Source organism: Mycobacterium sp. VKM Ac-1816D (assembly GCF_000416385.1).
GTDB classification, from domain to species: domain Bacteria; phylum Actinomycetota; class Actinomycetes; order Mycobacteriales; family Mycobacteriaceae; genus Mycobacterium; species Mycobacterium neoaurum_A.
On record NZ_AOHQ01000137.1, the window covers coordinates 113,707 to 171,377 of the forward strand.

At 67.9% G+C, this 57,671-nt stretch carries 54 protein-coding genes, 2 pseudogenes and 1 riboswitch (1 of these 57 running past the window's edge); of the genes and pseudogenes, 22 read left to right on the forward strand and 34 right to left on the reverse strand.

Annotation, left to right across the window (positions count from 1 at the left end):
- Positions 1-20 precede the first annotated feature (20 nt).
- The 6 genes from G154_RS15705 to G154_RS15730 all read left to right on the forward strand — a co-directional run bounded on the left by G154_RS15705 (position 21) and on the right by G154_RS15730 (position 9,291).
- Positions 21-1,457, forward strand: a complete 1,437-nt coding sequence (locus G154_RS15705; protein ID WP_019509987.1) for a GuaB1 family IMP dehydrogenase-related protein — start codon at positions 21-23, stop codon at positions 1,455-1,457.
- Positions 1,458-1,701: 244 nt separating this feature from the next.
- The gene (locus G154_RS15710; RefSeq protein ID WP_023985851.1) at positions 1,702-3,066 is read left to right on the forward strand and encodes a hemolysin family protein; all 1,365 of its coding nucleotides are present in this window, start codon (positions 1,702-1,704) and stop codon (positions 3,064-3,066) included.
- The gene (locus G154_RS15715) at positions 3,032-4,108 is read left to right on the forward strand and encodes a hemolysin family protein (RefSeq protein ID WP_031601523.1); all 1,077 of its coding nucleotides are present in this window, start codon (positions 3,032-3,034) and stop codon (positions 4,106-4,108) included. Before G154_RS15710 ends, G154_RS15715 begins: the two co-directional genes overlap by 35 nt.
- Positions 4,105-4,983 (forward strand): hypothetical protein, encoded by an 879-nt coding sequence (locus G154_RS15720; protein WP_019509984.1) that lies wholly within the window; start codon positions 4,105-4,107, stop codon positions 4,981-4,983. The genes G154_RS15715 and G154_RS15720 overlap by 4 nt, the downstream gene beginning before the upstream one ends.
- Positions 4,984-5,024: 41 nt before the next feature.
- Positions 5,025-7,208 carry a malate synthase G gene (locus tag G154_RS15725; RefSeq protein ID WP_019509983.1) on the forward strand — a complete coding sequence of 728 codons (2,184 nt, stop codon included), beginning with the start codon at positions 5,025-5,027 and terminating at the stop codon, positions 7,206-7,208.
- 46 nt (positions 7,209-7,254) lie between these two features.
- On the forward strand, positions 7,255-9,291 hold the full coding sequence (locus G154_RS15730; protein ID WP_019509982.1) for a hypothetical protein: 2,037 nt from the start codon (positions 7,255-7,257) through the stop codon (positions 9,289-9,291).
- Here the strand turns inward: G154_RS15730 and G154_RS15735 are convergent.
- From G154_RS15735 to secA2, 13 genes are all read right to left on the reverse strand, one after another.
- Positions 9,272-10,135 (reverse strand): endonuclease/exonuclease/phosphatase family protein, encoded by an 864-nt coding sequence (locus G154_RS15735; protein WP_234713061.1) that lies wholly within the window; start codon positions 10,133-10,135, stop codon positions 9,272-9,274. The two genes, G154_RS15730 and G154_RS15735, sit on opposite strands and share 20 nt — an antisense overlap.
- A gap of 32 nt (positions 10,136-10,167) precedes the next feature.
- Positions 10,168-11,073, reverse strand: coding sequence for an alpha/beta fold hydrolase (locus G154_RS15740; RefSeq protein ID WP_023985853.1), 906 nt, complete (start codon positions 11,071-11,073; stop codon positions 10,168-10,170).
- 9 nt (positions 11,074-11,082) lie between these two features.
- Positions 11,083-13,911: an aminomethyl-transferring glycine dehydrogenase gene (gcvP, locus tag G154_RS15745; protein WP_019509979.1), complete on the reverse strand. Its 2,829-nt coding sequence runs from the start codon at positions 13,909-13,911 to the stop codon at positions 11,083-11,085.
- 146 nt (positions 13,912-14,057) lie between these two features.
- Positions 14,058-14,155: riboswitch (glycine riboswitch) on the reverse strand.
- Between the two features lie 62 nt (positions 14,156-14,217).
- Positions 14,218-14,841: a MerR family transcriptional regulator gene (locus G154_RS15750; RefSeq protein ID WP_023985854.1), complete on the reverse strand. Its 624-nt coding sequence runs from the start codon at positions 14,839-14,841 to the stop codon at positions 14,218-14,220.
- A 190-nt stretch (positions 14,842-15,031) separates the two neighbouring features.
- Entirely contained in the window at positions 15,032-15,526 is a 495-nt protein-coding gene (locus G154_RS15755) for a bifunctional nuclease family protein (RefSeq protein ID WP_019509977.1), read from the reverse strand.
- A gap of 46 nt (positions 15,527-15,572) precedes the next feature.
- A complete protein-coding gene (locus G154_RS15760; protein ID WP_019509976.1) occupies positions 15,573-16,301 on the reverse strand; it encodes a MerR family transcriptional regulator in 729 nt (242 codons plus the stop codon).
- 28 nt (positions 16,302-16,329) lie between these two features.
- A complete protein-coding gene (garA, locus tag G154_RS15765; protein WP_023985855.1) occupies positions 16,330-16,794 on the reverse strand; it encodes a glycogen accumulation regulator GarA in 465 nt (154 codons plus the stop codon).
- A 199-nt stretch (positions 16,795-16,993) separates the two neighbouring features.
- On the reverse strand, positions 16,994-17,389 hold the full coding sequence (gcvH, locus tag G154_RS15770; protein ID WP_019509974.1) for a glycine cleavage system protein GcvH: 396 nt from the start codon (positions 17,387-17,389) through the stop codon (positions 16,994-16,996).
- Positions 17,390-17,417: 28 nt separating this feature from the next.
- A complete protein-coding gene (locus G154_RS15775; RefSeq protein ID WP_031601525.1) occupies positions 17,418-18,167 on the reverse strand; it encodes a DUF881 domain-containing protein in 750 nt (249 codons plus the stop codon).
- 66 nt (positions 18,168-18,233) lie between these two features.
- Entirely contained in the window at positions 18,234-18,566 is a 333-nt protein-coding gene (locus G154_RS15780) for a small basic family protein (RefSeq protein ID WP_019509972.1), read from the reverse strand.
- 25 nt (positions 18,567-18,591) lie between these two features.
- Positions 18,592-19,500, reverse strand: coding sequence for a DUF881 domain-containing protein (locus tag G154_RS15785; RefSeq protein WP_023985856.1), 909 nt, complete (start codon positions 19,498-19,500; stop codon positions 18,592-18,594).
- On the reverse strand, positions 19,493-20,152 hold the full coding sequence (locus G154_RS15790) for a CDP-alcohol phosphatidyltransferase family protein (RefSeq protein WP_045546457.1): 660 nt from the start codon (positions 20,150-20,152) through the stop codon (positions 19,493-19,495). The genes G154_RS15785 and G154_RS15790 overlap by 8 nt, the downstream gene beginning before the upstream one ends.
- A 10-nt stretch (positions 20,153-20,162) precedes the next feature.
- Entirely contained in the window at positions 20,163-22,496 is a 2,334-nt protein-coding gene (secA2, locus tag G154_RS15795) for an accessory Sec system translocase SecA2 (RefSeq protein ID WP_023985858.1), read from the reverse strand.
- A gap of 156 nt (positions 22,497-22,652) precedes the next feature.
- On the opposite strand from secA2, the gene G154_RS15800 reads away from it, so the two are divergent.
- Positions 22,653-24,584, forward strand: a complete 1,932-nt coding sequence (locus G154_RS15800) for an ABC transporter ATP-binding protein/permease (protein WP_019509968.1) — start codon at positions 22,653-22,655, stop codon at positions 24,582-24,584.
- A 12-nt stretch (positions 24,585-24,596) separates the two neighbouring features.
- Here the strand turns inward: G154_RS15800 and G154_RS15805 are convergent, their stop codons facing one another.
- The 3 genes from G154_RS15805 to G154_RS15815 are packed head-to-tail and all read right to left on the reverse strand — an operon-like array spanning position 24,597 to position 27,327.
- Entirely contained in the window at positions 24,597-26,078 is a 1,482-nt protein-coding gene (locus G154_RS15805) for an FAD-binding protein (protein WP_019509967.1), read from the reverse strand.
- A gap of 19 nt (positions 26,079-26,097) precedes the next feature.
- Entirely contained in the window at positions 26,098-26,592 is a 495-nt protein-coding gene (locus tag G154_RS15810) for a VOC family protein (protein ID WP_019509966.1), read from the reverse strand.
- Between the two features lie 45 nt (positions 26,593-26,637).
- Entirely contained in the window at positions 26,638-27,327 is a 690-nt protein-coding gene (locus G154_RS15815; protein ID WP_019509965.1) for a TetR/AcrR family transcriptional regulator, read from the reverse strand.
- 100 nt (positions 27,328-27,427) lie between these two features.
- Between G154_RS15815 and G154_RS15820 the strand changes: the two genes are divergently transcribed.
- Positions 27,428-27,868 (forward strand): nitroreductase/quinone reductase family protein, encoded by a 441-nt coding sequence (locus G154_RS15820; RefSeq protein WP_019509964.1) that lies wholly within the window; start codon positions 27,428-27,430, stop codon positions 27,866-27,868.
- On the opposite strand, the gene G154_RS15825 is transcribed toward G154_RS15820, so the two are convergent.
- From G154_RS15825 to G154_RS15845, 5 genes and pseudogenes are all read right to left on the reverse strand, one after another.
- On the reverse strand, positions 27,781-28,551 hold the full coding sequence (locus tag G154_RS15825) for a hypothetical protein (protein ID WP_023985861.1): 771 nt from the start codon (positions 28,549-28,551) through the stop codon (positions 27,781-27,783). The two genes, G154_RS15820 and G154_RS15825, sit on opposite strands and share 88 nt — an antisense overlap.
- A gap of 153 nt (positions 28,552-28,704) precedes the next feature.
- A pseudogene (locus G154_RS26035) lies at positions 28,705-28,863 on the reverse strand (LysM peptidoglycan-binding domain-containing protein); the annotation flags it as partial.
- A 135-nt stretch (positions 28,864-28,998) separates the two neighbouring features.
- A complete protein-coding gene (locus G154_RS15835) occupies positions 28,999-30,405 on the reverse strand; it encodes an FAD-binding oxidoreductase (protein ID WP_019509961.1) in 1,407 nt (468 codons plus the stop codon).
- 30 nt (positions 30,406-30,435) lie between these two features.
- On the reverse strand, positions 30,436-31,416 hold the full coding sequence (locus G154_RS15840; protein ID WP_019509960.1) for a sterol desaturase family protein: 981 nt from the start codon (positions 31,414-31,416) through the stop codon (positions 30,436-30,438).
- A 29-nt stretch (positions 31,417-31,445) separates the two neighbouring features.
- Positions 31,446-32,999: a carboxylesterase/lipase family protein gene (locus G154_RS15845; RefSeq protein ID WP_031601526.1), complete on the reverse strand. Its 1,554-nt coding sequence runs from the start codon at positions 32,997-32,999 to the stop codon at positions 31,446-31,448.
- Positions 33,000-33,146: 147 nt separating this feature from the next.
- Between G154_RS15845 and G154_RS15850 the strand changes: the two genes are divergently transcribed.
- Entirely contained in the window at positions 33,147-33,488 is a 342-nt protein-coding gene (locus G154_RS15850; RefSeq protein WP_019509958.1) for a multidrug efflux SMR transporter, read from the forward strand.
- A complete protein-coding gene (locus G154_RS15855) occupies positions 33,488-33,811 on the forward strand; it encodes a multidrug efflux SMR transporter (protein ID WP_019509957.1) in 324 nt (107 codons plus the stop codon). The genes G154_RS15850 and G154_RS15855 overlap by 1 nt, the downstream gene beginning before the upstream one ends.
- On the opposite strand, the gene G154_RS15860 is transcribed toward G154_RS15855, so the two are convergent.
- The gene (locus G154_RS15860) at positions 33,780-34,982 is read right to left on the reverse strand and encodes an MFS transporter (protein ID WP_023985862.1); all 1,203 of its coding nucleotides are present in this window, start codon (positions 34,980-34,982) and stop codon (positions 33,780-33,782) included. The genes G154_RS15855 and G154_RS15860 overlap by 32 nt on opposite strands.
- Positions 34,983-35,063: 81 nt before the next feature.
- Here G154_RS15860 and malQ point away from each other — a divergent pair, with 81 nt between their 5' ends.
- The 3 genes from malQ (at position 35,064) to G154_RS15875 (ending at position 39,124) form a co-directional block, all read left to right on the forward strand.
- Positions 35,064-37,172, forward strand: coding sequence for a 4-alpha-glucanotransferase (gene malQ / locus G154_RS15865; RefSeq protein ID WP_019509955.1), 2,109 nt, complete (start codon positions 35,064-35,066; stop codon positions 37,170-37,172).
- A gap of 64 nt (positions 37,173-37,236) precedes the next feature.
- Positions 37,237-37,677, forward strand: coding sequence for a hypothetical protein (locus G154_RS15870; RefSeq protein WP_019509954.1), 441 nt, complete (start codon positions 37,237-37,239; stop codon positions 37,675-37,677).
- A gap of 22 nt (positions 37,678-37,699) precedes the next feature.
- Positions 37,700-39,124, forward strand: coding sequence for a serine/threonine-protein kinase (locus tag G154_RS15875; RefSeq protein ID WP_023985863.1), 1,425 nt, complete (start codon positions 37,700-37,702; stop codon positions 39,122-39,124).
- Positions 39,125-39,128: 4 nt separating this feature from the next.
- On the opposite strand, the gene G154_RS15880 is transcribed toward G154_RS15875, so the two are convergent.
- Positions 39,129-39,602 carry an NUDIX domain-containing protein gene (locus G154_RS15880; protein WP_023985864.1) on the reverse strand — a complete coding sequence of 158 codons (474 nt, stop codon included), beginning with the start codon at positions 39,600-39,602 and terminating at the stop codon, positions 39,129-39,131.
- Positions 39,603-39,687: 85 nt separating this feature from the next.
- On the opposite strand from G154_RS15880, the pseudogene G154_RS15885 reads away from it, so the two are divergent.
- A pseudogene (locus tag G154_RS15885) lies at positions 39,688-40,404 on the forward strand (SGNH/GDSL hydrolase family protein); the annotation flags it as partial.
- A gap of 75 nt (positions 40,405-40,479) precedes the next feature.
- Here the strand turns inward: G154_RS15885 and G154_RS26040 are convergent.
- From G154_RS26040 to G154_RS15895, 3 genes are read right to left on the reverse strand one after another with little or no spacing between them, the layout of a single operon-like run.
- Positions 40,480-40,848, reverse strand: coding sequence for a DUF732 domain-containing protein (locus G154_RS26040; protein ID WP_081650017.1), 369 nt, complete (start codon positions 40,846-40,848; stop codon positions 40,480-40,482).
- 40 nt (positions 40,849-40,888) lie between these two features.
- On the reverse strand, positions 40,889-41,482 hold the full coding sequence (locus G154_RS15890) for a hypothetical protein (RefSeq protein WP_045546470.1): 594 nt from the start codon (positions 41,480-41,482) through the stop codon (positions 40,889-40,891).
- A 52-nt stretch (positions 41,483-41,534) separates the two neighbouring features.
- The gene (locus tag G154_RS15895; RefSeq protein ID WP_023985867.1) at positions 41,535-42,335 is read right to left on the reverse strand and encodes a ketosteroid isomerase family protein; all 801 of its coding nucleotides are present in this window, start codon (positions 42,333-42,335) and stop codon (positions 41,535-41,537) included.
- Positions 42,336-42,372: 37 nt separating this feature from the next.
- Here G154_RS15895 and G154_RS15900 point away from each other — a divergent pair, with 37 nt between their 5' ends.
- Both G154_RS15900 and G154_RS15905 read left to right on the forward strand, forming a co-directional pair.
- Positions 42,373-42,729, forward strand: coding sequence for a hypothetical protein (locus tag G154_RS15900; protein ID WP_019509948.1), 357 nt, complete (start codon positions 42,373-42,375; stop codon positions 42,727-42,729).
- A gap of 64 nt (positions 42,730-42,793) precedes the next feature.
- Positions 42,794-43,198: a hypothetical protein gene (locus tag G154_RS15905; protein ID WP_019509947.1), complete on the forward strand. Its 405-nt coding sequence runs from the start codon at positions 42,794-42,796 to the stop codon at positions 43,196-43,198.
- Between the two features lie 41 nt (positions 43,199-43,239).
- On the opposite strand, the gene G154_RS15910 is transcribed toward G154_RS15905, so the two are convergent.
- The 3 genes from G154_RS15910 to G154_RS15920 all read right to left on the reverse strand — a co-directional run bounded on the left by G154_RS15910 (position 43,240) and on the right by G154_RS15920 (position 47,240).
- Positions 43,240-44,319 (reverse strand): NADH:flavin oxidoreductase/NADH oxidase, encoded by a 1,080-nt coding sequence (locus G154_RS15910; RefSeq protein ID WP_019509946.1) that lies wholly within the window; start codon positions 44,317-44,319, stop codon positions 43,240-43,242.
- Positions 44,320-44,324: 5 nt separating this feature from the next.
- Positions 44,325-45,308, reverse strand: a complete 984-nt coding sequence (locus G154_RS15915) for an amidohydrolase family protein (protein WP_019509945.1) — start codon at positions 45,306-45,308, stop codon at positions 44,325-44,327.
- A 129-nt stretch (positions 45,309-45,437) separates the two neighbouring features.
- Positions 45,438-47,240: a GAF domain-containing protein gene (locus tag G154_RS15920; protein ID WP_019509944.1), complete on the reverse strand. Its 1,803-nt coding sequence runs from the start codon at positions 47,238-47,240 to the stop codon at positions 45,438-45,440.
- A 127-nt stretch (positions 47,241-47,367) separates the two neighbouring features.
- On the opposite strand from G154_RS15920, the gene G154_RS15925 reads away from it, so the two are divergent.
- The 5 genes from G154_RS15925 (at position 47,368) to G154_RS15945 (ending at position 53,637) form a co-directional block, all read left to right on the forward strand.
- Entirely contained in the window at positions 47,368-48,858 is a 1,491-nt protein-coding gene (locus G154_RS15925; protein ID WP_019509943.1) for an aldehyde dehydrogenase, read from the forward strand.
- Positions 48,859-48,948: 90 nt separating this feature from the next.
- Entirely contained in the window at positions 48,949-50,256 is a 1,308-nt protein-coding gene (locus G154_RS15930; RefSeq protein WP_237742519.1) for an MFS transporter, read from the forward strand.
- The gene (locus tag G154_RS15935; RefSeq protein ID WP_019509941.1) at positions 50,253-51,443 is read left to right on the forward strand and encodes an FAD binding domain-containing protein; all 1,191 of its coding nucleotides are present in this window, start codon (positions 50,253-50,255) and stop codon (positions 51,441-51,443) included. Before G154_RS15930 ends, G154_RS15935 begins: the two co-directional genes overlap by 4 nt.
- 45 nt (positions 51,444-51,488) lie before the next feature.
- On the forward strand, positions 51,489-51,923 hold the full coding sequence (locus tag G154_RS15940; RefSeq protein WP_019509940.1) for a hypothetical protein: 435 nt from the start codon (positions 51,489-51,491) through the stop codon (positions 51,921-51,923).
- Between the two features lie 49 nt (positions 51,924-51,972).
- Complete coding sequence (locus tag G154_RS15945) at positions 51,973-53,637, forward strand: acyl-CoA synthetase (protein WP_019509939.1); 1,665 nt, start codon at positions 51,973-51,975, stop codon at positions 53,635-53,637.
- Here G154_RS15945 and G154_RS15950 read toward each other — a convergent pair.
- Both G154_RS15950 and G154_RS15955 read right to left on the reverse strand, forming a co-directional pair.
- Complete coding sequence (locus tag G154_RS15950) at positions 53,634-54,557, reverse strand: SAM-dependent methyltransferase (protein WP_023985868.1); 924 nt, start codon at positions 54,555-54,557, stop codon at positions 53,634-53,636. The two genes, G154_RS15945 and G154_RS15950, sit on opposite strands and share 4 nt — an antisense overlap.
- A 73-nt stretch (positions 54,558-54,630) precedes the next feature.
- The gene (locus G154_RS15955; RefSeq protein ID WP_131701302.1) at positions 54,631-55,806 is read right to left on the reverse strand and encodes a hypothetical protein; all 1,176 of its coding nucleotides are present in this window, start codon (positions 55,804-55,806) and stop codon (positions 54,631-54,633) included.
- A gap of 263 nt (positions 55,807-56,069) precedes the next feature.
- Here G154_RS15955 and G154_RS15960 point away from each other — a divergent pair, with 263 nt between their 5' ends.
- A complete protein-coding gene (locus G154_RS15960) occupies positions 56,070-56,339 on the forward strand; it encodes a metal-sensitive transcriptional regulator (RefSeq protein ID WP_023985870.1) in 270 nt (89 codons plus the stop codon).
- On the opposite strand, the gene G154_RS15965 is transcribed toward G154_RS15960, so the two are convergent.
- From G154_RS15965 to G154_RS15975, 3 genes are all read right to left on the reverse strand, one after another.
- Positions 56,323-56,691, reverse strand: coding sequence for a DUF202 domain-containing protein (locus G154_RS15965; protein ID WP_023985871.1), 369 nt, complete (start codon positions 56,689-56,691; stop codon positions 56,323-56,325). The genes G154_RS15960 and G154_RS15965 overlap by 17 nt on opposite strands.
- A gap of 1 nt (position 56,692) precedes the next feature.
- Positions 56,693-57,061 (reverse strand): YidH family protein, encoded by a 369-nt coding sequence (locus tag G154_RS15970; protein ID WP_019509935.1) that lies wholly within the window; start codon positions 57,059-57,061, stop codon positions 56,693-56,695.
- Positions 57,062-57,140: 79 nt separating this feature from the next.
- On the reverse strand, positions 57,141-57,671 hold the 3' portion of the coding sequence (locus G154_RS15975) for a TetR/AcrR family transcriptional regulator (protein WP_023985872.1). It continues 108 nt past the right edge of the window; only the last 531 of its 639 coding nucleotides appear in the window; the start codon falls outside the window, past its right edge; the stop codon is at positions 57,141-57,143.

Genomic DNA, 57,671 nt, shown 5'->3' on the forward strand with positions numbered 1-57,671 from the left:
GAGCCCACTAGACTCGGGGTATGCGTTTCCTCGACGGCCACCGTCCCCCGTACGACCTGACCTACAACGACGTCTTCATCGTGCCGGGCCGCTCGGAGGCCGCCTCCCGCTTCGACGTCGACCTGTCCACCGTCGACGGGTCGGGCACCACCATCCCGGTCGTGGTGGCGAACATGACCGCGGTCGCCGGCCGGCGGATGGCCGAGACGGTGGCCCGGCGCGGCGGCATCGTCGTTGTGCCCCAAGACGTTCCGCTCGCGGCCGTGCGGCACACCGTCGACTTCGTCAAGAGCCGTGACCTGGTCGCCGACACCCCGGTTCAGCTGGCACCCGACGACTCGGTCTCCGATGCGCTCGCCCTGATCAACAAGCGGGCCCACGGCGCGGCGGTCGTCGTCTCCGACGGCAAGCCCGTCGGCGTCGTCACCGAGGCCGGGTGTGCCGGGGTCGACCGGTTCGCCCGGGTACGTGACGTGGCCACCAGCGATTTCGTCACCGCGCCTGCCGGCACCGACCCGCGCAAGGTGTTCGACCTTCTCGACCACGCGCCGATCGATGTCGCGGTGCTCACCGACGGTGCCGGAAACCTGGCCGGGGTGCTGACCCGAACCGGTGCCGTGCGCGCAGGCATCTACTCCCCCGCCGTCGACGGCGCAGGACGGTTGCGCATCGCCGCCGCCGTCGGCATCAACGGTGACGTGGCGGCCAAGGCCCGCGACCTCGCCGAGTCCGGTGTCGATGTGCTCGTCATCGACACCGCGCACGGGCATCAGGTGAAGATGCTGGACGCGGTGGCGGCCGTCGCCGCCCTGGACCTGGGGCTCCCGCTGGCCGCGGGCAACGTCGTCTCGGCAGGGGGCACCCGCGACCTGATCAACGCCGGTGCCTCGATCGTCAAGGTCGGCGTCGGCCCCGGCGCGATGTGCACCACTCGGATGATGACCGGCGTCGGCCGACCGCAGTTCTCCGCTGTCGTCGAATGCGCCTCGGCGGCAACCGAACTCGGCGGGCACATCTGGGCCGACGGCGGCGTGCGTCACCCGCGTGACGTGGCCCTCGCCCTGGCCGCCGGCGCGTCCAATGTGATGATCGGTTCCTGGTTCGCCGGCACGTACGAGTCCCCCGGCGATCTGCTCCGCGACCGCGACGGCCGGCCGTACAAGGAGAGTTACGGGATGGCCTCCAAGCGGGCCGTCGCCGCCCGCACCGCGGGCGACGGCGCATTCGACCGGGCCCGCAAGGCGCTGTTCGAAGAGGGGATCTCCAGCTCTCGGATGAGCCTGGACCCCAACCGTGGCGGTGTCGAGGACCTGTTGGACCACATCACCTCTGGTGTGCGCAGCACCTGCACCTACGTCGGCGCGCGGACACTGCCCGAACTGCACGAGAAGGTCGTCCTCGGCGTGCAGTCGGCCGCCGGTTTCGCCGAAGGCCATCCGCTGCCGACGGGTTGGTGATGCTCGGCGCCACGCAGCGGGCAGTTAGGATGGACCGGTTCCGCCGCCCGAAGAATGCCGCGACTGCGTCGCGCCGAAGACCAGAGAGGGACCCTGTGCCACAGGCACCCGTGGAGGCTCCGGGTTCACCGCTGGGCGCGGGAATCCCACCGGGCACCGCCACCCCACCCGGCGAGGCGTCCGACGCCGAACCGTCCTCTAGTCAGCCGGGCACGCGGCCCGGCAGCCATCCGGTGAGGTGGCCGTGACTCTCACCATGACCCTGCTCAGCCTTCTCGCCTTCATCCTGTTGACCGCGGGCACCGCGGTCTTCGTGGCGGCAGAGTTCTCCCTGACCGCCCTCGAACGCAGCGTCGTCGAGGCCAATGCCCGGGCCGGCGGACGACGCGAGCAGTTCATCCGCAAGGCCCATCGCACCCTGTCCTTCCAGCTGTCGGGCGCCCAACTGGGCATCTCGATCACGACATTGGCCACCGGTTATCTGGCCGAGCCCGTGATCGCCCGGTTGCTCTACGCACCGTTGACCGCGATCCGCATCCCGGCCGACTGGGTCAGTGGCATCGCGCTGGCGCTGGCCCTGCTGATCGCCACCTCGGTGTCGATGATCTTCGGTGAGCTGGTGCCCAAGAATCTCGCGGTCGCCAAACCACTGGCCACCGCCCGGTTCGCGGCCGCCCCGCAGTGGTACTTCTCCAAGCTCTTCACCCCGGTGATCAAGGCCACCAACGGCACCGCCAACTGGATCCTGCGGCGGATGGGCATCGAACCGGCAGAGGAACTGCGTTCGGCCCGCTCACCGCAGGAGCTGGTCTCGCTGGTGCGCACCTCCGCGCGCAGCGGCGCACTCGACGCCGACACCGCGGTACTGGTGGACCGATCACTGCAATTCGGCGACCGGTCCGCCGAGGAACTGATGACACCGCGCTCGAAGATCGAATCCCTGGAGATCGAGGACACCGTGGCCGACCTGATGGCCGCCGCGATCCGCACGGGGCACTCCCGCTTCCCGATCGTCGACGGCGACCTGGATCAGACCGTCGGCATGGTGCACGTCAAGCAGGTGTTCGAGGTGCCCGCCGAGCTGCGCGCACGGACGCCGCTCTCCCGGCTCGCGGTGCCCGTACCGACCGTGCCCTCGACCCTGGACGGGGATGCGGTGATGACGCAGATCCGCGCGAACGGCATCCAGACCGCCATGGTCGTCGACGAATACGGCGGTACCGCGGGCATGGTCACCGTCGAAGATCTGATCGAAGAGATCGTCGGCGATGTGCGCGACGAGCATGACGACGCCACCCCGGATGTGGTGCAGAGCCGTGCCGGTTGGCAGGTGTCGGGACTGTTGCGCATCGACGAGGTCGACTCTGAGACACCGTTTCGCGCCCCCGAGGGTGACTACGAGACCATCGGCGGATTGGTACTGGAGAAGCTGGGACACATCCCCGCCGTGGGCGAGACCGTCGAGTTGACCGAATTCGATCCGGACCGCCCCGGCGACCCGGCGATGCGATGGCATGCCCGCGTGCTGCGGATGGACGGCAGGCGCATCGACCTGCTGGAGCTGGTGCAGGTCGATGCCGACCCCGAGGAGAACTCCCGTGGGTGGTGATCTGTTCGGGGTCGGTCTTGCCGTGCTCCTGCTCGCAGCCAACGCATTCTTCGTCGGCGCCGAGTTCGCGCTCATCTCCGCTCGGCGTGACCGCCTGGAAGCACTCGCCGAGCAGGGCAAGAAGCGCGCCGTCACCGTCATGCGTGCCGGCGAACACCTGTCGCTGATGCTGGCCGGAGCCCAGCTCGGCATCACGATCTGCTCGATCCTGCTGGGCCGCGTCGGCGAACCCGCGGTGGCCCACCTGCTGGAGAAGCCCGCCGCGCTCATCGGTATCAGTGACGCGATGCTGCACACGGTGTCGTTCGTCATCGCCCTGGCCGTCGTGGTGACCCTGCATGTGCTGCTCGGCGAGATGGTGCCCAAGAACATCGCCATCGCCGGGCCGGAGAGCACCGCGATGCTGCTCGTCCCGCCCTACCTGCTCTACATCCGGGCGGCGCGACCCTTCATCGCCTTCTACAACTGGGCCGCCAACACGACGTTGCGGGCGCTGCGCGTGGAGCCCAAGGACGAGCTGGACGTGACCGTGTCCACCGTGGAGCTGTCCGACATGATCGCCGAATCGCTCTCGGAGGGTCTGCTCGACCGCGAGGAGCACACCCGCTTGACCCGCGCCCTGCAGATCCGCGACCGCCACGTGGCCGACCTGGCGATACCGCTGGATCGGATCTTCGCGGTGCCGGCCGCCGAGCCCGGTGCGGGCCCGACCATCGCCGCCATCGAACACGCGCTCTCGCAGACCGGCTACTCGCGCTTCCCGGTCGCCGGCGCCGACGGCAATTATCTTGGTTACCTGCACATCAAGGATGTCCTTCCGGTGCTCAGCGAGGACCTCACGGTGCTTCCCGCCGATATGGTGCGCCCACTCATCCAGGTGCCCTCGTCGATGTCCCTGCCCGACGCCCTGACCCGGATGCGCCGCACCAAGAGCCATCTCGCGCTGGTCACCAACGGCGGCCGAGTGACCGCGATGGTGACGCTGGAGGACCTGGTCGAAGACCTCGTCGGGACCGTGCGCGACGGGACCCATCGGGTGTGACCGCACTCGCTCAGGACGTCTGGACGGCACGCGAGGCCGCACATCGGCGGCGCGTCGAGACATTCGTCGCCCCGCATCTGCAACGCGCCCGGCGCGGTGAGCCGCATCCGGTGTGGGACTTCCTGTTCACCTATTACAGCCTGCGCCCACGCCAGCTGCGCCGCTGGCATCCGGGGTTCGGGGTGGCCCTGTCCGGGCCGGACGCCCGGCGATTCCTGGACCGCACCGGCTACACCGAGCGCGACGGACTGGTCGGCGTCTCCGACGAGCTGCTGCGCGCGCGGCGCGCCACCGTCGAATTCGTCGCCACCCTGTTGCGCGGCACGGCACGGCGCCCGGCCCGGTTCAACTGTTTCGGGCTGCACGAATGGGCGATGGTGTACCGGTCCGACGAGGTCCGGCACGGCGCGGTGCCGCTACGACTGGGTGCGGCGGGCACCGATGCGGTGGTCGAGTCGATGCCGCTGCGGTGCAGTCACTTCGACGCGTTCCGGTTCTTCACCCCGGCCGCCGCGACCCGCAACGCCAAGCAGCTCACCAGGGACGGCCAGCTCGCCGCCGAACAACCGGGCTGCCTGCACAGCGGCATGGATCTGTACAAATGGGCCTACAAGCTGGGACCGCTTGTCGAGTCCGAACTGGTGGTGGACTGTCTGGAACTGGCCGCCGACGCCAGGCTCTTGGACATGTGTGCCAGCCCATACGACCTCACCGACTATGGTTTTGCACCGGTGGCCATCGAAACCGCCGCCGGCCGTGCCGAGTACGCCAAGGCACAGCAGGACATCGCCGACCGCGCCGTGCCGTTGCGTGCGGCGCTGCTGGCCCGGTGTGACGCGCTACTGGCACGGCTGCCCGCGCCCGTTCGCGCGTAGTTACCGACGGGTAAACTGGGTCGACTGTTAAGGGAGGAATCATGACCGAGCGCGTGACCGTCGGCAACCTGCGGGTCGCCAAGGTGCTGCACGATTTCATCACCAATGAGGCGTTGCCGGGCACCGGCGTGGATCCGGACACCTTCTGGGCGGGTGTGGACAAGGTCGTCGCCGACCTCGCCCCGCAGAACGAAGAGCTGCTCGCCCGCCGCGACGACCTGCAGGCCCAGATCGACAGGTGGCACCGCGCGCGCGTCATCGGTCCCTTCGACGCCGCCGAGTACAAGCAGTTCCTCACCGATATCGGCTACCTGGCACCCGAGCCCCCCGACTTCACCGTGACCACCTCCGGAGTGGACACCGAGATCACCTCGACCGCCGGCCCGCAGCTCGTCGTGCCGATCCTCAACGCCCGCTTCGCGCTGAACGCCGCCAACGCCCGGTGGGGCTCGCTGTACGACGCGCTCTACGGCACCGACGTCATCTCCGACGAGGGCGGCGCCGAGGCCGGGACGTCGTACAACAAGGTCCGCGGCGACAAGGTCATCGCCTACGCCCGCAACTTCCTCGACGAAGCGGTGCCGCTGGCCGAGGGCTCGTGGGCCGATATCACCGAGGTCAAGATCGAAGACGGGCAGCTGGTTCCCTCGTTGGCCGATCCGTCGGCATTCGTCGGATACACCGGCGAGCTGGGCGCGGCCTCCTGGTCGGTGCTGCTCAAGCACAACGGCCTGCACATCGAGATCCTGATCGACCCGTCCTCGCCGATCGGATCGACCGACAAGGCAGGCATCAAGGATGTCGTCCTGGAGTCGGCGATCACGACCATCATGGACTTCGAGGACTCGGTGGCCGCCGTCGACGCCGAGGACAAGGTGCTCGGCTACCGCAACTGGCTGGGACTCAACCGCGGCGACCTCTCCGAAGAGGTCAGCAAGGGCGGCAAGTCGTTCAACCGGGTGCTCAACCCCAACCGGGAGTTCACCACCCCGGACGGGTCCGGCGAGCTGAGCCTGCCCGGCCGCAGCCTGCTGTTCGTCCGCAACGTCGGACACCTGATGACCAACGACGCCATCGTCTTCGACAATGACGGTGCCGACGGCGCCGAGGTGCCCGAGGGCATCCAGGATGCGTTGTTCACCGGCCTTATCGCCATCCACGGTCTCAAGGAGGGCGAGCAGAACGGCCCGTACCGCAACTCGCGCACCGGCTCGGTCTACATCGTCAAGCCCAAGATGCACGGCCCCGACGAGGTCGCGTTCACCTGCGAACTGTTCTCCCGCGTCGAGGATGTCATCGGCGTGCCGCAGGGCACCCTCAAGGTCGGCATCATGGACGAGGAGCGCCGCACCACGCTGAACCTGAAGGCGTGTATCAAGGCCGCCGCCGACCGGGTCGTGTTCATCAACACCGGCTTCCTGGACCGCACCGGCGACGAGATCCACACCTCGATGGAGGCGGGCCCGATGATCCGCAAGGGCGCGATGAAATCGCAGCCGTGGATCAAGGCCTACGAGGACGCCAACGTCGACACCGGCCTGGCGACCGGGCTGGCCGGACGCGCCCAGATCGGCAAGGGCATGTGGGCGATGACCGACCTGATGGCCGATATGGTCGAGCAGAAGATCGGCCAGCCCAAGGCCGGCGCCACCACCGCGTGGGTGCCCTCACCCACGGCGGCCACCCTGCACGCGATGCACTACCACCAGGTCGACGTCGCCGCGGTGCAGTCCGAACTGGCGGGCAAGAAGCGCGCCACCATCGACGAGCTGCTGACCATCCCGCTGGCCGGTGAGCTGGCCTGGTCCCCCGACGAGATCCACGAAGAGGTGGACAACAACTGCCAGTCGATCCTCGGTTATGTCGTGCGCTGGATCGACGCCGGTGTCGGCTGCTCCAAGGTGCCCGACATCCACAATGTGGCGCTGATGGAAGACCGTGCCACGCTGCGCATTTCGAGTCAGTTGCTGGCCAACTGGCTACGCCACGGCGTCATCACCGAGGGTGATGTCAAGGCAAGCCTGCGCCGGATGGCCGCCATCGTCGACGAGCAGAACGCCGGCGACGCGGACTATCTGCCGATGGCACCCGACCCCGAGGCCAGCATCGCCTTCCAGGCGGCCCAGGAGCTCATTCTCTCGGGTGCACAGCAGCCCAGCGGCTACACCGAGCCGATCCTGCACCGGCGCCGTCGCGAGTTCAAGGCGCGTGCCGCGAACCAGTGACTAGACTTCGGCGGGGTATTCGACACGACGAGACAAGAGGGTAGGGATGGGCAGGCACAGCATTCCCGATCCCGACGACCAGCCTGACGAGCAGTTCGGAGTCTTCGGCGATCCCCGCCGCGACGAACCCGCTGCCGGGTCGTCGGCCGGGCAGCACGAACAGCCCGAGTTCGGTTACGACGCAGACGATTACCGGCACGACACGGCAGCCGACTACGACGAGCCTCGCCAGCACGACTACGCGGACCGTACGTACGAGGATCCGGATCCGGATCCGGCTCCGCGCGGTTTCCCGGCGGTCGCTGACGAGGACTCCCCGACCCAGGCGTTCTCGGTCACCGGCCGGCAACGCACCTTCGAGGGCGGGGAATGGACCGGTTCGCACCGGGCCATCACACCCGGCCGACGCACCGTCAGCCGGGGTGTCGTCATCGCACTGATCACCGTGGTCGCCGTGGTCGGTGCGGTCATCCTGTGGCAGTTCTTCGGCAACGCGCTCTCCGACCGCAGCCAGGCCTCGGCCGACCGGTGCGTCGAGGGCGAGGTCACCGTCGCCGTCGTGGCCGATCCGGCCATCGCAGAACAGATCTCGGCCCAAGCCGAGGATTATGTGGGGACCAACCCGCGCGTCGGTGATCGCTGTGTGAAGGTGGCCGTCACTTCCGCCGATGCCGATGCCGTCGTCGCGGGGTTCAAGGGCGACTGGCCCGGCGAGCTCGGTGAGCGGCCCGCGGTGTGGCTCCCCGGCAGTTCGTCGGCGGAGTCCCGGCTGGAGGCGGCCGCGGGACCGGAGTCGGTGATAGACAGCCGTTCCCTGGTCAGCTCGCCGGTGGTGCTCGCCGTGCGACCGGAGCTGAAAACCGCGTTGTCCGATCAGAACTGGTCGGCGCTGCCGAACCTGCAGACCAATCCGGCCGGTCTGGACGGACTGAACCTGCCCGGCTGGGGCGGATTGCGGTTGGCTTTGCCGACGGCGGGCAACAGCGATGCGGGCATCCTCGCGGCCGAGGCCGTCGCGGCGGCGTCTGCGGCCCCGAACGCGCCGGTGACCTCCGGTGCCGGTGCCGCGCAACGGCTCATGGGCGCGCAGCCCGAACTCGCCGACAAGCAGGCGTCCACTGCACTCGATGCGCTGGTCGATGCCGCCGACCCGGCCGCGGCGCCGGTACATGCCGTGGCCACCACCGAGCAGCAGGTGTTCCGGCGCGGAGCAGATATGGCCGATGCGGACCGCAAGTTGGCCGCCGTGATTCCGGCCGGTGCGACCCCGGTGGCCGACTTCCCGGTCGTGCTGCTCAGCGGTGACCGGCTGGCCAAGGAACAGGTCAGTGCCGCCAGCGAATTCGACCGCTTCATGCGCAAACCCGAGCAGCTCGCCAAACTGGCCGAGGCCGGTTTCCGCGCCGACGGCGCAACTAATCCGGAGAGCGCGGTGACCGACTTCCCGGCCGTGACCGCACCGCTGTCGTTCGCAGATCCGGCCGACCGGGCAAGTCTGGCGGCCCGGTTGGCCGCACCGGTGCAGGACGGCACGGTCACCGTGATGCTCGGCCAGTCCGCGCCCGGGCTGACCGACGTCGCAGCCGGACTCAACGACCGGTTACAACAACTGCCGCCGTCAGCGGCCGTGGGTCTGTGGACTTTCGACGGGGTGTCCGGCCGATCGGCGATCACCACCGGTCCGCTGGGGGACGATATCGGCGGAACCCCGCGGTCCGCGGCGCTCGGTTCGAGCCTGCAGTCCCAGGGCGGATCTGCCAGCGGTGCGGTGTCGTTCACCACGCTGCGCCTGGTCTACGGCGACGCAGTCGCCGGTTTCCGTCCCGACCAACCGAATTCGGTACTGGTGGTGACCGCAGGCCCGCACACCGACCGCAGTCTCGACGGTCCCGGATTGATCTCCTACATCCAGGGCGCGGTCAATCAGCAGCGTCCGGTGGCGGTCAATGTCATCAACATCGGCGACGACCCGGATCGGGCGACGTGGGAGGCGGTGGCCCAGGCCAGCGGTGGTCAGTACCGCAATGTCACCGGTGCCGCCGATCCGGCGTTCGGCGCTGCCGTCAGCGAGTTTCTCGGCTGACACGCTTGAGCGTGCACTGCACGCCGAAGTGATCCGAGGGGAAGATTCGCGGCAGCTCGGGTGCGACCGGTTCACGTCCGAGCAGCTGGACGGAGTGCGCCGTCCAGGTGTCGGCTTTGAGCAGCACCCGATCGAATCGGACGTGGCGGTGCTTGTCCTTCATGTCATAGCGCATGTGGTTGATCGTGGTGTCCTCGGTGAATCCCGGCTCGTCGGGACGCAGCATCGGCCAGACGTCTGCGAAGTCGGCGGGCAGGATGGCGTTCTCGGCGTCGCGCAGGTTGAAGTCCCCCATGATCGCGACATTCGCGTGGCTGCGCACCGAGTCGACGACCAGCCTCAGCTGGCGGTCGCGCACCGCGGCTGCGGCCTTGCCGCTTTCGAGGTGCAGACCCACGACGGTGAAGGCCCGGCCGCCGATGGTGTAGCGCGCCGTGAGGTACCCGCGGGACAGGTTGGACGGCAGCCGCGTGTAGCTCACCCGGTCGACCGGGATACGCGATAACAGCAGCATGCCGTAGTGACCGAGCCTGCCACCGCACACCGCGGCGCTGGAGTAGTGCGCGCGGACCCAGGGTTGGGCCAGCAGCACGGTCAGTGCCGGCTCGGTGACCTCTTGGAACACCATGACATCCGGGGCTTCTGCGGCCAGGATGGCGGCGATCGCCTCATACCGCTGCCGCGCGAACAGTCCGTTGAACCAGATGTTGTAGGTCGCCAGCGACAGCCGGTCCAGGTCAGCGCCGCCGCCATGGCGGTCTGCGGTACGGGTCCAGCCGGAGTCGAACCATCGCACCGGCATCGACGTGGTCCTGCGTAACACCGAGGGCCACACCCGCTTCATGACACCCCAACGTACGCCGCCGGGCCCCGATGTCACTGCAGCGACAACAGATTCCTGACCTGCGCGGCGAACCGGATGGGCACCTCGACCTGCGGGTAGTGCCCGACATCGCGCAACTCGACCACGTCGGCGGCCGGCCGCAGATCACGCAGGCCGGCCAGTACGTCGACCGTCGCGACCGGATCCTGCAGCCCCCACAGATAGCTCAGCGGTTTCGGCCAATCCGCGATCGCTCCGTGCCAGCGCGACGCGTATCGCTCACGCTCGTCCAGGTATGCGCACAGCAGATGCATGATGCGATGACCGCCGTTGTGGGCCAACAACGCCCACTGTGCCTCGGCCTCGTCGTCCGTGAGCGGGTGCGCCGGGGCGAACAGCCGAGCGAAACCACGGGTGAATGCGGCGCGACCGGTCAGCCGGGACAGCAGCGGTCCCAGCGGCCCGCGCAATACCTTCTGCGACGGACGCAGACTGGCTCGCTCCAGGATCACGCTGCCATTGGTCAGCACCGCACCCCGCAGATCGAAGGTCAGGCGCCCCTGCGCATCTCGGGCCAGCAGTTCGGTGGCCACCGAGGTGCCCATGTCGTGGGCCACCAGGACCACCGGACCGGTCGTCGTCTGCGCGAGCACATCCTCGACGATGTCGGCCTGCTCCAGCAGGCTGTACACGCGCGGGCTGCGCCGACTCCCCGGTCGCTGCGCTCCTGCCCACCGAGGCTTGTCCGACAGCCCGAACCCCAGGAAGTCCAGTGTCAGCCAGCACTGCCCTGCCAGCTCGTCGACGACCCTGCGATAGTCGAAGGAGCTGGACGGAAACCCATGCAGCAGAAGCAGCGTCGGGCCCGCACCGGGTGCGGACCGGACGAAGATCCGACCCGACGGGGTGGTCAGGAATCGACCACCGTCCGCCCAGTCCCGCACATCTGCCGGTAACACCCGGTCAGGCTAAGCGAACGCCTCCACCGGCGGGCACGAACAGACCAGATTGCGGTCGCCGTAGGCGGCGTCGATGCGGCGCACCGGCGGCCACACCTTGGGACGGAAGCCCTTGCCCAACGGGTAGGCGGCCTCCTCGCGGCTGTACGGGTGCGCCCATTCGTCCACCAGCAGCGACTCGGCGGTGTGCGGGGCGCCGCGCAACGGGTTGTCATCGGCAGGCCACACCCCGGACCCGACCTTGTCGATCTCGGACCTGATCGCGATCATGGCGTCACAGAACGCGTCGACCTCGGCAAGGCTCTCGCTCTCGGTGGGCTCGACCATCAGCGTGCCGGCTACCGGGAAGCTCATGGTCGGGGCGTGGAAGCCGAAGTCCGCCAAGCGTTTCGCGACATCGTCTACGGTCACCCCGGTCGCCTTGGTGATCGGGTTGAGATCGAGGATGCATTCGTGGGCAACCATGCCGCTCTCACCGGTGTAGAGCACCGGGAAGTACTCGTCGAGCCGGCGTGCCACATAGTTGGCCGACGCGATCGCGGTCAGCGATGCTGCCCGCAGCCCGACCGCGCCCATCATCCGGATGTAGGTCCAGGTGATCGGCAGGATGGACGCCGACCCGTAGGGAGCCGCCGACACGGTGTAGCGATCGCCGAGCTCGTCTGCCAGCGGATGGCCGGGCAGGTACGGCGCCAGGTGGCTGCGCACCGCCACCGGCCCGACACCGGGACCGCCACCACCGTGCGGGATACAGAACGTCTTGTGCAGGTTCAGATGGCTGACATCGCCACCGAACCGGCCCGGGCGGGCAAGGCCGACCAGCGCGTTGAGGTTGGCACCGTCGACGTAGACCTGACCACCGGCGTCGTGCACCGCGGCGCAGATGTCGGCGACGTCGTGCTCGTACACGCCGTGGGTGGAGGGGTAGGTGATCATCAACGCCGCAAGTCGCTCGGCATGCTCGGACACCTTGGCGCGCAGGTCATCCAGGTCGACGTCGCCATTGGCCCGGCATTTCACCACCACGACCCGCATCCCGACCAGGGCCGCCGAAGCCGCATTGGTGCCGTGCGCGCTGGATGGGATGAGGCAGACATTGCGTTCGGCGTCACCATTGGCGCGGTGATAGGCCTGGATGGCCAGCAGGCCGGCGTACTCGCCCTGGGACCCCGCGTTGGGCTGCAGCGAGATCTCGTCGTAGCCGGTGATCCCGGTCAACCAGGTCTGCAGATCCGAGATCAGCCGACGCAGACCCGGATTGTCCGATGCGGGGGCGAACGGGTGCTGCTTGGCGAACTCCGGCCACGTGATGGGCTCCATCTCGGCGGCCGCGTTGAGCTTCATCGTGCACGATCCCAGCGGGATCATGCTGCGGTCCAGCGCGATGTCCTTGTCGGCCAGCGAGCGCAGGTACCGCATCATCGAGGTCTCGGTGCGGTACAGGTGAAACGCCGGGTGGGTCAGGAATTCCGTTGTGCGGGTTTCGATATCGACCCCGGCGGGCTCGGCGGCATTCACACCGAAAGCGGCCAGCACGGCGTCGACGTGCGCGTCGGTGGTCGCCTCATCGCAGGCCACCGACACGTGGTCGGCGTCGACGCGCCACAGGTTGATCCCGGCGTCCTTCGCGGCGGCGACGATATCGTCGGCGCGGCCGGGGACACGGGCCAGCACGGTGTCGAAGAACGCCTGGTGCACCAGCGAGGCACCGAGGCCGGCGGCGAGCCTGGCCGCGTGCGCATGCACCCGGCGGGCGATGCCGGTGAGGCCGGCGGCACCGTGGTAGCTGGCGTACATGGCGGCGATCACGGCCAGCAGCACCTGCGCGGTGCAGATGTTGCTGGTCGCCTTGTCCCGGCGGATGTGCTGCTCGCGGGTCTGCAGGCTCAACCGGTAGGCCGGTGATCCGTCGGCATCCAGCGACACTCCGACCAACCGGCCCGGCAGCTGGCGGGCGTGCTTGGTGTGCACGGCGAGGTAACCGGCGTGCGGACCGCCGAATCCCATCGGCACGCCGAACCGCTGCGTGGTGCCGAAGGCGACATCGGCACCGAACTCCCCCGGCGGGGTGATCAGCGTCGCCGCCAGCAGGTCTGCACCGACGGCAACCAGCGCACCGCGCTCGTGCGCGGCGGCAACCAGGTCCGACCAGTCCTGGATGCGCCCGCTCGCGCCGGGCAACTGGACGATGACACCGAAGAAGTCACCCTCGGGCAACCCCCTGCTCAGGTCGGCGGTGACGATCTCGATGCCCAGCGGTTCGGCGCGGGTGGCGAGCACGGCGGCGGTCTGGGCGTACACATCGGTGTCCACGGCAAGCCGGTTGGACGGACCCTTCACCGCACGGTGCATCAGGGTCATCGCCTCGGCGGCGGCGGTGCCCTCGTCGAGCATCGAGGCGTTGGCCACATCCAGCCCGGTCAGGTCGGCGACCATGGTCTGGAAGTTCAGCAGCGCCTCAAGACGTCCCTGACTGATCTCGGGCTGGTAGGGCGTATAGGCGGTGTACCAGGCCGGGTTCTCCAGGATGTTGCGGGTGAGCACCGGCGGGGTGAGTGTGTCGTAGTACCCCTGCCCGATCATCGACACCGCGACGGTGTTGGCATCGGCCAGCGCGCGCAGTTCGGCGAGCGCCTCTTCCTCGGTGGCCGGGGGCGGCAGCTGTTCCAGACCCGGGGCGATACCGTCGGCACCGACCGCGTCGAGGATGCCGGCCGGCAGCGCCTTGCCTGCCAGTTCGTCGAGCGAGCCGACGCCGATCACGCTCAACATGGTGGCGATGGCGTCGGAATCGGGCCCGATATGGCGGGCAACGAAACCGGACGAGGTCGAAGGCACATCAGGTGACACAGAAGTCTCCCCGGGTCGAGGTGTGCGCCGCGAAGCGCGTCCTCTCCCTCTGTCGGGGTGCCTGAGAGATTCAGCCCGGATCCGGGCCTTTCCCCATGGGCGGGTGCGCGCGGCACCGCTTTCCAGAGGCATCGTGGCCGCGCGCGGTCCGGGGGCCTGAGAGGTTGACGGAGAGGTGTTGCTCCTTCGGCGTCCGTGGCTGGCGGCCACGGAACTCTCCCGCGCATGGGCGATACGCGCTCGATTCTAGCGGTTCACCCGATCCGACGGCGTTCACGCCGGGAGCGGCCTGAATCAGCCGATCTTGCGGTCGCGGCTCTTGCGCCGGGAAGCCAATTCGTCCTCGGGGGCGGCGATGGACTCGCCACCGTCGGCGCGCTCGCCGGGGAAGTCGGCGATCGCACCGGTCAACTCGCGCATCGCACCGGACACCGCGATACCGAACACGCCCTGGCCGCCCTGCAAAAGGTCGACGACCTCCTCGGCCGACGTGCATTCGTAGACGGTGGTGCCATCGGAGAACAGCGTGATGTTGGCCAGATCCTGCACGCCGCGCTGGCGCAGATGGTCGACTGCGACGCGGATGTTGTGCAGTGAGATGCCGGTGTCGAGCAACCGCTTGACGATCTTGAGGACCAGCACGTCCTTGAAGGAGTACAACCGCTGACTACCCGATCCCGCGGCACCGCGGATCGACGGGACGACCAGCGAGGTCCGTGCCCAGTAGTCGAGCTGGCGATAGGTGATCCCGGCGATCTGGCAGGCACTGGGACCGCGGTAACCGACAAGTTCGTCCGGGATCGAATCATCCGGGAACAGGCCGCCCTGGACGGGTTCTCCGGATGCGCCGTTCGCGGGCGGTGTCAGCCCGCCGGCAGAAGACAGATCCAACTCCCCCTGATGTGGCGTGTCGCCCACAGTCCATCCTCTCGCCGTCGCCCACGGGCACACGTGACATCACGCTGGAACCCGAGTTCGAATATGTCGAGCATACGCTCAACACATTGCCGCTACTGCTCGTCGTCGATCAAAATTATGGCTGTCCGTGCGGCACGTCGCCGACACAGAAACCGCGTGTCGACATCACGAGACGCATCCGTGATCTTGGTCAGGTCGCTTTGAAATCGTCGGGCGAGATGCTGTCGAGGAACTCCTTGAACTTCTCCACCTCGTCCTCGCGGACCGGCTCGGCGGAGTCCTCATCGGTCTCGTCGGGAATCAGCAGGCCGGCCTCCGCCAAGACGGATTCCTCGACATAGATCGGGACCCCGACCCGCAGGGCGATCGCGACCGAGTCCGACGGGCGGGCCGAGACCTTGATATCGCGGTCGAAGATCAGGTCGGCGTAGAAGGTGCCCTCCTGCAGATCGACGATGCGCACCTCTTTGAGCGAATGTCCCAACGCCGCAATCAAATCGCGGATCAGATCATGGGTCTGGGGCCGAGGTGCCTCGATGCCCTGCTGTTCGTGCGCGATGGCCTGCGCCTCGGGCTGACCGATCCAGATCGGCAGGTAGCGCTCGCCGTTCGCCTCGCGCAGCAGCAGCACCGGCTGGTTCTGCGGCTGCTCAACGCGAATACCGACAACCCGTACCTCACCCATCAGCGCCTGCCCTCCGCGAAGAAGCCGTCGTCGAAAATTCTAGTCCTCACCGGTCGAGAACGTCGCGCACGGCCGATTTGATCAGCGACGTGTGCAGTGTGATTGCCAGGGCGGCAACCTCGCGGGCCAGATCATCGGCCCGGTCGCGGGCACCGGCCTTGCCTGCGGCCGCGACCGGTCCCGCGATCTGGGCGATCAGGTCGGACTGCCGGTCGGCCGCCGAGCGGAACGCGCGTAGGTGGCGTGGCTCGACGCCGTAATCCGCCAGGGCCTTGGCACATTGGGCGATGGTGACCGAATGCTCATCGAAGAGTCCGGCCGGGCCGGGCTTGATCACACCCGCCGTCACCAGGGCCGACAACATGGTGTTGTCGATCCCCGACCGGGCCACCAGATCCTCCCGGCTGAGCCGGACCTGGGTGGGGGCGATGGCTGCCGGGTCTCCTGCCGAGTCACCGTCGGCGACCTGGACCAACCGCGGCGTCGAATAACCCGCACTGGCAGGCAACTCGTTGTCGGGCTGGGCATCCAACTGCGCCTTGATCACCTTCAGCGGCAGATACTGGTCGCGCTGTGCGGTGAGCACGAAGCGCAATCTGGCGCAGTCGTACGCGGTGAAGCGCCGGTACCCGGCCGCCGATCGCTGCGGCGTGACCAGCCCTTCGGCCTCCAGGAACCGGATCTTGGAGATGGTGACATCAGGGAAATCCGGGCGCAGCAGATCGAGCACCGCTCCGATGGACATCCCGGCTGGCACCGGGTCCGGTTGGGTCATCTGGTCCTCGCGCGAGCGCTCCGGCGACTCAGCCGGCGTCGTCGGTCTTGGGACCGGTCAGGAACACCAGCCGGAACTTGCCGATCTGCACCTCGTCACCGTTGGACAACACGGCCGAATCGACCGGTTCCCGGTTGACGTAGGTGCCGTTCAGGCTGCCGACATCGACGACCTGGAATTCGCCGGACTCCAACCGGAACTCGGCATGCCGACGGCTGACCGTCACATCGTCGAGGAAGATATCGCTGTCGGGGTGGCGGCCCGCCGACGTGGTGGCCTGATCCAGCAGGAACCGCGAACCGGCGTTGGGGCCACGCTTGACGACGAGCAGCGCCGAACCCGCAGGCAGACCCTCCACGCCCGATACCGAGCTCTCGGTGCCGGTGCTGGCCGGGGCGTCCAGTTCGTTGAGGAAATCCGCGCGGAAAACCGAGGTCGTCTCTACCGTCACCTCGTCGGACTGGTCTGCCTGAAAGTTGCTGTTCTCCGTCACCCGCTGCTCCTCTGCTGGCTGCTGTGGCGTGCCTGGCCGATGCCCGTCAGGCCATTCGGCAGCCCAACGGACCGTGGTTGCGTCTCATGTCGACCGTACCGCGCCGGGCAGACCATTGGGTCCACCACCGCCGGATCCGCCTGACACGGGCTCGGTCACGCCTGTCCTTGATGAACGATCGGCAAAACCCTAACAACACCTACTCGGGAAGGATTGCCCGGTAGCCGTCAGCGTCCAGCAGATCGGGCAACGGGCCCGGCTCGGGGGCCGTCTCGACCTGCAGTTCGACCAGCCATCCGGCGCCGTAGGGGTCGGAGTTGACCAACTCCGGATTGCCCTCCAGCTCACCGTTGACGGCAACGACTTTCGCCGTGATCGGTGCGTACAGATCCGACAGCGACTTCGTCGATTCGACCTCACCGAAGCTGTCGCCTGCGCTGACCGCGGCCCCCACGTCGGGCAGCTGCACGAACACCACGTCACCGAGGGCGGCCTGCGCGTAGTCGGTGATGCCCACGCGGACGGTGTCCTCGCCGGTGCGTCGCACCCACTCGTGCTCGGCGGTGTACTGCAGATCGGACGGGATCTCGCTCACGGGGCTCCTTTGACGGATACAAGCGGACTTACTTGACGGGCTGAGCGTATTGGCGAGGTTTCGGTTGCCGCAAGGCGGTCACATCGATGACATCGGCCTGGGCCACCGTCATCGATCCGCCGACCCGCTTCACGCTGTCCATCGCACCGCCGGGGATGTTCATCGCGGCGGCCAGTGTCGGCGGATCACCAATCGCCAGAACCGAATACGGCGCCCCGATGGTGACCCCGTCGACGATCAACGCGCCCGGCGCCCCCACCACCCAGGTGTCGACCCCGACCCGGATACCCGCCGCATCCCGTCCGGCCCCGCCGGCGCGGGTCCCCCGCACCTCCATGGCCTCGGCACCGGCGGCCCGCAGCTCGTTGATCACGTCGAGCATGGTCTCCGGCGACACACCGGCCGCCGCATCCTCGATGGTGATCGTCACACCGGGGCCCACCGCGGCGACCGTGCCGATCATGATCGACAGCGCCGCCAGCCGGGCCTGCGCATTCTCGATGGCGGCCTGATCGCTGCTGCCGGACTGCTGTAATGAGCTCAACGTCTCCTGCAGCTCGGCAACCTCGCTGTTCAGCGCGGCCTCACGCTGCTGCAGCGAATCGAGCAGCACCAGCAGATCCGCCGGGCGGGCCGAGTCCAGGGAATCACCGGTGCTGGTCTGACGGACCTGCGTCGCGATCGCGATACCGAGCAGCAGACACAGCAGCACGCCGAAGGTCCCGAAGATCACCTGGGACCGGGTCCGCCGCGCCCGGCCGGCACCGCCCGGCGGCATCTCGTGCCTGCCATGCTCGGGCTCGCTCGATTGGTGATCGGTGTGCTCGCTGTGCTCACCCATACCTCAGGCCCCGAACAGTCGACGGCGCAGGGCCGCGGCATTGCCGAAGATCCGGATGCCGAGCACCACGATGATCGCGGTGGACAGTTGTGTACCGACGCCGAGCTGGTCACCCACGTAGACGATCAGGGCGGCCACCAGCACGTTGAAGACGAAGGAGACGACGAACACCTTGGAGTCGAAGATGTGCTCCAGGTAGGCGCGCAGACCACCGAAGACGGCATCCAGCGCGGCGACCACGGCGATGGGCAGATAGGGCTGGATCGCCTCGGGCACACCCGGGTGGAAGACGAGCCCGAGCACGATGCCGACGACCAGTGCGGCGATTCCGATCATCGCTCGATCATTTCAGCAGCAGCCGTCACGGCTTCATCTCCTTGGCGAAGCGGATCTCGCGGACCGAGCCAGCCGGCACGTTCAGCGCCTCGCCGGTACTGACCGTAACCCCGACACCGTAGGACCGCTGCAGCAGCATCAGTCGCTGCATACCGGGGCTGCGGTTGAACACATCCTGGATGGCGTGCGGCGGACCCAGCGCGATCACCTCATACGGGCTGGTGATCGGGCGGTTGTCGACCAGGATGCGGCCACCGGCCTGCCGGATGGTGACGCCGGCGCCCACCCGCACCCCGCCCACCGACACCGCTTCGGCGCCGCCGACCCACAACGAGTTGACCACCAGCTGCAGGTCGCGATCCAGGATCACCTGCCGGCTGCCCGCGACCCGCTGCTTGCTCACATCGGTCAGATCGCGGGACACGCCGGGGTCGGTGACGGTAACCGTGACGCCGGGGCCGATCGCCGGGGTCACCGCAGCGGCGAATTCGGCGGCGTCGAGATCGGCGAGCAGCGCCCGGCCCTGTTCGTCGCCCGCCAACCTGCTGCGGCGTTCGGCCTCCACCTCGGCGGCCAGCCCGTCACGGGTGGCCTCGATTGCTGCCGTGCGGGTTTCGGCAGCACGGGCGCTCTCGGAGAGCACCTGCTGGGTCTGGCGATTCGCCGGCGCGAGCGCCTGCGCCTGCGACGCGGCGGCCGCGAAGACGGTCGCGATGATCAGCCCGGCCAGCAACGTCCAGCCCCATTGCCGCCCGCGCGGTGGCGGTCGATCCGGGCGGGCGGCGGCGGCCGCCGCGTAGCCGGGATCGAGGTGTTCGGTCAGCAGCGAGCGCAGCAGGGAGGGGACCGGAATTCGTTGGGGTGCACCGGCTTGGTGGGCGCTCAGCCCCGCCCGCGGGTGATAACCGCCCAACGAATTCGATCGCTCAGCCACCGGTAACGCGCCCCCGCGGTGTCGCAGGCGCGCGCGGCATGGATCGCGCCACCATGGACACCTGCATCAGGTACAGCACGGCCGACCAGAGGTAGAGCGCCAGACCCCAGATCAGGAACGCCCACCCGCAGGCCAGGATCACCCGACTCCACAGGGCGTCGAACTGGCCGAGCAGGACCAAGGGCAGTCCCGACATCAGCGCGAAGGTGGCGCCCTTGCCGAGGTAGGTGACGGGCAAGGCGGTCAGACCGCGCGAGCGCAGCAGCGGAAGGGTCGCCGCCAGCACCAGATCCCGGCCCAGCAGCACGATCACGAACCACCACGGCACCACGCCGGCCGCGGCCAGTGCCAGCGGGACGACGATCATGTAGATGCGGTCCACCAAGGGGTCCAGCAGCTCGCCCAGCCGCGAGGACTGGTTGTCGACCAGCCGGGCGATCTTGCCGTCGGCCCAGTCGGAGAACCCGCTGAACATCAGGACCGCCACCGCCCACCCGGTCTGTTCGGCGACCAGCAGCAGGTACAGGAAGACCGGCACCAGGATCAGTCGGATCGCCGAGAGCACGTTCGGGATCGTCAACACCCGATCACCGATGCCGCTCGGCACCGAATCCTGTGGACGATCCCCCGCCGCTCCGCTCGCCCGGGTCATGGCTAGAAACCTAGCGGAACACGCCGGGCAGACTCAGCGCCGACATGACATTGTCGGCCAGTGGATCGTCGTGGATCATGTACGTCCACGTCGAGGTGGGCCGCGCCAGCCTGGTCAGGTCCAGCCCGGCCACCCCCTCCTCGTCATCGACGATGGTGGCGGTGTCGAAGGTCTGCTGAGCGGCCTCGATCGCGTCGGCGGCCAGCGAGGCGAACGCGTCCACCGCCATCCGGTGGAACTCGTCGAGCGGATTCTGGTTTCCCAGGGCCCGCAGGCTGATGCTCTCCCGGATATCGGCCAGGTAAGCCAGGTGGTCGGCCCACCCCCGGTCCAGGTGGTACAGCATGATCAGCCGGCAGATCTCCTCGAGGCGCTCCTGCGGAATCGTCTCGGCGAGTTCCTCGTAGCGCTGCGGAGAGCGTTCTTCCAGCTCCTCCCGGGCGGCCGCGGTCCGCAGCAGGGTGTCCCGGCGCTCGACCAGGATTGCGCGTTGCTGCGCGGTGAGCTGGTTGTAGCGCCAGGTGTTGGCATGCAGGTCGAGCGTCTTGCCCTCGGCCACCCGTTGCGCGTGGTCCAGCAGGGCGGCGGCCCGGTTGCTGGTGATCCGGCCGTCGCCGTCGGTGGCCAGTGGGAGCTTGTTGGGCTCTACGAAGGACACCACCACATCGTCCTCCCAGCTGGAGAAGAACACCGAGGACCCGGGATCGCCCTGCCGCCCGGCGCGCCCGCGCAGCTGGTTGTCGAGTCGTTCGGTGTAATGCCTGCCGGTGCCGATGACGTGCAGGCCGCCGAGTTCGGCGACCTCATCATGCTCGGCTTCATCTGAGCCGCCCAGCCGGATGTCCGTCCCGCGGCCGGCCATCTGGGTCGATACCGTGACCCGGCCCCGCGCGCCGGCCTCGGCGATGACGGCGGCCTCCTCGGCATCGTTCTTGGCGTTCAGCACCACCGCCGGAATGCCGGCCTTGACCAACCGCTCGTGCAGTTCCTCGGATTCGGCGACGTCGCGGGTGCCGACCAAGATCGGCTGGGAGGTGGTATGCACCTCGGCGATGTGCTCGACGATGGCATCGTTCTTGGCGGCGATGGTGATGTAGACCCGATCGGCCTCGTCCTCGCGCATGTTGGGCTTGTTCGGCGGGATCGGGGACACCCCGAGCTTGTAGAACTGGCGCAACTGCTCACCGGCGGCCAATGCGGTGCCGGTCATGCCGCACACCCGCGGGTACCGGTTGATCAGGGCCTGCACCGTGATGGTGTCGAGCACCTCACCGGTCTCGGTGATCTCGATGCCCTCCTTGGCCTCGACGGCCGCCTGCAGGCCGTCGGGCCAGCGCTGCAACGAGGCGATGCGCCCGCGGGACGCATTGATCAGGTGCACCGCGTTATCGCGCACGATGTAATGCACATCGCGTTCCAGCAGCACGTGCGCGTGCAGGGCGACGTTGATCTCGGTCAGCGTCGAGCCGACGTGCTCCTCGGAGTACAGGTCGATACCGCCGAGGGCGGCCTCGAGTCGTCGCGCGCCCTTGTCGGTGAGCTGCACGTTGCGCTTGTCGGCGTCGGTCTCGTACTCGACGCCCTCGCGCAGCTCGCCGACCAGCCGGATGATCTCGACCCGCGGGGTCTCCCGGTGCGACGTGCCCGCCAGCACCAGCGGCACCAGCGCCTCATCGACCAGGACCGAGTCGGCCTCGTCGATCAGTGCGATGTCCGGGCTCGGTGAGACCAGGTCGTCGACGGAGATCACCAACTGATCACGCAGCACGTCGAAGCCGATTTCGTTGACCGAGCCATAGGTGATGTTGCAGCCGTAGGCCTCCCGGCGCTGTTCGGGAGTCGAGTCGGCGGTGATCCAGCCGACGGTCAGCCCGAGCGCACGGTGCAGCGGTCCCATCCACTCGGCATCGCGACGAGCCAGATAGTCGTTGACCGAGATGACGTGCACGCTGCGGCCACCGATGGCATATCCCGCTGCGGCGATGGCGCCGGCCAGCGTCTTGCCCTCACCGGTGGCCATCTCGACGACGTCACCGGCCAGCATGCGCAACGCGCCGAGCAACTGAACATCGAACGGCCGCAGCGCGATCGACCGCTCGGCGGCCTCCCTGACAAGCGCCAGGAACTGCGGGATGTCCGACGAGTCGGCAAGGTCGTCGAGGTTGAGTAGCCCGGCGGCCTTGAGCAGCTGATCATCGTCGAGACCGGCGGCCTTTTCCTCGAACTTGGCCGCGGCATGCACCTGCGTCATCGAGCGCGCCTGGTCCTTGTCGGTGCTGGCGCCCAGCAGCTTCCAGAACCGGTTGCTCAACCGTCCTGACTTCGCACCGCCGGACTTGGACACCTTCGAGGTCTTGGAACTCACAGCCACAGTCATACGGTACGCGGAGCAGGTCGGGCTCAGGGGGACCACGGCCCGGTCGACACACCGACCGCACTCGCCGGTCGGGCTGATGCCATCAGCCGCGCTGCGACCAGCCTCAGCCTGTACCTTGCCCGCATGGACATGTTCACCCCGACGCTGGACTGGGGCAGTGAGCTGGGCACCTCACTGATCTGGATCGCCAAGGCCTGGACGATAGCGGCGGTCAGCACCGTGATCGTGCTGATCCTGCTGGCGAAGTTCACGGTCTGGGGGCGGCAGTTCTGGCGCATCACTGGCGCCTACTTCACCGGCCGGGAGTCGGTGAAGGCGTGGCTGTGGCTGGGTGCCATCCTGCTCTCGATCATCTCCGGTGTGCGCTTGGACGTGCTGCTCAGCTATTACGGCAACGACCTGATGACCGCCGCGCAGACCGCGGTGCAGGGGGTGGCCGCCGGCGACGACGCGGTCCGCCAATCCGGTATCGACGGGTTCTGGTTCTCGATCCTGATCTTCGCGGTACTGGCCACCATCCACGTCTGCCGGGTGCTGCTCGACATCTTCATGATGCAGCGGTTCATGCTGGCCTGGCGGGTGTGGCTGACCGGTCGGCTGACCGATGACTGGCTCGACGGCAAGGCCTACTACCGCAGCCGGTTCATCGATGACACCATCGACAACCCCGACCAGCGCATCCAGGCCGATATCGACATCTTCACCACCAACGTCGGACCGCTGCCGAACACGCCGAACAACACCAGTGGCTCCACACTGTTGTTCGGGGCCATCAGTTCGATCGCGTCGGTCATTTCGTTCACCGCGATTCTGTGGAACCTGTCCGGAAATCTGTCGGTGTTCGGCGTCAACATCCCCCGCGCGATGTTCTGGATAGCCATCGTCTACGTGTCCGTCGCGACCATCATCGCGTTCTGGATCGGCCGCCCGATCATCCGATTGACCTTCGACAACGAGCGGTTCAACGCCGTCTTCCGCTACGCCCTGGTGCGGCTGCGCGATTCGGCGGAGGCGGTGGCGTTCTATCGAGGCGAGATCGCCGAGCGGGTGCAGTTGCGCCGACGCTTCGAGCCGGTCGTGTCGAACTACAAGCGCTATGTGAACCGGTCGATCGCCTTCAACGGCTGGAACCTGACGGTCAGCCAGCTCATCAACCCGTTGCCGTGGATCATCCAGGCGCCCCGACTGTTCGCCGGTGAGATCAAACTCGGCGACGTCTCGCAGACCTCGTCGGCGTTCGGCAACATCCAGAGCTCGCTGTCGTTCTTCCGCAACTCCTACGACGCGTTTGCCGGCTGGCGCGCCTCGATCATCCGCTTGCACGGCCTGGTGGTGGCCAACGAGGAGGGCCGGGCGCTCAACGAGCTCACCGTCGAACCGTGCGGCAGCTGCCCCGTCGAGATCCGCGATGTCGCGGTGAGCACGCCCACCGGCGAGATCCTGGTCGAAGACCTGAACCTGCAGATGCAGTCGGGTGACACGCTGATCGTCACCGGCCAGTCCGGCGCGGGCAAGACCACCCTGCTGCGCAGCCTGGCGCAACTGTGGCCGTTCGCCACCGGAACCCTGCGGTGCCCCGAAGGTGCCAACGAGACGATGTTCCTGTCCCAGATGCCGTATGTGCCCCTCGGCGATCTGCGAGCGGTGGTGTCCTACCCGAAGGGTCCCGACGAGTTCACCGACGAGGAGCTCATCACCGCACTGGACAAGGTGGCGCTCCCGCAATGCGCCAGACGCCTTGCCGAAGTGGCGGATTGGGTCAAGGTGCTCTCCCCCGGCGAGCAGCAGCGCGTCGCCTTCGCCAGGGTGCTGCTGACCAAGCCGAGGGTGGTGTTCCTCGACGAGGCGACCTCTGCCCTCGACGAGGGCCTGGAGTTCACGATGTACGACCTCGTGCGCCGCGAGCTGCCCGATACCATCCTGGTCAGCGTCACCCACCGCAGCACCGTGGGCCAGCATCACGAGCAGCACCTGCACTTGTTCGGCGGGGGCAAGTGGGTGCTCGGCGATGTCGATCCCGAGACCGGAAAACCCAAATCACCCCTGCCTAACTGAGCAGAGAGCGGGTCAGCGCGCGGCGGCGTGCCTGCCCGCTCGGCGGCCGAAGAACGAACCCTCGCCGAGCTGGACACCGCTGGCATATCCCTTGCCATCGCGCGCGATATTGGATGCGCACGCACCGGCGGCATACAGACCCGGGACCACCGCGCCGGACTCGTCGAGGACCTCACCGTCCAGCGATACCGTCAAACCGCCCATGGTGAACCCGGAGTACATCGCGACACCGAGGGTCAGGTCGAATGCCGCGAACGGCCCGGTGTCCTGCGGGGCAAGGTAATCCGGCTGCTTGTGGAAGTCGGGATCGACACCGGCAGCCGCATCGGCGTTGTACCGCTCCAGCGTGGCGGCCAGGTTGCCGGACGGAATACCCAGTGCCTGCTCGACTTCGGCGATGGTCTCGTAGCCGTCGATGAATTTGATCAGCGGCATCTCGGGCATCTGCATGTGTGCCTCATCGACGATCAAGTAGGCGGCGTGATCGGGTTGTTCGAGCACGAACGCCGATGTGCGCGAGTGATAGGAGTCCTCGGCGACGAACCGGCGGCCGTCCTTGTTGACGATGACACCGGTGAGCAGGATCTCCGGCGGGTAGGCCGCGGCGGTGATGAATGCCTGATCCAGATTCTTGGCAACACCGCCCGCGGACACACCGAGCTTGATGCCCAGGCCGTCGTCGTTGGGGTTGCCGAGGATGTAGGGCGCCACCAGGCCGTGATGCTTGGTCTTGCGCTCCTGACCCAGTTCCGGCGTGTAGTGCGCCACCATCTCGGCGTTCATCGCGAAGCCGCCGGCGGCGATGATCACCGATTTCGCCTTGACCGCGCCGGTTTCGGTGAAGTGCTTCCAGGCCACCCCCTGCACCGCACCGTCGGCGACCACGAGGTTCGTCGCACCGGTCTCGTAGCGGAACTGCACCCCGAGCTCCGCGGCGCGTTTGAGCAGTAACTGGATCACCATGTCGGCGCCGCCGAGTTCGCCGGGAACCGGCACCGAGTGACCGCGCGGTGCGGGCTTGGCCTGATCGATGAAGGGCCACACCTTCTCGTTGCCGGTGTAGGACAGACCCTCGGTGCCCGGCGGGACCACCACCTTGCCCGGGTAGTAGCTTCGCTCGAACTGAAAGCCAAGGGACTCAAGCCAATCGAAGTGCTCGACGCTGTGGTCGCAGTAGGCGCGGATCTTGTCCAGTTCCGGGTCCTCGGTGACGGCGACCAGGTATTTGTACATCTCCTCGGCACTGTCCTCGTGTCCGGTGGCCTGCTGTACGGCCGTCCCGCCGCCGAGGTAGAAATGCCCGCCGGCCATCGACGTGGTACCGCCGGCAGCGGCCGCCTTCTCCAGCACCAGCACCCGAGCCCCGTTCTCGGCCGCGGTCACCGCCGCACATCCACCGGCGATACCGAAACCCACGACGACGACATCGACGTCATCGGACCAGGAGCTGACGTCGGCCACGCCGATGGTTGCCGGGATCTGCTGCAGGGTCATCGTTGTCTCCTCGGGCGCATCACTGCTGTTGTTGTTTCACGTGGTCGAAAAAGGCCTGGATTTCGGGCGGTATGTAGGCGATCTCCACGAACGGCACGCCGGCGTCGGCGCCGCTGACGTATCCGAAGTGCATACCGCCGGGCATCACACCCCTGGTGACGACCGGCGCACCGGCTGCCGCCGCATCGTCCAGCGCGGCCTCGAAGGCGTCCACATCCGGCACGGCAACGCAGATGTGGTGCAGCCCCGCACCGTGTGCGGCCAGGAATTCGGCATAGATGCTCTCTCCGCGTACCGGCGCGATGAGTTCGAGCTGCAGGTCACCGGCGTAACTGAGCGAGATGTCGGCGACGAAGTCTGCGGGTTCCCCGCGATGGGTGCACGTATCCGGACCGAAATGCACGTCGGGCATGCGAACCCATGTTCTGGCACCCGACAGCGCACTGAGCATCTGCTCGGTGGCAGTCAGGTCTGCGGTCACCCAGGCAACCTGGACAGGTGTCTGATCATGCATCGCAGTGAGGATATCGCCAGCGGCCGACAACCGCTAGAACAGGTTCTAGTTTGCCGGGAATTCGCTGCTCACCATGCGCACGAACATTCCCAGCTGAGCATCGAAGACCGCGCCGGGATCACTGAGCGTGTCGGCTCCGTACTGCCCGAAGATCTCCAAGCTGATCGCGCCGACCACGGTCGCCCAGGTCGACAGACAGGCCAGCATCAGCCGGTCACCGCCGGGGAACCCGAACTCCGCGCGGATGCCCTCGAAATCCGACGAGATCGGTTCACCCATCGAGTCGTCCGGGCTACCCACGGCCCCGCTGCGCACCCCGTCGGCAATGATCGACAACAAGGTGGCGACGACCCGGGTTCCCGGACCCACCGTCAACTCCGGGGGCGCGTGATATCCGGGCACCGGGCTGCCGTAGAGCAACGCCCACCGCGCGGGCTGAGCCACCGCCCACGCGCGAACCGCGCGCGCCAGCGCGACGAGCCGGTGATCCCAGTCCCCTGCCAGCGCGGCGGCGTCCACCGCATCCGCGAGGTCGTCGTAGGCGTCGACGAGAAGCAAGGTCAGCAGGTCATCTCGACTGGCCACGTACCGATACACCGCCGAGGACACCATGCCCAGCTCTCGGGCGATGGCGCGCAGCGACAGCCCGGCGGCACCGTCGGTGACCAGATGACGGCGGCCGACCTGCACGATCTGCGCCTCGATACGGTCCCGCGCCTCCTGCCGCTTACCCACGGCACCAGTCTGCCACAAACGAGAACAGTGCTCTTGCTTTTTCGCACCCAGGGTGCCATCGTCAAGAGAGAGCAGTGCTCACATCATCTTTGGAGGAACGATGACCGTTCGATACGACGAACCCGGCCGCGTGGCCCGGGCAGCCAATACGCTGATCCGGCAACTCGCCGAACTGGGCATCGAGATCGCGGGCAGCCGCGCGTTACGCGTCCGCGGCCGCAGCACCGGACAATGGCGGACGGTGGTGGTGAACGTCTTGACCGTCGACGGCCGCGACTACGTGGTCGCCACCCGGGGGAACACCCAGTGGGTCCGAAACGCCCGGGCCGCCGGCGAGGTGTTCACCGGGCCGCGATGGAGGCGCAGACGCCGGAGCGTCGTGGAGATCGTCGACGCCGACAAGCCCGAACTCCTCCGGCGCTACCTGGATCGCTGGTACTGGGAGGTCAAGGGTCACGCGGGCGGGTTGACACCCTCATCGAGCGAGTCCGAGGTCAGGGAGATCGCGGCCTCGATACCGGTGTTCGAACTGGCCGGCTGAGTGGCGACCGCCTCGCGGATCCGCGGCACCGTGGCCTGCCAGGACACCGCGGTGGGCGCACCACCCCAGGTGCTGTTGAACAACCCGACGATGGCAGCCCTTCCGTCGGAAGTAAGGACGTAGACCGGACCTCCGGAGTCGCCCTTTTGGCTGACCACACCGTCTTTCATGGTGAACCAGCCGTTGTTGACCACGCCGACCGTGCCGCAACTCTCTCCGGTGACGATGCCGAAATGACAGACGGGCCGACCTGGCTGCTGGACCGCCAGCGCCTGGTCGAGAACCAGCGACCGACCGCCGGGAAGCACGGTGTTGACCTCGACGTCCGGGTTCAGGGTGATCGCCCCCCAGTCGGCCAGCTGATGATCACCGGTCACCGTCGCGCCGTCGGGGGTGTTGTCGTCGAAGAGGGCCATCTCGCCGAGGGCATTGCCGAATCGGTCGGTGACGGGCCCCGCGCCGCGGCAATGCCCGGCAGTGAAGGCCACCCGCGCCGCGGGGTCGACGAACCCGAGAGTGCACATGGTGGTGCCCTGCCGGATTTCCATGCCCGGGTGCACGGTGACTGCAGGTCCGGCGGCGACAGGTCCGGCGGCGGCAGGTTCGGCGGCGGCAATACCGGCCGGGGACACACCGACCGCGGCGGCCGCGGCGATCATTGTCAGGAAAAGCCGTGCGCGCATCCAACCCTCCGATCCTCCACCCCTCCGGGACGAAATTACCGGGGTGCTGACGGGTGAATCGGATAACGGTCAGATCTCGTTACATCACAAGTCGTGTAACGACCCGCGTGTCACAACAGTCACACCAGTAACATGGCGTAACGTTCGGCGGCCCTACGGAAGGGTCAAGATCTGACCAGGATGGACGAGGTCGACATCGATCAAGCCGCTCGCTTCGGCGATGCGCTGTTGCTCGCTGCCGTCCCCGTAGAACCGCTCGGCGATGCCCCACAGCGTGTCGCCGGACACCACGACGTAGGTCCGTGGGCGTGGTGGCGCTACCGGCGAGCCCAGTGCTGGTCTCTTGGCGCGCTGAAGTCGAATCCCCATGTCGTTCTCCCCTCGTGGCCCCAGCCTAGAGACCACGAGGGCAGTCACGGGAGGTATTTGCACACTGCGGCCGGACCGTCAGGAATCGAAGCCCAGCCCCAGCTTGTCCAGGGTGCGTAACAGCACATTGCGCCGGCCCGCGGAATGGTCGGCGCGATCCAGTGACCACCGCGTCGCCTGGATCCCCACCGATGCGAACGGTTCCGGCGGGAATGGCAGCGGTTTCTTGCGGACCATCTCCAGTCGGGTGCGCGGTGTCGGCGTGCCATCCAACAGATCGAGACAGACGTCCGCGGCAAAACGCGTCGCGCCCACCCCCAGCCCGGTGAACCCGTTCACGTACGCGACCCTCCCCCGGTGCGCGGTACCCCAGTGCGCGCAGAATCGGGTGTTGGTATCGATCGCCCCCGCCCAGCGGTGACTGAAGCGGACGTCATCGAGCTGGGGGAACGTGATGAAGAAGTGCTCGGCCAGCCTGCGATAGGTCTGCGGCCGGTCTTCATAGGTGGGATCGACCCGGCGACCGAAGTGATACACCGCGTCGTAGCCGCCCCAGACGATCCGGTTGTCCGCGCTGAGCCGGTAGTAGTGGAATTGGTTGGCACTGTCGCCGACGCCCTGCCGACCGGTCCAGCCGATCCGCTCCAGTTGCGCTGCGGTCAGCGGCTCGGTGGACAACACGTAGTCATATACAGGAACGGTGTACCAACGATTGCGGCGCAGCAGACTGGGAAAGACGTTGGTGGCCAGGATGACCCGGCTCGCCGTCACCGTGCCCGAGCCGGTGCCCACGCGCAGGGCACCATCGGCGGACTCCAGCGATAAAGCCCGTGTGTGCTCGTGCATCTGCACGCCGGCGGCCAGGCAGGCCCTGGCCAGCTCCATGGCGAGTTTGGCCGGGTGCACCAGTGCGCAACTGTCCGGCTCGTAAAGCCCGGCCCGATAGGTCGGCGAGTGGACCTCCGCGCGCACCTGCTCCTGGTCGAGGAATCGTCCCTCGCCTGCGGCGGCGGATTCGGTGAGCCAGTCCACCTGGTGCGGCTCGGTGGCCACCGAGAGCATCCCGGTCCGCTCCCAATCGACGTCCAACCCGAGCCGTTCGATATCGGCGGCCATGCCATCCAGGTTCGCCATTCCGAGCTCGGTGAGGGTGTCGAATTCGGCTGCCCACCTTGATCGTCCGTTCTCGGCACCGTGGGTGAGGCTGGCCTCGACGAAACCACCATTGCGGCCCGAGGCCGCCCAGCCGATCCGGTCCGACTCGACCAGCACGATGCGGCGGTCCGGATACCGTTCGGCGGCGTGCAGCGCCGCCCACAGCCCGGTGTACCCGCCACCGACGACCAGCAGATCGCAGCTCTGCGACCCGACCAGAGGTGGATGGTCCGGGCGTGCGATATCAAGCCACATCGGGGCGAACACGCTTGCCGCCAGCGACCGTTCGACCAGCGCGGGGTCGACAGGGGCATCGAAGACTGTCCTCACCAGGGCGACACTACGTGGTGAACGGGCGGTTCAGTGCGCAGCCGACCCGACCGACTCGGTGCTGCGGGTCGGGGTCCACCCCGGCGGACCGAAGACGTATCCGAGCTTGTCTCGCAATCCGCGGGCGCTGCGCACCGCACGGGCGATCTTGACGTACTCATGGGTCTGCAGTGTCCAGATGTTGAAGGTGTCGACCTGCGTGGTCAACCCGTAATGCGGTCGGAACAGCTCATCCTGGTAGCTGCCGAACATCCTGTCCCACAGGATCAGGATCCCGCCATAGTTCTTGTCGAGATACTCGGCATCCATGCCGTGGTGCACCCGATGGTGCGACGGCGTGTTGAAGACGAATTCAATTGGTCGCCAAAGCTTGTCGATGCGTTCGGTATGCACCCAGAACTGGTAGACGAGGTTCACCGAGAAGCTCGCGAACACGATCCACGGCGGAACACCGAGCAAGGGCAGCGGAATCCACATCAGGATCTCGCCGCTGTTGTTCCACTTCTGACGCAGGGCGGTGGCGAAGTTGTAGTACTGGCTGGAATGGTGGGCCTGGTGGGTGGCCCAGATCAGTCGTACCCGATGCGCAGCCCGGTGATAGGCGTAGAACAACAGGTCCACGCCGAGCAACGCGATCACCCAGGTGTACCACCGATCCGCCGGGAGCTGCCATGGCGCCAGGTAGGCGTAGATCGCCGCGTAGCCCAGCAGCGCCGTGGCCTTCCACGCCGCGGTGGTGACCACCGAGACCAATCCCATCGACAGGCTCGTCCAGGCGTCGCGACGCTGGTAAGCGCCCGCGGGGCTGCGCTGGTCTGCGCCTGCGGCGCTGCGCTGGTGTGCGTCTGCGGCGCTGGGCCGGGCTGCGTGGGGCTCGGACTCGAGGTGTTCGAGCCGGCGCGCCGCCGCCCATTCCATGACGAGAAGCAGCAGGAAGAACGGGATGGCGAACAGGACCGGGTCGCGCATCTGCGCGGGCAGCGCGGAGAGCAATCCCATGACGGCGTCCATCCACGGAGCCTAACCGCAGCGGTGCCGGATCAGCGGAAGCTCAACACCTCGGTCCCCCAGGTGCTGCGCTGGATATGGTCCGGATCGAACGCCAGCTGATCATCGCGCCCGATCAACAGATTGACGCGGTTCTTTTCGTCATATGGGCGCCACCGCGGCCCCTCGTCGGCATCCGGTGACCCACCGCGCGCGAAATTGCACCAGCGCTGCCGCATCCTGTGTGAGACCTCGGTGCCTGCGCCGAGACCACCGAGCTTGAATGTCGGGTCACGACGCCCGGCCACCAAATTGCCCCACACGTAGGGCAATTCGGTGGCATGCGCGCCGCCCAATCCGAGAACACGGAGCATGGGGGTGGACCAGTCGAACCGGTACATGTACACCGGCGCGACCACGCTGTGGCCCTCGGCGAACCAGATCGAGGGCATCCGGAAGCCGATGTCACGTGCGACGCCGAGACCGGGTTTCTTGCCGCGCCCGCGGTAGACCGCCGCGATCTGGGCCGGGGTGGGGATCTGCAGGTCGGGTTGTTCGGAAGCGATCGCGGTGAACATCTCGCTGATGGCCTGCCCGCTGATGGGTAGCAGCGGCGAGCGCATCCACCGGAACAACGCCGCCTCGTGCTCGTTGGTGCCGATGATCAGCGGAACCGGCAGCGTACGGCCCGATCTGGCGACGTTCACCGGGTAGTCGGGCACGATGTCACCGTCGACGATGGGGGCGAAGCCCAGGGTGCCCGGCGCCAACCGCGGCACATCGTTGAACAACTCCTTGGCCGCGGCGATGATGGCAGTCACCGGCAGCTCGCTCAACTGGTCCGATTGCCGTGCCGTCATACCGAGCTCGCCCAGGAACTGCTCACCGATCCGCTGCGCGCGCTTCTGGTCGTAGACCGAGGTGACCGGCGAACTCTGGGCGATCGCGCGACTGAACAATCCCTCCGCGGCGGGGCTGGCCAGCAGCGTGGTCACCACGCCCCCGCCCGCCGACTCACCGAACAGCGTGACCCGATCCGGGTCGCCGCCGAAATTGGCGATGTTCTCGCGCACCCACCGCAACGCGAACAGCACATCGCGCAGGCCGGTGTTGGTCTCGAAACCCTCGCCGAGCCACGACAGGTCCAGGAAGCCGAACGGGCCGAGCCGGTAGTTCACCGTCACCACGACGACATCCCCGCCGGCGGCCAGTTCGCGCCCGTTGTAGAGCGGCTGGGCACCCGAACCCAGGATGTAGGCGCCGCCGTGCACCCACACCAGGACCGGCTTGTGCGCATCTCCCTCGGGCCCATCTCCCTCGGGCCCATCGCCGCGGGTCGGAGCCCAGATGTTCACCGTCAGGCAATCGGCTCCCTGCGGCGCGCCCAGATCCAGCGGGATCCGCGGGTCGGTGGGCTGCGGGCACACTGGGCCGAGCACGGTGGCATCGGCCGGTTCGGTCCACGGTTGCGGCGGTTGGGGCGCACGCCAGCGCAGCGGACCGACGGGCGCGGCGGCATATCGAACCCCCAACCAGCGGGTGACGACGCCGTCGCCGGTGCCACGCACCGGGCCGTTAGTGGTCTCGACGACCGCGGTGTCGTGCATCGAGAATCTTGTATCGGTCACATCCTCCATAGTGGCACCGCCGATCTCGGGTGCACCGATACGTGACGGGGTCCATATCTCCCGCTCGCACGTCGCCACCACCACCCGACACCTGCCGCAGGCCGGGCGCACCGCTAAGTTGGCGCCGTGCGTAAGTGGGCTCTGCTGGGCGGAGCGATCACGACAGAGGTCGGCGGAACACTGTCGCTACGTGCCTCACAGGACCATTCCGGTTGGCTGACCCTGGTGGTCGCCGGCTACCTGTCGTCGTTCATCTTGATGGCCGCGGTCCTCCGGACCGGGATGCCCGTCGGGGTGGCCTACGGAATCTGGGGCGCGACGGGCACCGCCGTCACCGCCGTCGCCGCGTCCCTGATCTTCGGTGAGGCGTTCACCTGGCCGCTGCTGGCCGGCATCGCGCTGATCATCGCCGGCGTCCTGCTGGTCGAATTCGGCTCCCACGACGGGCCCTCCGAGGTGACCCCGTGATGTGGCTGGCGCTGGCCGGGGCCATCGGGACGGAAGTGCTCGCCACCTTGTCGCTGCGGGCATCCGATGGTTTCCGCCGCCGCCGGTGGATCGTCCCGGTGGCGGCCGGCTATCTGGCGTCCTTCTATCTGTTGTGGGTCTCGCTGTCGTTAGGGATGCCGGTGGGGGTTGCCTATGGCATCTGGACCGCGTGCGGTGTCGCGCTGGTGGCCGTCGCCGCACGGGTGCTCTTCCGTGATCCGCTGACCTGGCGGATGGTGGCGGGCATCGCCCTGATCATCGCCGGTGTGCTCACGATCGAGATGGCCGGCGTGGCGCACTGAGCACGCCGGGCACACAGGTCAACACGGCGACCAGTAGTCCCACCGCCGGCACCAGCAGCAGTCCCACCCGCAGCCCGGCAGCATCGGCGATCAGCCCGATCACCGGCGGCGAGGCGACGAACCCCAGCCGCATCAGCCACGCCACCGCCGTCAGTCCGGTACCCGGCCGCAGCCCGGGTAGTCGATCGGCGCCGTGCATCGCCGCAGGCACCAGTGTCGCCACCCCGAGGCCGACCGCCGCAAAACCGGCGATCGTGCCGGGTACCGACGGAAACGCAAGGGCCAAACCCATACCGGCCGCCATCACGAGTCCCCCGGTCCTGGTCACGATGCGCTCGCCGAACCTGTCCACCAGGCGATCACCTGTCAGCCGCCCGACGAACATGCACCCGATCAACGCGACGTACCCGAACACCGCGACCGCCCCCGGCGCGCCGAGCCCATCGCGCAGATAGAGCGTGGCCCAGGTGCTGCCGACATCCTCGATGACGGCCCCCGCGATGGCCACGACCACCAGAACCGCCAGCAACGCATACGCCGGAAGATGGGCCCGCCGCCCCAACCCGGTGGAACCGCCGCGGTGATCGTCGGCTCGATCGGGTCCCGGCAACAGGAACGGATAGGCCGCCAGTGCCACCGCCGCGAACACTGCTGCGGCGATGGCCAGGTGCACTGAGCGCCCGAGCCCCAGGGCGATGGCGGCGGCGCCCATGGATCCGCCGAGGATGCCCCCCGCGGCCCAGACGGCATGCAGCGAATTGATGATCGAGCGGCCATAGGTTTGTTGAACCCGCAGGCCATGCACGTTCTGCGCGACATCGGTCACGGCATCGCAGGCGCCGGCAAAAAAGAGTGCGGCGGCCAGGAACGCAGGCGTGCTCGCCGAACCGGCGGTCGCGATCAGCACTGCCAGGAGTACAGATGACCCCACCGCAGTGCGGGCCGATCCGAACCGCCGGACGGTTGCGCCGGCGGCCAGTCCGGCGACCAGCGCACCGGCGGCGAAAGCCGCCACCACCGCCCCGTAGCCGGCATTGGACAGCGCCAGATCGCTCTTGATCTCCGGGTACCTCGGCAGCAGGTTGGCGAACATCGCTCCATTGGTCAGGAACAGCGCTCCCACGGCGATCCGGGCCCGCCGGGCCGGGTCGGTAGTGGCTCCTGGCGGCATGCCCGCCGACGATACTGACACCACGCGCAACGGTGCCCACCGGTCCGGCGGCGACGCGGCGGATCCGGCAAGATTGCGAGCATGACCGAATTGGCCGAGCTCGCACAGCGGTACGCGGTGGCAACGGAGTTCGTCGACTGGCGTGGCCGCAGCGTTCCGGTGCCCGAGCACACGCTGGTGTCCGTGCTCGCCGCGCTCGGGGTGCCGGCCGATACCCCGGCCGACCGGGAGCACGCCGCGCGGACGCACGACCGTGAGTATTGGGGCGATGCCCTGCCACCGACGGTGGTGGCCCGCTCGGGCACCGCGTCGTCGTTCTGGGTGCATGTCACCCACGGCCGGCCGGTCGATGTCTGGGTCGAGCTGGAGGACGGCTCCGTGCGCACCGAGCTGCGCCAGCTCGAAAACAATCGTGCGCCATATGATCTGGACGGGCGGACAATCGGCGAGGCCACCTTCGAGCTGCCTGCCGATCTGCCGCCCGGATATCACCGCCTGCATGCCAGGACCGACACCGGCGAGACCGACACCACCGTGATCGTCGCACCCGCCGTGCTGGCGCCGCCGCGCAGGCGGCACTGGGGTCTGGCCACCCAGCTCTACAGCGTCACCTCCGAACAGTCTTGGGGCACCGGCGATCTGACGGATCTGACCGATCTTGCCGTCTGGTCGGCGGCTCGCCATGGCGCGGGATTCATCCTGGTCAATCCATTGCACGCCGCCGCACCGGTGGCGCCGATGGAGCCGTCGCCCTATCTGCCGACCTCCCGCAGGTTCGTCAATCCGCTGTATCTGCGGGTCGAGGCCATCGACGAGTACGCCCAGCTGCGTAGGCGCGGGCCACTACGCAAGGCCCGCGCCGAGTTGGCCGGCCGCGCCCGACGCCGCGACGGTATCGACCGGGACGCGGCGTGGAAGGTGAAACGTGCTGCCTTGCAACAGGTGTACCGGGTGCCGCGATCCGCGGGCCGGGACCTGGCGTACGCGGCATTCCGCGATCGCGAGGGCCGCAGCCTCGACGACTTCGCCACCTGGTGCGCACTGGCCGAAGTGCACGGGCCGGACTGGCACACCTGGCCGCAAAAGCTGACCCATCCCGACAACCCCGAGGTCGCGGCTTTCGCCGCCGCCAACGAGGCGGCCGTCGACTTCCACCGCTGGCTGCAATGGCAACTCGATGATCAGCTGACCACCGCCCAGGCCCGAGCCACCCAGGCCGGCATGGGCCTGGGCATCATGCACGACCTCGCCGTCGGGGTCGATCCCGACGGCGCGGATGCCTGGGCATTGCAAGATGTGCTGGCGCGCGGGGTGAGCGCCGGGGCGCCGCCGGACGAGTACAACCAGCTCGGCCAGAACTGGTCACAACCACCGTGGCGGCCCGACCAGTTGCGACGAACCGGCTATGCGCCGTTCCGCGCCCTGGTCAACGCGGTACTGCGCCATGCCGGCGGGGTCCGGATCGATCACATCATCGGGTTGTTCCGGTTGTGGTGGATCCCCCAGGGTGCGGCGCCGACCGAAGGCACCTACGTGCGCTACGACCATGATGCGCTGATCGGCATCGTGGCGCTGGAGGCATATCGCAGCGGCGCGGTCGTGGTCGGCGAGGATCTGGGCACGGTCGAGCCGTGGGTGCGTGACTATCTGCGCGACCGCGGATTGTTCGGTACGTCGATCCTGTGGTTCGAACGCACCGACGGGGGCGCACCGCTGCCCGCCGAGCGCTGGCGCGAGGCCTGCCTGTCCGCGGTGACCACCCACGATCTGCCGCCGACAGCCGGTTACCTGGCCGGTGAGCACATCCGGCTGCGCGAGTCGCTGGGGCTGCTGACCCGGCCGGTCGACGAGGAGATCGCCGACGATCGGATCGAACAGCAGGCCTGGCTCGACGAACTGCGCCGGCTCGGTCTGCTCGGCGAGCAGCCCGATATCGACGAGATCGTCCGTGGTCTGCACGCCTTCCTGGGCCGCACACCGTCGAAACTGCTGGCCTTGGCCTTGCCGGACGCGGTCGGCGACCTCCGCGCGCAGAACCAGCCGGGCACCACCGACGAGTACCCGAACTGGCGTGTGCCGCTGTCCGGGCCCGACGGTGAGCGCATGTCCCTGGAGGACGTGTTCACCGATCCCCGCGCCAATGCTCTTGCCGAAGTAATGAAAGCCCAGGTGCCGGCGATGGACACGTGACTGGAGTTTCTACAGGTGTGGTTCTGCGATATGTTCGCACCGCACCGCGACACCCGGAGGTCACGTGAAGAAGCTAATCGGCTTGGGGCTGGGCGCCTGCGCCATCGCATCGGCGGCGATCGTCACCGCAGGCACGGCGAGCTCGGACCCGCAGGCGGCGCAGGCCGCGTACAACGTGGTCGGCGAACCGTACGGCAAGGCCGTGGCGATCCTCAAGAGCATGGGCATTCCGTCGATGTTCGGCGGCGCGGTGGGCAGTGACATCCAACAGAGCATGTGCATCGTGGAGAAGCAGAAGTACATCCCGTCCGGGAAGATGCAGCTGATGCTCAATTGCACGCAGGCGGCTTTCGACGCCGCCGGCGCCAGCCGGTCCACCGGATCGGGCCCGGGTGGACGCACGGTCGGCGCGAACGGTGTGACCACCGTGACCCCGACCCCGATGCCGCCGGCCCAGGCCGGAGTTCCCACCTCGCCGGCGCCCGTTCCTCCGCCGGCTGGCTGAGTCCGGCGTCTAGTATTCGCCCATGCCATTGGCGCCTGGCGCAACGTTCGCCGGATACACGATCGTTCGCGCCCTCGGCGCCGGCGGGATGGGTGAGGTCTACCTCGCCCAGCACCCACGACTCCCGCGCCAGGACGCGCTGAAGATCCTGCTCGCGCAGGTGTCGACCGATGACGAATACCGCCAACGTTTCGAACGCGAGGCGGATATCGCGGCCACGCTGTGGCATCCGCACATCGTCGGTGTGCACGACCGCGGTGAGAGCGACGGTCAGCTGTGGATCGCGATGGACTACGTTCCCGGCACCGACACCTCACGCCTGTTGCGCGAGGAGCACCCACAGGGTCTGCCCCCACAGCAGGTCATCGAGATCGTCACGGCGGTCGCCGAGGCGTTGGACTACGCCCATCAGCGCAATCTGCTGCATCGGGACGTCAAACCGGCCAACATCCTGATCTGCGGTCCGGAGTCCGGCGACCGACGCATCATGCTGGCCGATTTCGGTATCGCGCGGTGGTCCGACGATGTCAGCGGGCTGACCGCGACCAACATGACCGTCGGCACGGTGTCTTATGCGGCGCCCGAGCAGCTGATGGGCAATCCCGTGGACGGCCGGTCCGATCAGTACGCCCTGGCGGCCACGGCCTACGAGCTGCTCTCCGGAACACCACCGTTCCGCAACTCCAACCCGGCGGTGGTCATCAGCCAGCATCTGTCGGCCTCGCCACCTGCGATCGGCAGCCGGCGCCCCGAACTGGCGCACCTGGACCCGGTGTTCACCAAGGCCCTGGCCAAGGAGCCCGGCGAGCGGTTCGACCGGTGCACCGACTTCGCACGCGCACTCGGCCACCAGCTGGCCGGTGACATCTCCGAGCAGACCACACTCGCACCGGCACCCAAGAAGCCCAAGGTGCGCAGGCAGCGTCCCGCGGCCGCGATCATGGTTGCCGGGGTTCTCGCGGTCCTGCTGTGCGTCGCGATCGTGGTCGCCGCATTCGAATTCGGCCGCGCCGACGACGAGCGTCCGGAGGCCGCCCCGGCCACCACCTCCAGCGCCCGGCCGTCCAGCACGGCGGCCCCCGCGCCGCCACCGGTGGCGAGCACGACCACCTCCGCCCCTGATCCGACCGTCACGGTCACCACCGATGTGACCGAACCGGCCACCGCCGCGGTGGTCGGTGCCGATTGCGGCCCACTCGGCGGCACGGGCACCACCGCCGAGGGCACGACGGTGTACTGCGAGACCCTGGCGGGCACCCAGGCGACCATCTGGTCGCTGACGCAGGGGCCGGTGGCGAGTCCCACGGTGACCACCGAGGCGCCGGATCCCAGCGAGGAGCCACTACCGGGGGTTCTGGACCCCTCGGTGCGGGTGTGCATGCAGCAGACCGGTCAGACCCGACGAGAGTGCCGCGAGCAGATCCGCATCAGCAACGGGTCGCCCTGATACATCAACCGGCCCGGCCGGCCAGCCGCTCCATCAGTTGATCCAGCAGTGGCCGTTGCCCTTTGAGCAGTTTGGCGCGGGCTTCTGCGACGGTGAACCACTGCACGCGGTCGAGTTCCGGGTACTGCCGGATACGACCGGAGCCCCTTGGCCATTCCAATTCGAAGGTGTTGCTGACCGCGTTCGTGACATCGAGATCCGCCTCGACCGCGAACGCGGTGACGATCTTGCCGCTGGGCTGACGCAGTGGCGGGAAGTCCATTCGCGCACCGTCGGGCACCGGCAATCCGATCTCCTCGGCGAACTCTCGGCTGGCCGCGGACCAGGCGTCCTCGGACTCGTCGAACTCACCTTTCGGAATCGACCATGCGCCATCGTCTTTGCGCGCCCAGAACGGGCCGCCGGGGTGTCCGATCAGCACCTCGGCCATACCGTCGGTCACGCGGTACAGCAGCACCCCTGCGCTTGCACGTGGCATCAGCGCAGCGTAGTCCACGACCGCGCCGACGGGTCTCGGCGAGCACCATGGCGGTGTCGGCGCTACAGTGACCACCGTGGCCGGCATCCGGTACAGCAGGTACGTCGCCGTGGGTGACAGTCAGACCGAAGGCCTCTGGGATGTCGACGAATCCGGGGCGCTGGTCGGATTCGCAGATCGACTGGCGCGCATGATCGCGGCCGAATCCCCTGGCCTGCAATATGCCAACCTGGCGATCCGGGGTAAGCGCATCGCCGATGTGCTCGATGTGCAGCTGCCACAGGCCCTGGCGATGCAGCCCGATCTGATCACGGTGTGCGTAGGCATGAACGACGTGACCCGACCCGGCCGGAAATTCGACCGTGCTCTCGGCGACCTGGACACCCTGCACGAGGCGTTGGCGTCATCGGGTGCCACGGTGGTGACCACCACGTTCCCCGATATCACCAAGATCCTGCCCGCCGGCCGATTGCTGGTGCCGCGGGTACTGCGCATCAACGACGTCATCCGCGGCGCTGCGGACCGGCACGGTTTCCGGCTGGTCGACCTCTACACTGCCGCGGCGATGACCGATCCCGCGGTGTGGAGCCCGGACCGGGTGCACGGTTCCACCGCCGGGCATGTGCTGTTCGCCGCGGCGGCGGCAGAAGCCCTGGAACTGGCTGGGGCCGATCATGATTGGGCTCTGGTGGCGGCCGGCGACGATTACCGATCGCTACGGTCCCGGATGACGGCGCAGCTGGCATGGACGCAGAACATGTTCATGCCGTGGATATGGCGACATATGCGGGGCCGCAGCGCCTTTCACGGGCACCAGGCGCGGAATCCGCAGCTGGTGCCGGTCCCGGCGAGCTCAGCGGCACAGGAGCAACGACATTCAGCGGCCGAACGGGTCGAAGCCGAAGATCTTGCCGTCGCCGATACCGGCCACGGCCGCCGGGCAGAACATCGAGATCGCTACGCCGGTGAACATCGTCGCGGGGCCCAATGACATGCCCGCACGATCGGCGACCGTGGCCGCGGCATTGGCGACGTTCTGGCCGGGCGCCGACAGCATCGGGCAGACCGACTGACCCAGCGCCAGCGTGTCCACCGCGTTGAGCGTGGCCGGTGCGGTCACCCCGGCGGCGTCGAGTGCGCCGAGGAAGACATCGGCCGCCGAATCCGCATGTGCCGGACCGGCGAGCCCGAGGGCAAGACCGGCCGTCGCCACGGTGGTGAGCACACAGGTGTTGATTCGACGCATGGGTGACCATGCTAGGGCACCATCGCGGCCTACCGCGCCCTCAGCTGTGCCAGGCACCGTCGATCTGCTGGGCGACGTCGATGATTCTGGCCGCCCTGGCCCCGGGACTGTCGATCTCACCGGCCACATGGGCCGAGATGAACCGCTTGATCTCGGCGTCGATACCGGCCATCACGCGCAGCACCTCGGCCCGCAACGTCCCCGACGTCACGTGGATGGCGATATCGCGGGGCCCCGGCTTACCGACATCGAGGATCAGCAGCAACGGTTCGGCGGCCCGCGCGATGGCCTGCAGCGAGATCTCCCCGAACACCAAGAAGCGCGGTTTGTCGATCCGCAGGTCGATCACCATGTTGATCTCCAACGGGATGCGGATGTCGAAGGAGATGGCCTCGCCCACGTGGCGCGTCACGCGCGGGTACTGCACGCGCACCCGAGCGGTCACCTTGGCGATACCGCCCGGCCCCTGGCCCATCGGACCCATTTCGAACTCGTCACCGGCGATCGCCCCGATGGCGTCGGCGACACGCTTCTCCGACACCGCGACGTCGAAGAAGTGGCGGCCGAACTCCTCGTAGCTGATGTACCTGGCCGACGCGCCGGTGGCGGGGTCCGCCGGTGAGGAACTGTCCATGATGATCACTACCGTCTCACGTGGCACATGCGACCGTGCGCGACACACCCATCTAGCCGGGCGCCTCGGTGAACAATCGCACCCGTCGCACCCGGCTGGGCCGGACTCCCACCTCGGTGATCAGGACTGCTGCACCGTCGGTGCCGGTCAGACTGACGACGACATGCCGGCCCGCGGTCAGGATCGTCCGCCGGCGTTTGCCCGCGAGCGCGGCCACCAGTTCGCTGGGTCGCAGCCGGCCGAGATCACCGGTGGTGATCTCGGCGTCACCGAGCCCCCGCTTGACCGTCATCTCGTCACCGGCGATCGCATCGTCGACAAGTTGCCCGATCAGCCGCCTGCCGCGGGCTCCGACACCGTTGACCCCGGCGACGAAGCCCAGTGCACCCGCCGGACCCTGGTTGGCCAGCAGGGAACGGGTCAGGGCGATGGCCGCGGGGAAGGCGGCCGGACCGTTGCGGGTGAACTTCCATGCCATCGCGGGTAGCTCCCAGTAGGCCCGTAACCGGTCGATGGCCAGCGCGTCACCGACCTCGGCGAGGTCATAGCGCAACAGTGCCGGGATGCGCATTGTCACCGACGCGTTCATCGCGACCTCCAGTACCAGGTCACGCAACACGGTGGTGCCGCAGACGATGTCGATATCGCGATGGAAGGTGATGTCCCGCGGACCGATGAAGGTGTCATAGAACTGTTCGATCTCGGACCGACCGGTGTGCGGGCGCGACCCCACCGGATCCTCGATGCGCGCCCCCGCGGTGAACAGGCCCACCCATCCCGCCCTGTCGTGCGCGGCGGCGGCCACCGGCGAGCGTTCCACCGCTGCCAGAACCGCTGATCGTGTTGTGGACATATCCTTGGGTACCACCCCTGTGCGAAGGAGGACGGCAATGAGCCAGAACGGGCCGTTCGGTATCGACCCAGAAGAGTTTGACAGGCTCGCCCGCGAAGCCGGCGAGGGACTGCGAGATGCGCTGGACAGGTTCGGCAAGAGGGCAGGCTGGTCGACGCTGATCGACCAGTTCACCGCCCAGGCCACCCCGGCGGCGCCGGAGACCACCGGGGACGCCGGTGACGGGGTGTGGGCCATCTACACCGTCGATGCCGCGGGCGGTGCGCACATCGAAGAGGTCTACCCCAACGAACTGCAGGCGTTGCGGGCCAACAAGAACAACACCGACCCGGCCAGACGGGTGCGCTTCCTGCCGTATGGCATCGCGGTCAGTGCGCTCGACGCGCCGGAATAGCCACCATCGCCCGGCCGACACCACTAGGCTTTGCCGGAATGATCGACCACGGTGAGGGCGGGACATGTTTCGTGAACTGACGGTTGCTGCTTCGACCATCGTCGCCGCGGTGGGTTTCGCTGTCCCTGCCGCCGCCGATGACGGATCCGGCCAGTACCCCAATGATGTGCCCGGCATGAACTACCACGCGGCACTCGGTGCACCGTGCGAGAACACCCAGCTGTTCACGTTCGGCCGCGGCCGCGGTGGCCAGCCGATGAAATGCAGCTGGATCCCCAATCAATGGCCGCCGGTGTACACCGGTTTCTGGACGATGTCCTACGACCTGCACGGTGTGCAGGAGGTGGGTGCGCCGTGCTCGGTGCCCCAGGGTGCGGCCCAGACGGCCGACGGCCGGCCGATGTTGTGTCTGGGAGCCCGCGGATGGCAGCCAGGGACCCTGACCGGCGACGGGTTCTTCCCTGCCTGATGGGGGCGACCCCCGAACGGACCCCGGTCGACCGAAGCCGGTCAGGCGAAGGCGCGGCGGTAGGCGGGCGGATGACGCAGTTCGGCGCCCAGTTGCCGCGCTGCCTGCCAGACCCAGCCCGGGTTGCGCAGTAGCTCCCTGGCCAGGAACACCGCATCGGCTTGCTCGCCGGCGATGATGCTCTCGGCCTGTTCGGCGTCGGCGATCAGGCCGACAGCGCTGGTGGGGATCTCGGTCTCCTTGCGGACGCGAGCGGCGAACGGCACCTGGTAGCCCGGGCCGACCGTGATCCGCGCATCGGGGACCGATCCCCCGCTGGACACGTCGATCAGGTCCACGCCGAGCGTCTTCATACGCGCTGCGAGCGTCACGGTCTCTGCGACCGTCCACCCCGGACGCGGGTCCTCGGTATCGCCGCCGAGCCAATCGGTCGCCGACACCCGGAAGAACAGCGGTAGCTCCGGCGGCCACACCGATCGCACGGCGCCGACGACCTCCAGGGCAAAACGCATCCGGTTTTCCAGCGTGCCGCCGTACCCGTCGGTGCGGCGGTTGGATTGCGGAGAGAGGAACTGGTGGATCAGGTACCCGTGTGCACCGTGGATCTCCAGCACCTTGAAACCGGCTCGCGCGGCCCGGCCCGCGGCGTCGGCGAATGCCGTTGTGATGGAGCCGATCTCGTCGATACCGAGTTCAGCGGGAGTCGGCAGACGACCGAACGGCGCAGCGCTGGGCCCCACCGTGGGCCAGCGCTGTTCGTCGACTCCCCACGGACGCCCGGTGGAACCCTTACGGCCGGCGTGCACGATCTGGATACCCGGCACGGACCCCTGCGCGGTGACGAATTCGGCGATGCGACGCAGACCGTCGGCCTGCCGCTCGTTCCACAGACCGAGGTCGAACACGCTGCTGCGGCCCACCGGGTGCACGGCGGTCGCCTCCACCATGATCAGTGCCGCTCCGGCGACGGCACGCGAACCGAGATGTTGCAGATGCCAGTCGGTGGGCGATCCCTCGTCGGGACCCGAAGGTACGGCGGCGAACTGCATCATCGGCGACATCCATGCCCGGTGGGCGAAGGTCACCGAGCGCAGGGTGAGCGGGCTGAACAACCGTGTCATGTCCGCTACTCCTGATCCAGGCCGAGGTATGCCATGGCGGCCCGGATGATGCTGTCGCGCCCCGGACCGTGGTCGACGGCAAAGCGGGCCGGATCGGCATCGGCCATGTCGAACGGATAATCGCTACCGCAGACCACCTTGTCGGTGCCTGCGAGCGTGCAGAGCAGCTCCAGCTGGGCCGCTCCGTGCGTGACGGTGTCGAAGAACAGCTCACCGAACACCTCCTGCGGTGCACGCGCCCCGGCGGCCCGGACATCGGCACGCGCCCGCCAGCCGTGGTTCCATCGGCCGAGAAGACCTGGGGCGCAACCGCCGCCGTGCACGAAACAGATCCGCAGGCCCGGCAGTTGGTCTTTGAGTCCGCTGAGGATCAGCGCGGCCACCGCGGTGGCCGATTCGGTCGGGTTGCCGATGAGGTTGTTCAGGTAGTAGTTCGCCCACTGCGGCTGCGGCAGTTGCATCGGGTGCACCAACACCGACAGCCCGAGCCGAGCCGCCTCACGCAGCACGTGCCCGAGGGCGGGACCGTCCAGGGACTCGTTGCCCAACAGCGGTGGGACTGCCACGCCGGCAATGCCTTCGGAGCCGGCCAGCTGTGTCAGCTGCGTGGTGACGGCCGCACTGTCGGCCAGACTGACCAGTCCCAGTCCGAGCAGCGCGCCGTCGGCATCGGCGACGACCTCGGTCAGCGCACTGTTGAAGGCGCCCACGTAGTCGTCGGCGGCGGCGCCCGGTTGCAGCGGGAACGCGAAGGGCGGTGCCGACAACACCCGAACCCCGACCTCGCTGCGGCGCATATCGGCACGGATGGCGGCGATATCGCTCATCGCGTCGGCGGCGATCGACAGTGGGATCTCGCCGAGAAAGAGTTGACCGTCGCGATCGTGCATGCGTCCGTGTGGGCCGGCGCCGGGGAGGTCGAACAACTCCCGCGGCAACCAGTGCGCGTGCACATCGATCACGCCGGGCGCCAGATCTGCGCTGATCATCGATACGTCCTTTCTCGGGAGTGCTTACGAGTGTCAGCCCCACGAGGACCATGCTCAATGTCGACAGACACATAATTTCGCGCATCCAATGTGCCGGAGACCATGCGCACTCACGTGGCGGCCGGCGGCCTACCGACCGGTGGCCACGGCGTCGACGGTGAGTGCGGTGGCGAACTGCAGCACCACCGCGGGGTCGGCCAGCGTCATCTGGCACAACGCCTCGGCGCGCTGCAACCGTTGGGTCAAGGTGTTGGGGTGGATGTGCAGAGCCGAGGCAGCACCCCTGCGGTCCTGGTTGTGCGCCAGATACGTGCGGATGGTGCTGACCAGTTCCGTGCCGTGGGCCAGGTCGTAGTCGCGCAACGGCCCGAGTGTGCGCGCGGCGAAGGCGGTCAGCAGAGCCGGATCATCGAGTTGCAGGAGGAGCCCGGCGACACCCAGATCCTCCAGGGTCACCACGGTATTGGTGCGCCGCGCGGCCACCGCGATCGACAGCGCACCTTTGACGATGCGGTACGCCTCGGCGTAGGTCTGCCGCCCAGGAGTCACCCCGGCCACGGTCACCTCGACCCCGTCGGCCAGGCGGGTCAGCGCACCGTGGACGGCCGCAGCGACCGCCGCGGCGGACCCCTCACCGCCACCGGGCACCGGAACCCCCTGTGTCCACAGCACGACCACATCGTCACGGATATTCGCCGCCAGTGGCCGAAAGCGTTGTCCGGTAGCAAGATCGGAGATCAGCCCGAAGATGCGCTGGCGCAACATCTTGTCGGGCACCCCGGCCGAGCGGTCGATCCGCGCCACGATGACATCATGCGGTTGGCTCAGATCATGCCCGAGCAACTGCGCCCTGCGCAGCACGGTCTCGGGAAGGTCGGCCTGCTCGCTGAGCACCTCTGAGAGCAGTTCGCCACGCAGTCGCTGCTCCACCTCGGCCGCGGTGCGGGCGCGCAGCAGCTCCAACGACACCACCATCGACGCGTGCTCGACGGCACGCACCGTCATCGGATCGGGCTCGAGCTCGCCATCGGGAAACCAGATACGGGCCACCAACTCCCCGTCGAGTTCGGGCGAGGACACCAGGAATGATCCGTCGGCCGACCGCACCGGCCGGGAAGATCCGTCGTGGGTGGGCGCGCTCTGGATCCGCAGGTCGGAATCCGGCAGCGAGTCCGAATCCCCTGCGACGGCGAGGATCTCATGCAACGGATCCTCGATCAGCACCGGCCTGCCGATCAGATTTGACAGCGCATGGGCGACGCCGTCGAGCCCGCCGGAGCGCAGCGTCACCGCCAGCAGGCTGTTGTGGATCTCCTCCGAGCGCGCCAGGGCGTCGCGTTGTTCCCGCAGCTCGCGGTTGAGCGTGCGCAACTGGTCCAACCGGTCGGCCGAGGTCAGTGCGATCGCTGCATGGTTGGCCAGCAGGGTCATCCGCTCGGTCTCGGTCGACGTGAAGGTGTGCACCGGCATGTAGTAGCCGTTGAGCGTGCCCAGTGTGCGGCCACCCGCGATCAGCGGCACGCTGATCAGTGCCCGGTACCCCTGTTCCTGCGCCGCACCTCCCCACGGCGTGAACTCCGGATCCGCGGTGATATCGCGGATGGTGACCGACTGCGCACTGTGGAACGCACGGGCCGAGGGGGCACCGCCGTCGAGGCGGATCGGCCGATCGCCGTTGACCTGATCCACATAATCCTCGGACAACCCGCTCCATCCGGCCACGATCAGCCTGGTGCGCTCGGAGTCCGGGATCAGCACGCCACAGAAGTCGAATCCCAGCAGTGCGCGCGCGGTCGTCGCGATCTGGCCGAGCAATTCGGCGAGGCCCGCGGCCGAGGTGGCGGCGGCGCTGAGTTCACGCATGGCACCGAGCCATGTCGACATCTCGGCACCCGGCCTGCCCTCGACAGTGTCCGTCTCGGTTGAACTCACCGGATCAGCATGACACGACCATGTCCGCGCGAACATAAAAACAGCGCTCTTATGGTCCGAACTACATTGTCCAACCCTCCCGACGTGACGACACTCATAGTCACGCCGAGGAGAAGGACACCCCCACATGACCAGCAGCACCGACGCCGCACCCGTCACCGCGCCGCCATCGGCACTCGATGTCCGCGCGATCATCAATCCGGCCACCGCGAGCGTGATCACCACGGTCGCCGAGATGGGCGCCGCGGATGTCGACACCGCCGTGGCCGCCGCCAAGGCCGCCTTCGCCGACGGCCCGTGGGCCGACATGCCGCGCAGCGAGCGCGCCCGATTGTTGCTGCGCATCGCCGATGCCATCGAGGAGCAGACCGAACGGCTCTACACATTGGAAGCCGAGAACAACGGCAGACCCATCACCGAAACAAGGGCTCAGCTGTCCCGCGTGCCCGAGTGGTTTCGCTACAACGCGGGACTACTTGCCGCCCAGCGTCATTCGGTCCTGCCGGGCGATGGCCCGTACCTCACCTATCAGCAGCGGCTGCCGTTGGGCGTATGCGGCATCATCACCCCGTTCAACCATCCGCTGCTGATCCTGGCTCGCAGCCTGTCCGCGGCATTGGCCAACGGCAACACCGTGGTGGTCAAGCCTTCGGAGATGACACCGCTGACCACGCTGGCGCTGGCCGACATCATCGCCGGGACCGGGATACCGGAAGGGGTCGTCAACGTGGTGACCGGCGGACGCGAGGCCGGCATCCGGTTGACCGAGCATCCGGACGTCGCCAAGATCACGCTGACCGGCGGCACCGAGGCAGGCCGATCGGCCGCCGTGGCGACGGCAACCCGGTTCGCCCGGGTGACGGCCGAACTGGGCGGCAAGACCCCGGTCATCGTCTTCGACGATGTCGACCCGGTCGACGCCGCCGAGGGCGCGGCGTTCTCCGCCTTCGTGGCCGCCGGCCAGTCGTGTGTCGCCGGTTCGCGCTTTCTGGTGCACCGCAGCATCTACGACGCGTTCGTCGCTGCCCTGGTGCACCGTGCGCGGGCCATCGTCGTCGGCGATCCCGCCGCCCCGGAGACCCAGATGGGCCCGCTCATCAGCGCCCGCCAACGCGATAATGTGCGTCGGCTGATCCAGACCGGTGTCGACCAGGGTGCTCGCCTCGCGGCCGGCGGCGAGGCCCCCCGGCTGCCCGTGGAACTTCGCGACGGATTCTTCCTGTCCCCCACCGTCCTGGCCGACGCCACCATGGCCATGACGGTGGCCCGCGAGGAGATCTTCGGCCCGGTGGCGGTGGTCATCCCCTTCGATACCGAGGCCGACGCCGTCGCGATGGCAAACGACAACGAGTTCGGACTCGGCGCCGGGGTGTGGACCCTCGACGTGGCCCGAGCGCATCGTGTCGCCGCGCGGATCACCGCGGGCATGGTGTGGATCAACGACCACCACCGGCTGGAGCCATCGTTGCCGTGGGGTGGCGTGAAGGAATCCGGTACCGGAAAAGACGCGGGTACCGAATCCTTCGACGATTTCTCGTGGATCAAGACCATCGTGGTGCGCACTGCCGCCGAACCCGTGGACTGGTATGGCAACTTCGGCCAGCGCCGCCTGAACTGACCCCGGATCCGGACTCCTGAAAGGCTTTTCGTGAACCACAACACGACCCGTGGGCCGGCCGGTAGCGGCTGGCGACATGAGATCACCCGAGTGCAATGGCTTGTCCTTGCCGGCACCACCCTGGGCTGGGGCCTCGACGGCTTCGCAGGCAGCCTCTACGTGTTGGTCCTCGGACCCACCATGACCGAACTGCTACCCAACAGCGGCGTCGAGGTCTCCTCATCATCGATCGGGCTGTACGGCGGACTGACCGTGGCGCTGTTCCTGACGGGCTGGGCTGTCGGCGGCATCATGTTCGGGATGTTGGCCGACTACTTCGGCCGCACCAGGGTTCTCTCGGTGGGCATCCTGACCTACGCCGTGTTCAGCGCCCTGGCCGCCTTCGCCGACACCTGGTGGCAGCTGGGCCTGTTGCGATTCATCGCAGGCGTCGGATCCGGTGTCGAGGCGCCGGTGGGTGCCGCGCTGATCGCCGAGACCTGGCGCAATCGCTACCGTGCCCGCGCGGGCGGAGTCATGATGGCCGGCTACGCCGGCGGGTTCTTTGCCGCCGCTGCGGTGTACGCACTGCTGGGTGATCACGGCTGGCGGTTCATGATGCTGCTGGCCGGCCTGCCCGCGCTGCTGGTCTGGTTCATCCGACGCTATGTCCCCGAGCCTCCGGAGATCAACGCCGCGATGCACGTCCGCAAGCAGCGCAAGGCCGCGGGCACCCGGGAACAGTTCGTGCTGCGCCGCCTCATCTCACCGCCGCTGCGCAGGCCTATGCTGGTGTGCACCGCACTCGCCTCCGGCGCGCTGCTGGCCTTCTGGAGTGTGTCCACCTGGTATCCACAGATCATCCGGCAGATCAGCGCGAATGATGCTGTGCCGCAAGCGGTCACCGATCATCGGGTCGCCGTCACGGCAATGCTGTTCAACGCCGGCGGCATCATCGGCTATGCCGCATGGGGCTTCATCGCCGATGCCATCGGGCGCCGCAGGACCTTCCTGATGAGCTTCACCGTCTCCGCCGCCTCGATCGCCTGGACCTTCCCCTTCGACCGCGGGTACACCGAGTTCCTGTTCGCCATGCCGCTGCTGGGGTTCGGATTGTTCGGCGCCTTGTCGGGCACCTTCATCTACGGGCCCGAGGTGTTCCCGCCCAGCGTGCGGGCCACCGCGCTTGCCGTGTCCAACAGCGTCGGTCGATTCGTCACCGCGCTGGGACCGCTGAGCGCCGGCGTGATCGCCACATCATGGTTCGGCGGCGACCTCGGGGTGGCCACCGCCACGGTGGCGGCGCTGGGACTGATCGCCGTCGTGGGCCTGGCGTTCGCCGCCGAGACCCGCGGCACCCCATTGCCCACCGACAGTTATTTCGAGCCCGTCACCCCCACCGAGAAGAGCCACTCATGAGCGAGCACCCCCATTCGTCGGCGATCGTCATCGGCGGATCCATCGGCGGACTGACCACCGCCCTGCTCCTGCGCGACCTGGGCTTCACCGTCGATGTGTACGAGCGGACGCCCGGCCCGTTGGACGGCCGCGGCGGAGGTATCGTGCTGCAACCCGACACCGTGCGCTGGTTCGTCGAGCGCAGCAGCCAGCGGCTCGACGACCTTCACACCGCGACCTCGCACGTCCAATACCTCAACGCCGACGGCAGTATCGCCCACCGCGAGCCCGCGCGCTGGACGTACACCTCGTGGGGCACGTTCTACCGGGCCCTGTTGGCGGACTTCGGCACCGAGCACTACCACTATGGCGAGTACGCCTGCGGTTTCGACCAGGACGACACGCGAGCCACCGTGCGTTTCGTCAGCGGCCGTACCGAGAGTGCCGACCTGGTTGTGTTCGCCGACGGCATCACCTCCGCGGCGCGGCAGCGCTTCGACCCGACCGCCGAACTTGTCTACTCCGGCTATGTCGGGTGGCGCGGAACGGTGCCGCAGTCGATGCTCACCGAAGCCACCCGCGCCACGCTGCACGACGCGATCACCTATGACGTGGTGCCGAATTCGCACATCACCATGTACCCGATTCCCGGTGAGGAGGGACTCGACGAGGCGCACCGGCTGATCAACTATGTCTGGTACCGCAATGTGCCGGCCGGGCCCGACCTCGGCGAGATGCTGATCGACAAGCGTGGGTTCACCGGTTCGGTGTCCATTCATCCCGGCCAGGTCCAGGACCGCTACATCGACGAGATGCGCCGTGCCGCAACCGAACTGTTCGCCCCGGCGGTCGCCGAGGTCGTCGTGGCCACCCCGACGCCGTACCTGCAGGTCCTTTCCGATGTCCGTTCCAACCGGATGGCCTTGGGTCGGGTGGCACTGATCGGTGACGCGGCGTGCGCGTCGCGACCGCACGCCGCCGCGGGTACCGCCAAGGCAGCGGCCGACGCGTGGACGCTGGCCACCGCGCTGGCCGAGACCACCGGCGATATTCCCTCGGCGCTGGCGAAATGGGAGCCCGCGCAGTTACAGCTCAGCGATTCCCTGTTGCGACGCGTGGTCGGCATGGGCGAACGGTCTCAGTTCCACAACACCTGGGATCCCCGGGATCCCGATCTGCGGTTCGGCCTCTACGGCCCCGGCATCTGACCCGCGCGTGAACACCTCACACCCCTCCTCTGAAAGGCATATCGCATGACCGACAACAGCTTCCTGGCCGACCTGCCGCTCGCCGGTGAACTCGTCGCGGAAGATTTCGACAGCTGGCCGGACTGGCTGAAGACCGAATTCGAGGAGCACTCGCACGACGGCGCGGTCGGATCGCGGCTGCTCAGTGCGAATGACCGGGTCCGGGTATGGGAGATCAGGTTGGCTCCCGGGGAACGCTGGCATGCCCACCGCCATGTGCTGGATTACTTCTGGACGGCGGTCAACGCGGGACGCAGCCGTCAGCACACCCATGACGGGACGGTGCGCGAGGTCTCCTACGGCGCGGGCGAGACGCGGCATTTCCATTTCGGTCCCGGCGAGTTCCTTCTGCACGATATCGAGAACATCGGAGACGGCGAACTGGTATTCACGACGGTGGAACACCTCGACAGCGCCAATGCCCCACTTCCGCTGAGCTGAGGCAGCCGATCTCGACCATACGCTTTAGCCTGCAATGTATGGTCAATGTATGAGCGACGCGACTTTCAACCTGTCATCGGTCTTCGGCACCGTGGCCAGGGCCGTCGGCGACCAGACGTTCCTGGTCTGGCGGGATCGCCGGTTGAGCTACGCCGATGTCGACGCCCGGGTCGACGGCTTCGCCCACTTCCTTGCCGCGCAAGGCCTCGGTTGCCACACCGAACGCGAAGGCCTGGCGGGCCACGAGTCCGGCCAGGACCACCTGGGCATCTACCTGCGCAACGGTAACGAGTACCTGGAGTCGATGATCGGTGCCTATCGGGCCCGCGTCGCCGGATTCAACGTCAGTTTCCGCTACGTCGAGGACGAGCTGATCTATCTGCTCAACGACTCGAAGGCCCGGGCCCTGGTCTACAACGCCGAGTTCGCTCCGCGGGTGGCCTCGATCCGGGACCGGGTACCGCACCTGCAGATACTGATCCAGGTCGACGACGGCACCGGCCACGACCTGCTGCCCGGCGCAGTGGATTACGAGCAGGCCGTGCGCACGCCCGCCCCGGCCGCCGGACTGCCCGAGGTGTCCGGCGACGATCTGTACATCCTCTACACCGGCGGCACCACCGGGATGCCCAAGGGCGTGCTGTGGCGCCAGCATGACATCTTCCTGTCCTCGATGGGCGGCCGGCCGTTCGGTGCCGATCGGGCGCTGGCCTCCTATGACGAGCTGGCCGAGAAGGCCCGCGCGGGCGCGGGTGCGCTGGCCATGCTGATGATCCCGCCGTTCATGCACGGCGCCGCCCAATGGGCGGCCTACAACGCGATCACCATGGGCGGGCGCCTGGTCATCCCCGACGATGTCGAGCGGCTGCGGCCCGCCGAGGTGCTGCAATTGGCCGAACGTGAACGCGTACTGACGATTCCGGTGGTCGGCGATGCGGTCGCCCGACCACTCGTCGAGGAGATCGAACGTGGGGACTACGACCTGTCCGGGCTGTTCACCGTCACCAACGGCGGGGCCACGCTCTCCCCCACGGTGCGCGAGCGGATCCTGGCCGCACTGCCCCATGTGACGCTGCTCGATGCGGTCGGCGCCTCGGAATCCGGCGCCCAATTGAGCACATTTTCCACCTCCGGCGGCGAGACGACACCGGCGGTCTTCACCGCGCAGTCCGATACCGCGGTGGTCGCCGAGGACCTGTCGAGGGTGCTGACCGCAGGCGAGGGCGGCGGCTGGCTGGCGCGCCGCGATCTGATCCCACTGGGCTATCTCGGCGATGCGGACAAGACAGCGCGCACCTTCCCGACCATCGACGGGGTGCGCTGGTCGGTGCCCGGCGACCGGGCCGATGTCCTGGACGACGGCCGCATCCGGCTCCTCGGCAGGGATTCGGTCACCATCAACTCCGGTGGCGAGAAGATCTTCGTCGAGGAGGTGGAACGTGCCATCGCCGCCCACCCCGCGGTCTATGACGTGGTGGTGGTCGGACGCCCCTCGGAGCGGTGGGGCTCGGAGGTGGTGGCCGTGGTGCAACTTGCCGAGGGTGCTGACGCCGACGACGAGGACCTCGCGGCGGTGTGCGGACAGACGGTGGCGCGCTACAAGGTCCCGAAGGCCTTCATCCGTCATCCGAAGATCCAGCGGTCGCCGGCGGGTAAGGCCGACTACCGCTGGGCCAAGGCCGTCGCCACCGGCGAGAGCCTGCCCGCGAGCTAACGCTCGCCGAGCGTGGCGGAGAGATAGGTGATATCGCCGAAGGCGGAGAGCACCTCGGTGGACGCGGGCATCCCGTACTCGGCGAACAGTTCCGAACTCGTCCGCAGCACGGGCCGCCACCCGGAGCCGGCCAGGTAGGTTGCGGCCTCGCTGCGTTTGCCGGGATAGAACAGTTCGGCGACATCGACGTCGACCCCCAGGTCGATCCCCTTGTCCAGCCACCTCCCGCGCATCTCCTGCATGCGTTCGCTGATCATCACCAGATCATCCGAGCTGATGGTCGCGGTGTTCTCGGTGGCGATCCGGCTTCCCGGCGCACTGAGCTCGGTGATGTTGTCCAACAACCGATCCTGGGACTCCGGCGGCAGGTACACCAGCAATCCCTCGGCCAGCCACGCGGCCGGTTCCGAGCTGTCGAATCCGGCCGCGCGCAATGCGGCGGGCCAGTCGTCGCGCAGGTCCACCCCGATCGTGCGGTGCTCCGCCGCCGGGGTCGCGCCCAGATCTGCCAGGGTTCGGGTCTTGAACTCGATCACCTGCGGCTGGTCCAGCTCGTAGACCACGACATCGGACGGCCAGCGCAGCCGGTAGGCGCGGGCATCGAGACCCGAGGCCAGGATGACGACCTGCCGAATGCCCGAATCGACTGCGTCGGTGACGAAGTCGTCGTAGAAGCGGGTACGCGCAGCGATACCGTCGGCCATCCGGGATATATCGTCGGCCGCCGCACCATCGATCTCGCCACGGGCGTATCGGGCGTACGCGCCGATCCCGACGGCCGATACCAGCGGCTCGGCGTACGGATCGCTGATCCCGGCGATATTCGCCCTGGTGGCGATCGCCCGGTTCATGGCCACGGCAGTGGCCGTCACGCCGACGCTTGTTGCAAGGTCCCAGGTGTCACTGTCGACTCGTCCCATAGTTAGACAGCCTACGCTTCTGCTGTTCAGGCGATGGTGACGAACAGCGGGCGGCGCCATGGTGGCAGGACCGTCAGGGCAAGGCGCCGAGGATCGGATCGACAGACTGGGCCGGGGCAGGTTGGACCGGAGCAGGTTGGGCAGGGGCAGGTGGCGGTGGCAACAAGGGAACTGCCGGCGCCACCGCTACCGGCTGCGGCGCCATATCCGCCGGGGCCGGACCCGGGAGCGCGCCGGGGGCGGGAACAGGCTCCCCCGCCGGCGCCGGTGCGGCGGGGACGGTCAGCATCGACGCGTCCGGTGCCTGCGCCTCCGCTTCGGGGCCGGGCGCCGCGGCGGTAACGACGGGGTCGCCGAGATGCGATATCGGCTCGGGCAGCGCCACCGGCGCGGCGGGTGCGGGCTCGGCATACTCCACGGCCGGTGGCGCCCACTCCATGCTGGGAATCGTGTCTACAACGACACTCGTCGCCGGGGCAAGAGCCGCCGGTGGCACGGCAGGCAGCGCCACCGCCGGCGCGGCCACCGGTTTCGCAGGCACGATCGGAGAGGTCTGCGGTGTGGAGACGGTGGCTCGGTTTGCCAGGGTCGCCGATTCCGGCACCTCGGATCCGCCGAACTGCGAGCCGACGGCGAACAGCGCGATCACAGCTGTCACCGCGGCCGCTCCGGCCAGGGACAGCAGTCGCCCGCCCAACTGCGCGCGCAGGCGCGTGCTGCGGGCCGGCTGCTCCCCATCGGTCCGGGTCGGCACCGCGTTGGTCAGCACCAGATGTGCGGCCTGATAGGACGGCGCCTGCATGACCTCGGGATCACAATCCGAGACACGGCCCGCGCAGTCGGCACAGTCGGCGACAACGGTGTCGATCGCGGCGCCGAACAGGTCTGCAGGCACCTGCGCGGCGTCATCCGAGTCGGCCAGCTCGTCCAATTCGGGTACCGGGGGCGTGATCTGCCGGACCGGCCGGACGTCGGCCCAGCCGGCATCGCGCAGCGCCGCGAGCAGTTCGGTGGATCGGTCTTCCAGATCGGCGCTCCAACACACGCCGATCGCACCGACCCGATAACCGGCCGCCGCGGCGATACCGGCGGCCCCGCGTACCGCGGCCAGACAACGCGGCACCAGGTCGTCGAGGCGTCGGACCGCAAATCGGTCGTCATCGATGGGACGCCCCGTGGGCACGGTGGCATCGACCAGAACCCAGTCGACACCATTGGTGGTGACCGACAATCCGAGTACGGTTCTCAACCCCTGACCTCTGCTCCTGTCTCATCCCCCGGCTGCGGATCGCGACGAAGCCTAGTTTGCTCGCTTCGACTCGGCATCTCGTGAGAATGCCGTTTCCGGTGCTGTCTACTGGTTATCGCCGCCACCATGACGGGCGTTACCAGGCACGACGCCGGCAGCGGGAACTATCCGTCCGGGCCGTGAATTCACCGAGAGTTCATTCACCGATATGGGGAATACCCCCGCCGGTACCATTGCTGTTCGGTGCGACGAAGGGAGCAGACATGGTCGGCGACGAGGAAGCAATCACAGCGGTGTTGAACCGGCTACGCAGGGCGCAGGGTCAACTTGCCGGCGTCATCTCGATGATCGAGCAGGGCCGCGACTGCAAGGACGTGGTGACTCAGCTGGCCGCCGTGTCCCGCGCGTTGGACCGGGCCGGCTTCAAGATCGTCGCGACGGGCATGCGCGACTGTCTGACCGGCGAGTCGGCCGACGGGCAGCGGCCGATGACCGAAGCCGAGCTGGAGAAGTTGTTCATGGCGTTGGCCTGATACCCGGCGCCTGATCGAAGATCGCCGACGCGACGAGCGTGCCGACGATGACGATCGCGAAAACCACGGTCGCGGTACCGATCCACATCACCTCCGCATACGCGGCGGGCACGCTGGTTTGCCCGGGGGCGCGGTGATTGAGCAGCTTCGCACGTCGCCAACCGACCACGAGCACACTCAACGCCAGACAGGTGGCGATCAGCGCAAGTAGCGCACGACCGGACCCGAAGGGCCCGTGCTGACGGATGATCAGCAGCGCTCCGCCGCCAATGAAACCCAAAGCGCTTCTCTCCCAGGACAACAGCGTGCGCTCCGCCTGCAATCCAGGCTTTTGCGGCTGCAACCGTGGCATCTCACCGACCGCCTGGAGGCCAGATGACCAAGACGACGAGCACGGCCACGGTGATCGCGAAGATCGCCACACCGAGCATGGCGGGAATCAGCGTGGGCGGTAGGTCCACATCACGGCGCATCGCCGCTTGAACGCGGCGCCAGCGCCATACCGCCAGGGCGGCCAGCACTCCCCCTCCTGCTGTCAACACGATGCTCAAACCGTGCCGAACGCCGGCGATTCCGAACGACGGGACGAACTGGACGACCGCGATACCGCCGGCTATGAGGGCCAGCGCCGTGCGGATCCACGCCAGGAACGTCCGCTCGTTGGCCAGGGTGAACCGGTAATCCGGTTCCGCATCCACCCGTTCGTCATCGGATTCGGTCATTTCCGCTCCCCGGCGCCAGGCATCACCGGTCAGCGTACGTCGCACAGTCGGCGCGTTGCGCCGGTATGGCACGAAGGATTCAGGCTCCCGCTGCCCGATCGACGTTGGCGTAACGGGCCTGCAATCCGTCGATGAACGACGTGAGCGCGAGATCGAAGCTGCCTTGGTCGATCTCGTCGGCTTTTGCGGGCAGCCGGTGCGCCTGCTGCATGTGCGGATAACGGTCCCGGTAGACCTGCGCATCATCGGCGAATCCGCGCGAGAACGATCCGATGGTCGACCCGAGCACCAACGACCGGGTGGCGGCGCCGATCATCGTCGCCTCGCGAGCAGGCCATCCGGCCCGCACCAACCCGCCGTGCACGGCATTGGCGATGCGCAGGCTCTCATCGCGGTGCCTGAGCCCCAGCGCCAGGAACGGCACCAGATTGGGGTGCGCGGCCAGCGCCGACCGGTAGGAGCGCGCCCATTCGGCCAGCGCCAGGTTCCACGGCTCGTCGGCGTCGAAGGCCGAGGTGTCGACGGCACTCACGACCATGCCGGCTATCTCGTCGAGCACCTCGGTCTTGGTCGGATAGTGCTTGTAGAGCGAGGCGGCCTGCACTCCGAG

Bases quoted from the DNA above. Each gene is read 5' to 3' on its own strand.
- G154_RS26040 (WP_081650017.1), bottom strand. From the start codon at position 40,848: ATGCGTCGAATCAACACCTGTGTGCTCACCACCGTGGCGACGGCCGGT.
- G154_RS15890 (WP_045546470.1), bottom strand. From the start codon at position 41,482: ATGGACAGTTCCTCACCGGCGGACCCCGCCACCGGCGCGTCGGCCAGG.
- G154_RS15855 (WP_019509957.1), top strand. From the start codon at position 33,488: ATGTGGCTGGCGCTGGCCGGGGCCATCGGGACGGAAGTGCTCGCCACC.
- G154_RS15895 (WP_023985867.1), bottom strand. From the start codon at position 42,335: ATGTCCACAACACGATCAGCGGTTCTGGCAGCGGTGGAACGCTCGCCG.
- G154_RS15965 (WP_023985871.1), bottom strand. From the start codon at position 56,691: ATGCCACGGTTGCAGCCGCAAAAGCCTGGATTGCAGGCGGAGCGCACG.
- G154_RS15900 (WP_019509948.1), top strand. From the start codon at position 42,373: ATGAGCCAGAACGGGCCGTTCGGTATCGACCCAGAAGAGTTTGACAGG.
- G154_RS15825 (WP_023985861.1), bottom strand. From the start codon at position 28,551: ATGCGCGCACGGCTTTTCCTGACAATGATCGCCGCGGCCGCCGCGGTC.
- G154_RS15860 (WP_023985862.1), bottom strand. From the start codon at position 34,982: ATGCCGCCAGGAGCCACTACCGACCCGGCCCGGCGGGCCCGGATCGCC.
- G154_RS15880 (WP_023985864.1), bottom strand. From the start codon at position 39,602: ATGCCACGTGCAAGCGCAGGGGTGCTGCTGTACCGCGTGACCGACGGT.
- G154_RS15935 (WP_019509941.1), top strand. From the start codon at position 50,253: ATGAGCGAGCACCCCCATTCGTCGGCGATCGTCATCGGCGGATCCATC.
- G154_RS15840 (WP_019509960.1), bottom strand. From the start codon at position 31,416: ATGGACGCCGTCATGGGATTGCTCTCCGCGCTGCCCGCGCAGATGCGC.
- G154_RS15910 (WP_019509946.1), bottom strand. From the start codon at position 44,319: ATGACACGGTTGTTCAGCCCGCTCACCCTGCGCTCGGTGACCTTCGCC.
- G154_RS15845 (WP_031601526.1), bottom strand. From the start codon at position 32,999: ATGCACGACACCGCGGTCGTCGAGACCACTAACGGCCCGGTGCGTGGC.
- G154_RS15810 (WP_019509966.1), bottom strand. From the start codon at position 26,592: ATGCATGATCAGACACCTGTCCAGGTTGCCTGGGTGACCGCAGACCTG.
- G154_RS15960 (WP_023985870.1), top strand. From the start codon at position 56,070: ATGGTCGGCGACGAGGAAGCAATCACAGCGGTGTTGAACCGGCTACGC.
- G154_RS15940 (WP_019509940.1), top strand. From the start codon at position 51,489: ATGACCGACAACAGCTTCCTGGCCGACCTGCCGCTCGCCGGTGAACTC.
- G154_RS15915 (WP_019509945.1), bottom strand. From the start codon at position 45,308: ATGATCAGCGCAGATCTGGCGCCCGGCGTGATCGATGTGCACGCGCAC.
- G154_RS15970 (WP_019509935.1), bottom strand. From the start codon at position 57,061: ATGACCGAATCCGATGACGAACGGGTGGATGCGGAACCGGATTACCGG.
- G154_RS15950 (WP_023985868.1), bottom strand. From the start codon at position 54,557: ATGGGACGAGTCGACAGTGACACCTGGGACCTTGCAACAAGCGTCGGC.
- G154_RS15875 (WP_023985863.1), top strand. From the start codon at position 37,700: ATGCCATTGGCGCCTGGCGCAACGTTCGCCGGATACACGATCGTTCGC.
- G154_RS15925 (WP_019509943.1), top strand. From the start codon at position 47,368: ATGACCAGCAGCACCGACGCCGCACCCGTCACCGCGCCGCCATCGGCA.
- malQ (WP_019509955.1), top strand. From the start codon at position 35,064: ATGACCGAATTGGCCGAGCTCGCACAGCGGTACGCGGTGGCAACGGAG.
- G154_RS15820 (WP_019509964.1), top strand. From the start codon at position 27,428: ATGACCGTTCGATACGACGAACCCGGCCGCGTGGCCCGGGCAGCCAAT.
- G154_RS15780 (WP_019509972.1), bottom strand. From the start codon at position 18,566: ATGATCGGAATCGCCGCACTGGTCGTCGGCATCGTGCTCGGGCTCGTC.
- G154_RS15775 (WP_031601525.1), bottom strand. From the start codon at position 18,167: ATGCCGCCGGGCGGTGCCGGCCGGGCGCGGCGGACCCGGTCCCAGGTG.
- G154_RS15945 (WP_019509939.1), top strand. From the start codon at position 51,973: ATGAGCGACGCGACTTTCAACCTGTCATCGGTCTTCGGCACCGTGGCC.
- G154_RS15805 (WP_019509967.1), bottom strand. From the start codon at position 26,078: ATGACCCTGCAGCAGATCCCGGCAACCATCGGCGTGGCCGACGTCAGC.
- G154_RS15790 (WP_045546457.1), bottom strand. From the start codon at position 20,152: ATGACCCGGGCGAGCGGAGCGGCGGGGGATCGTCCACAGGATTCGGTG.
- G154_RS15730 (WP_019509982.1), top strand. From the start codon at position 7,255: ATGGGCAGGCACAGCATTCCCGATCCCGACGACCAGCCTGACGAGCAG.
- G154_RS15755 (WP_019509977.1), bottom strand. From the start codon at position 15,526: ATGGGTGAGGTACGGGTTGTCGGTATTCGCGTTGAGCAGCCGCAGAAC.
- G154_RS15715 (WP_031601523.1), top strand. From the start codon at position 3,032: ATGCCGACCCCGAGGAGAACTCCCGTGGGTGGTGATCTGTTCGGGGTC.
- G154_RS15725 (WP_019509983.1), top strand. From the start codon at position 5,025: ATGACCGAGCGCGTGACCGTCGGCAACCTGCGGGTCGCCAAGGTGCTG.
- G154_RS15800 (WP_019509968.1), top strand. From the start codon at position 22,653: ATGGACATGTTCACCCCGACGCTGGACTGGGGCAGTGAGCTGGGCACC.
- G154_RS15760 (WP_019509976.1), bottom strand. From the start codon at position 16,301: ATGACCCAACCGGACCCGGTGCCAGCCGGGATGTCCATCGGAGCGGTG.
- G154_RS15735 (WP_234713061.1), bottom strand. From the start codon at position 10,135: ATGAAGCGGGTGTGGCCCTCGGTGTTACGCAGGACCACGTCGATGCCG.
- G154_RS15705 (WP_019509987.1), top strand. From the start codon at position 21: ATGCGTTTCCTCGACGGCCACCGTCCCCCGTACGACCTGACCTACAAC.
- G154_RS15905 (WP_019509947.1), top strand. From the start codon at position 42,794: ATGTTTCGTGAACTGACGGTTGCTGCTTCGACCATCGTCGCCGCGGTG.